Genomic DNA, 55630 nt, shown 5'->3' on the forward strand with positions numbered 1-55630 from the left:
AAGCAGACCGCGCTCAACGCCGTCCTCATCGCCTCCGCGGTGCACTTCGCGGTGATCCCGCTGTGGGGTGCGCTGTCCGACCGCATCGGGCGCCGGCCGGTGTATCTGATCGGCGCGATCGGCGTCGGAGCCTGGATGTTCCCGTTCTTCGCACTCATCGACACGGCGGGGTTCGGCGCCCTGCTGCTCGCCGTCACGGTGGGTCTGGTGCTGCACGGTGCGATGTACGCGCCCCAGGCGGCGTTCTTCTCCGAGATGTTCGCGACGCGGATGCGCTACTCGGGCGCCTCGATCGGCGCGCAGTTCTCGTCCGTCGCGGCCGGTGCGCCGGCACCGCTGATCGCCACTGCTCTGCTGGCCGACTACGACTCGTCGACGCCCATCGCCCTGTACGTGATCGCCGCGGCCCTGCTCACCGTGGTGGCCATCGCCTGCGCACGGGAGACGAGGGAGCGGGACCTGACCACGCTGGACAGCGTCGCTGACGAGGTCGAGGACGCTCCGGCCACGGCCACGGCGGACGCCCGTACCACCTGACCCGGTGGGGGCCGGCCGGTCGGCCGGCCCCTCCCCGTACGCGAACCGCGCGGACTCCGACGAGTCCGCGCGGTTCGCGTATGCGGAGGAGGCGGGGACCTCGTGGACGCCCGGTGAACGGGGACTCGCGGACCCGTGTACGCCGAAGAGCGGGGACTCGCGGACCCGTGTACGCCGAAGAGCGGGGACTCACGAGCCCGCGTACGCCGAAGAACGGGGACTCGCGGGCCCGCGTCTACGGACGGGCGGTCTCAGGAGCCGGCCGACGACGACATCGCGTGCAGCCTCAGCGCCAGCTGGATCTCGAGGGACCGCGCCGGCGACTGCCAGTCGGGGCCGAGCAACCGGCCTATGCGCTCGAGCCGTTGGGCCACGGTGTTCACATGGACGTGCAGGTCGTCCTTGGTGCGGGCCGGGCTCATGCCACTGGCGAAATAGGCGTCCAGGGTGCCGACCAGGTCGGTCCCGCGCCGCCGGTCGTAGTCGACGATCTCCCCGATGGTGCGGTGCACGTAGCCGTCGATGTCCCCGGGGTCGGCCAACAGCAGTCCGAGGAACCCCAGGTCCTGCGCCGCGGCACCCTCCCCGGAGCGGCCGAGGAGGCGCAGGGCGTCGAGGCAGCGGCGGGCCTGGGCATAGGCCTCGGCAACCGGTGCTGGGTCCCCGGCCGGTGAGTCGACCGGCGAGGAGGCGCCGACGGTCACCGGCTCACGGAGCGCGCCGCCCAGCTGCCGGGCGGTCTGGCGGGCGAGGTCCGCCGCCGTGTCGCCGGGGCCGAGGGGCAGCAGCAGGACCGTGCCGCCGTCGCGGGCGGCGGCGAGACCGGAACGGGTCGCGGCCAGGTGCGAGGCCGCGGACCACAGGCGCTGGCGGTCCGCCGTCTCGCGCGCGGAGGCGGCGGCGCCGTCGGGGGAGCCCGCACGGGCGTGGGCACCCGTGCGGGTCCACGAGCCGCTGCGCGCGCCCGGCTTGCGGCCGGCGGCGGGCTCGGCGCGGGTGGCCTCGGCCCGGGTGGCGGTCTCGTCCGCCGTGCCGTCGATCCGGGCGGCGAGCACCACATGCGGGACGTCCAGGTCCGCGCGCAGCCGGGCGGCCCGCTCGCGCAGCAGCCGCGGATCGCGGTCCGGGGCGTCGAGCAGGTCGTCGAGCAGCTCGCCACGGACGCGCTGTTCGGCGTCGTGCGCCGACCGTCTTGCGAGCAGGAGCAGCGAGGTGACCATCGCGGCGCGCTCGAGGGTGCGCCGGTCGACGGGGTCGAGTGCGGGGTGTCCGCGCAGGACCAGCGAGCCGAACACCTCGCCTCCGGCGGCGACGGCCGCGACCCAGTCGTCGCCGTGCCGTGTCGCGTGGCCGCCCGCGCCGGTGGTGTCCGGGCCGGCTTCGGTGAACTCGACGGTGCCGTCGAGGACTTCGGAGAGCGCGGCGGCCACGTCCTGAACTCCCCCGCCGCGCAGGACCAGTTCGGTGAGCCGGTCGTGGACGTCCGAGGCGCGCTCCAGGACGCCACTGTGGTCCTGGATGATCGCGTTGGCCCGCTCGAGGTCGGCGAGCGCGGAGCGGGTCTCGGCAAGGAGGTTGGCGGTGTCGATGGCGACGGCCGCGTGGGCGGCGAAGGAGGCGAGCAGCGCGACCTGCTCGCGCTCGAAGACCCTGGCGCGCCGGTCTGCCGCGAACAGGACGCCGATGACCTGGCTGCCGAGCATGAGCGGTACGCCGAGGATGGCGACGAGGCCCTCGTCCTTGACCGCGGCGTCGATGGTCCCGGTGTGCTCGAACCGGGCGTCGTCGAAGTAGCTGTCCGTCACATAGGGCCGGGCGGTCTGGGCGACGAGTCCGCCGAGCCCCTCCCCCATGCCGAGCCGCACCTGCTGGAAGCGGGCCGACACCGAGCCCTCGGTGACGCGCATGTAGGTGTCGCCGGCCGCGGGGTCGTTGAGGCTGAGGTAGGCGACCTCGGTGCCCAGCAGCGACCGGGCCCGCTGCACGATCGCCCGGAGCACCGCGTCGAGGTCGCGCAGACCTGCGAGATCGTGCGCGGTCTCGAAGAGGGCGGACAGCTCCGCCTCGCGGCGCCGCCGCCCCTCCAGCTCCGCCCGCACCCGCAGGGCCAGCTGCTTGGCGTGTTCGAGCGCGGCCAGCTGCTCGGGCCCGGCGCCGTCCGCGCGGGCGAGGAGCAACGGCCTGTCGTACGCCTCCGCGGCCGCGCCGCGTGCGAGGAGCTCCAGGTAGTGGGCTTGATCGTGGGACATGGACACAGGATTCCTGCCGTACGGGCGGTCGCACCAGCCCTGTGGACAACGATGCGGCCCCAGGCCCGACGACAGGACCTGGATCCGCTCGTGATCGATACACCTGTCGTGACATGTGTCGTGATCGATACGACTAGTGCGCCGTCCAGCCGCCGTCCAGGGTCAGGGACGTGCCGGTGATGAAGGAGGCCTGGGGCGAGCAGAGGTACAGGGCGGCCTCGGCCACCTCCTCCGGCTCGACGAGCCGTTTGATCGCGGAGTCCTTGAGGAGGACCTCGGTGAGCACACGGTCCTCCGGCAGGTCGTGCGCGGCGGCCTGGTCGGCGATCTGCTTCTCGACGAGAGGTGTGCGCACATAGCCGGGGTTCACGCAGACGGACGTCACGCCGTGCGGTGCGCCCTCGAGGGCGGCCGTCTTGGAGAGTCCTTCGAGGCCATGTTTGGCGGCCACATAGGCGGATTTGTAAGCGGAGGCACGCAGTCCGTGTACGGACGAGATGTTGACGACCCTGCCCCAGCCCTGTGCGTACATGTGCGGCAGCGCGCCCCTGATCAGCCGGAACGGGGCTTCGAGCATCACCGTGAGCACGGTGTGGAAGACGTCCGGCGGGAAGTCCTCGATGGGCCGTACCAGTTGCAGTCCCGCGTTGTTGACGAGGATGTCCGTGCCGGCGGCCGCCGCCTCCGCGGCGTCCAGGTCGGTGAGGTCGAGCAGGTACGGTTCCACGGCCCCGGCGAGGCCCTCGCTCTCCGCGGCGAGCGCCGCCAGTCCTTCGGCGTCCCGGTCGACGGCTCTGACCTTGGCCCCGGCGGCCGCGAGCCGGAGCGTGCAGGCGCGGCCGATGCCGCCCGCGGCACCGGTGACAAGGGCGGTACGGCCGCCGAGGTCGACGGACAGGGGGGACGCCGCGGCTGCGGGGACGGCGGTGCCGGGCGGTGTGGTGGGCGCGGTCATGTCCGGCACATTAGGCAGCGATCACCCGCCGACCGATGTGGTCGCAACCCATACTTCACTACGCCTTGGTGGGTTCGAACCATGCTGGTCCTTCGGACAGCGCATGTTTGATCCGGAAGATCGCGAAGTCCTGGAGCTCCGGCAGCGCGTCGACGGGGAACCAGCCCACCTCGAGGGACTCCTCGTCGTTGACCCGCGCCTCGGCGGCGTCGCTCACGGCACGGCAGCGCATGGTGATGTCCATGTACTGGCACACGTCACCGTTGGGATAGGTGACGGGCCTCGGCAGCGCCTGCACCAGCACGACCCGCTCGGCCACGCAGCGCACGGCGGTCTCCTCGTACACCTCGCGTGCCGCCGTCACGGCCGGCTGCTCGCCGGGCTCCGGGATGCCGCCGATGATCGACCAGTTGCCCGTGTCGGCGCGCCTGCCCAGCAGCACCCGCCCCGCGTCGTCGAAGACGACGGCGCTGACACCGGGCAGGAACAGCAGCTGGTGGCCGGCGGTCGCCCGGATGGCGCGGATGAAGTCGGGAGTTGCCATGCCCGGACCCTACCTCTGGCCCTGGCCGGACCGGCCGAACGCCTCCACGCCCCGGCACGGCACCCGGGCTCCCCCCGGCCGGGACCCACAGCGCGCACGCCGGCCGGACGTCCGGCGGGCTCAGGCCTTGTCCGCTGCTGTGGTCGCCTCGTCCGTCGCGCGCCGCCGCGTCCGCACGGCGCCGACGGCGACCGCGGCCAGACCGCCGGCCGCGAGCAGCACCAGGGCCAGCTCGGGCGCGCTGCCCAGCCGGGTCGCAGGCGTGAGCGACGAGCGCAACGGCACCTCGGCGACCAGCGCGTCCGGCGTGAACATCGCCGTCTCCTCGATGATCTCCCCGTCGGGCATGATGACGGCGCTGACACCGCTGGTGACCGGGACGACGACGGACCGGCTGTGTTCGACGGCACGCACGCGGGACATCGCCAGCTGCTGGTACGTCATCTCGCTCCGGCCGAAGGTGGCGTTGTTGCTCGGCACGGAGATGAGCTGCGCCCCGTGCGTGACGGTGTCGCGGGCGGCGTCGTCGAAGGCCGCCTCGAAGCAGGTGACAAGGCCGACCTGGGTGCCGGCGAGGTCGAAGACCCCGACCTCGTGCCCGGGCCCGAAGTCGCGCCGGACCCGGTCCACGTCGGAGTTGAAGACCCGTACGACGGACCGCATCGGGATGTACTCGCCGAACGGCTGCACATGGCGCTTGTCATAGGTGTCGACGGGCCCGCGGGAGGGGTCCCACTCGATGAGGGTGTTGCGGAGCTTGCCCGTCTCCGGAGTCAGCACGGCGCCCACGACGGTCGGCACGCCGATGGCCTTGACCGCCCGGTCGATCACCAGGCGGGCGTCCTCGTTGCGGTACGGATCGAGATCGGAGGAGTTCTCCGGCCACAGGACGAAGTCCGGCCGCGGTTCCTTGCCGGCCGCCACGTCCGCGGCAAGCTGCTCCGTCCGGCGGGCGTGGTTGTCGAGGACGGCCCGGCGCTGGGCGTTGAAGTCGAGACCGAGCCGGGGGACGTTGCCCTGGATCGCGGCGACGGTGGCGGTGCCGTCCTCGGCGGAGTCGTCGACCAGCGGCCGGGAGGCGAGGGCCGCGGCGACGGGCACGAGGAGGGCCAGCAGCGCCGTCACGGCGGCGATGCGCGGAACGGCCCCGCCGCGGCGGTGCGCGAACGCCTGCCGCGCACACTCGTAGAGGCCGAATCCGCAGAGCACGACGGCGAAGCTCAGCACGGGGGTGCCGCCGAGCGCTGCGAGCGGCAGGAAGAAACCGTCGGCCTGACCGAAGGCGATCTTGCCCCACGGAAAGCCGCCGAACGGTACGCGGGCGCGTGCGGCCTCGCCGGCGATCCAGACGGCGGCGGCCCACACGGGCCACGCCGGCAGCCGTGAGACGAGGGCGATGCCCATGCAGGCGAACGCCACGAACAGCGCCTCCGCCGCGACCAGCGCCAGCCAGGGCACCGGGCCGACCTCCTCGCCCGTCCAGAACAGCAGGGGGAGCAGGAAGCCCAGGCCCGCGAGATAGCCGAGTCCGAACGCGGACCGCGGACGGCGTCCGTGCAGCGTCAGGCCGAGCAGGGCGAACGCCGGGACGGCCAGCCACCACAGCGGACGCGGCGGGAAACTCGCGAACAGCAGCAGGCCGGAGAGCGCGGCGGCGCCCGGGCGCACGAACCGGCGCAGCAGCGGCCGGCTCTCGGTGGAGGCGGGGCCGGGGGCGTCGACGGAGGTCATGATGGCGCTCACCTGGCGGAGTCTACGGCGGAGGCCTGTGAGCGGTGCAGTCACGTCCGCCTCACCCAGCAGCAACGTTTCTCCGCAATCACTCCCCACATGTCCGAGGCTCCCGTTAGCGTGTTCGCCGGTCCCGCGCACACCACGAGCCGTTCAGGTCGGTTCCGGCTGTCGCGCATCGGGCGCCCTTCGGCGTCCGGCCCGCTCCGGCCGCGCGGGGCCCGTCACAGTCGGGGGGCGACGGGATGGGTTCAACGGGCGGTCCACCCACGGGCCGGGAACGCCGAAGCGATCCGGAGACGGGCCGGGAACGCGGGGACGGCGCGCACTCGCACCCGGAACGCGGCTCGCACCCCGGTCGCGGGCAGGGTGCGGACGCGGGTCGCGACCGCCGCGGCGGTACGGACGCGGCGGGGGTCGTCGTCCTCGTCGGCTGCGCCGTGTGGTCGCTGGTCAGCGCCGGCGGACGGGAGGGGCGGCCGGAAGGCGTGCTGCTCGCCGTGTTCGCCGTCACCGCGGGGTACGCATGCGGACGGATCTCGGGCTCGCTCCTTCCGGTCGCCGGCTTCGTCGTCACCGCGGCGGGGGCCGTCGCTGTCGCCGTCGTGTCCCACGACGGGGTGGTACCGGGAGCCGCCGCCGGCGCCGTCACGCCCCTGGGACAGGCGGGCGCCGTCGCCGCCCTCCTGGTGCTCGGCACGGGTGCGGCCTGTTGCGCGGCGTCCGCAGCCCGGACGGGGGGCGGCAGGACGGCGTCACGCCTGTTCGCGTCGGCAGTGGCCTGTTCCGCGCTCGTGCTGGCGTCCGTGCCCGCGTTCGCGGTCTGCCTGGCCGTACTGCTGTCTTCCCTCGCCGCGGCCCGGATCCGCCGGCGCACCGCCGTTCTCGCGGCACTCGCGCTGGCTACGGGGATCGTCGCGGGAACCACCTGGGCCGTCGCGGAGAACGCCCTCCCCTCCGGCCTCGCCACGTCGGTGGAGGCGTCCCTCACCGAGCACCGGGTCGCTCTGTGGCGGGACGCCGTCACCCTGGCGGAACAGGACCCCGTCCGGGGCGTCGGTCCCGCTCGATTCGGCCGGCTGAGTCCCACCTCCGTCCAGTCGCCGGCCTCGGGGAGCAAGCCCCACTCGGCACCGCTCCAGCAGGCGGCGGAGCAGGGAGTGGTCGGCGTCGCGCTGCTCGCGGCGGTCTTCGGCTGGGTCCTGTACGGGCTCGGGCGTTCGCCCCGCCCGGCGCCGGTGGCGCTCAGCGCCGCCGCCACGCTCACGGCAGTGGCGGTACTGGCCTGTGTCGGCAACGTACTGAGTTTCGCCCCCGTCACGACCGGTGCGGCGCTGCTGGCGGGACTGGCCACGGCACGTCCGCCCCGCGAAGGACACGACCTGTAGGCCATGGCAGGGCACGGACGCGTGCCAGGAGAACGCGGAGTCACCGGACTCGCCCGGTGAGGCACTGGGCCGGTCATGGAAGACCGGGGTGACGCGGGCGGGGTCACGCCCCTGGCGCCTGGCTCGCCCCCGGCGCCCCGGTCGCCTTGAGGTGGTTGATCCTGGCGCGGATGACCCGTACCGCCATGGCCGCGTCGTCGACCGTCACCGTGAACCTGCCGCCGTCGCTGAGTGTGACCGCCAGGCCCTCACCGCGCCGGACGACCACCGCGGTGCCCCGCTCGGGACGCCAGCGGCAGCCCCAGCCGCCCCACTGCCGGGGCGTCACCCGGTGGACGAACTCCGCGCTCTCCACGTGCGACAGGGGGATGTGCCGGCGTGGCACGCCGATGTGGCCGCAGCGCACGTCCAGCGCGTGGCTGTCGATCTTGACCGCCACGTGCACGAAGGCGAGCGTCCCGTAAAGGATCATGAGGCCTGCCGCGACGCAGCCGATGACCGCCATCAGCATCGCCGCGATGCCGGTGGTCCACGTGGCGTCGACGGCCAGCTTGATGCCGAGGGCCAGACAGGCAACGCCCGCCACAGCGAGCAGCCACTGCATGCGGTTGGTCGCCCGGCCGGTCCAGACCTCTGGAAGGGGCTCCGAGCCGCGCCCCTCGTGGCGGAAGTGGTGCCTCATGCCTAGGACCCTACCCAGCATCCGGACAACCAGCACTGATGCGACGAAACGACCACAAGGGCGGGAAACACACCCGCTCGGCGCCCCATGGCCTCAGCAGTACGGGCGCCGACGGGCCACCGGCCCGACCGTGTCGTCACAGCTCGCGGGCGGAGTTCGACGCCCGGTGCCGTCCTAGGTCGCAGGTGGCGTTCGACGCCCGCTAAAGGGCGTCGGCCCGGTTCAGCGCGCGGGGGTCACCGCAGGCAGCAGGCGGCCTTCCGCGTAGCCGAGCGCCTCCGCCGTGAGAGTGGCTTCCGTCCCGCCGAGCAGGACCGTGAGCCGGCCGCTCGGCGCCGCGTCGGGCGCGGGCTCCGTACCGATCCGGCGCAGGGCCTGCGCGGCGACGGCTCCCGCCGAGCCGTGCAGGACGATGGGCGGCAGGCCAGGCTGCTGGACCGCGGCCCGGATGCGCTCGGAGACCAGTTCGTAATGGGTGCAGCCGAGGACGACGGCCCGGACGTCGCGGGGGGTGAGCGCGGCAGCCGCGGCGACGGCCCGGTCGATCGCGTCCTCGTCCGCCCGCTCCACCGCGTCGGCGAGACCGGGACAGGGAACTTCGGTCACCTCGACCGAGCCGGCGAACTCCTTGATCAGTCCGCGCTGGTACGGGCTGCCCGTGGTCGCCGGGGTCGCCCAGATCGCGACCGGACCGCCCCCCGCCGCGGCGGGCTTGATCGCGGGGACCGTACCGATGACGGGGATCGACGGCTCGAGCTCCGCCCGTAGGGCGGGCAGGGCGTGCACGGAAGCGGTGTTGCAGGCGACGATGAGGGCGTCGGGCCGGTGCGCGGCGGCCGCCCGCGCCACGGTCAGCGCTCGCCCGGCGACATCGTCGGGCGTACGGGGGCCCCAGGGCATGCTGCCGGGGTCGGAGGACAGCACCAGATCGGCGTCGGGGCGCAGCGTACGCACCGCGGCCGCCGCCGCCAGCAGGCCGATACCGGAATCCATGAGCGCGATCTTCACCCGGTCACCATAGTCGACCGCCGTCACGGCGGGCCTCGCGTGGGGCAGACTGCGGCGGATGAGCGCTCTTGCCTGGACCGCCGTCGGATCGCTGGCCGCCTGGGGGTGGCTGCTGCTCGGCCAGGGCTTCTTCTGGCGGACCGACCAGCGGCTGCCGGACCGGGAGGACCCTGAGCACTGGCCGGATGTCGCTGTCGTGGTGCCGGCACGGGACGAGGCGGACGTGCTTCCCGTGAGCCTGCCGACGCTGCTCGCCCAGGACTACCCGGGCCGGGCCGAGATCGTGCTCGTCGACGACAACAGCGGTGACGGTACGGGGGACCTGGCACGGTCACTGGCGGCGCGGCACGGTGGCCTGCCGCTGCGGTCGGTGACGCCGGGCGAGCCCGGGCACGGCTGGACCGGGAAGCTGTGGGCCTTGCGGCACGGCATCGAGGCCGCGGGAGAACGCGACCCGGAGTTCCTGCTGCTCACCGACGCCGACATCGCCCACGCGCCGGACAGTCTGCGGGAGTTGGTCGCCGCGGCGCGGACCGGCGGGCTGGACCTCGTGTCCCAGATGGCGCGGCTACGGGTGGCGAGCGGCTGGGAGCGGCTGGTGGTACCGGCGTTCGTGTACTTCTTCTCGCAGCTCTATCCGTTCCGCTGGATCAACAAGGAAGGGGCGCGGACCACGGCCGCGGCGGGCGGCTGTGTGCTGCTGCGTACGGAGGCCGCGACGCGGGCCGGTGTCCCCGACTCGATCCGCCAGGCGGTGATCGACGACGTCTCCCTGGCGCGGGTCGTGCGGCGCTCGGGCGGCAGGATCTGGCTCGGTCTGGCCGACCGGGTCGACAGCGTGCGTCCGTACCCGCGGCTCGCGGACCTGTGGCGGATGGTGTCGCGCAGCGCCTATGCCCAACTGCGTCACAGCCCGCCGGTGCTGGCGGGGACCGTCGCCGGGCTGACGCTGGTGTATCTCACCCCGCCGGCGGCGCTGTCGGCCGGGCTGCTCGGCGGTGACGCGGTGGCCGCGTGGGCGGGGGCGGCGGCGTGGGCGGTGATGGCGGGCACGTACCTGCCGATGCTGCGCTACTACCGCCAGCCGCCGCTTCTCGCGCTGACCCTGCCGTTCACCGCCGCGCTCTACCTCCTGATGACGGTCGACTCCGCGGTGCAGCACTACCGGGGTCGGGGCGCCGCGTGGAAGGGACGCACCTACGCGCGGCCCACGGCCGCCGGCGACGCCTGAGCGCGGCGCGGTGCCGGCTCCTGCGTGAAACGGCGCCCGCCCCGCCGGAGGTGCCGGCGGGGCGGGCGCACACAGGGGCCGCTACTTGCGGCCGGGGGTCCAGTTCATGCCCCAGCCGTAGGCGTGGTCGATCGTGCGCTGCGGGCTGACACCGCGTTCCGGGACGAGGAAGCGGGCCTCCCGCTGGACGACGAGGTCGGAGCCGGTGTTGGTGATCAGGGCGAGGGCGCAGACCGTCGAGGGGACGGTGCACTCGCCGAGGGAGAAGTCGATCGCCGCTCCGTGCTGCGGCTGCAGCGTCACCGTCGCGTCGAGGTCGGCGAAGCTCCGGGCCCCTTGGTAGACGGTCACGAAGATGACGATGCGGCGGATGTCCTGCCGGCGGTCGAGGTTGATGGTGAGGTTCTCTCCCGGGGTCCCGCCTGTGCGGTCGTCCCCGTCGAGATGGATGAACGGGGGCTGGTTCAGCGCCCCGAAGGCGTTGCCGAGGGCCTGGACGACGCCCTTGCGGCCGTCGGAGAGCTCGTAGAGGGCGCACAGGTCCAGGTCGAGGTCGCCGTGCATGGCGATGGCGCGGCCGAGCTTGGCGCCCCAGCCCTGGAACTGCTTGCGGACCTGCCAGCTGAGGTTGACACGCATCGCGCCGGAGGTGCCGCCCTGCTTGGTGAGGGAGACGCTCGGCGATTCCTTGGTCAGCGTCACCTTCGTAAGGCGTACCGGGGCCGGCGGCGCGGGCGGCGCGGCGTGGGGGGCCGGAGCGGGCGGTGCCACCGGCGGGGGCGGCGGGGTGGCGACGGGCGGTGTTACCGCCGGCAGGGTGGCCTGGGTGACGGCGGCCTCGGTGACAGCGGCCTGCTGCGGTTCGTCGACGGTGATGCCGAAGTCCGTGGCGAGTCCTTCGAGGCCGGTGCCGTAGCCCTGACCGACGGCGCGGAACTTCCATGCACCCTGGCGCCGGTAGAGCTCTCCGAGCACGAAGGCCGTCTCGACCGTGGCGTCCTGGCTGTCGTAGCGGGCGATCTCGGCGCCGGAGCCGGCGTCGAGCACCCTGATGTGGAGGCCGGGCACCTGCCCGAAGGTGCCACCGTCGGCGGAGGCTGCCAGCACGACGCGCTCGATCGAGCTCTCGACGCGGTCGAGGTCGACGGCGACGGAATCGGTCGTGGCGCCGGCCGCCGACTGCTTGCCCTCGTGCCGTACGGCTCCCGAGGCGTGTGCCGGCTGGTTGTAGAAGACGAAGTCGCTGTCCGAACGGACCTTCCCCGACGACAGCAGGAGCAGTGCCGACGCGTCGACGTCGGGCACCCCCGGTCCGGAGCGCCAGCCCAGCTCGACGCGGACACTGCGCACCGACACCGGAGTGTTCGCTCCCTTAAGCATGGACATGCTCTCCCCCATCTCGATTCGTTGCGCCCGGAAGATCGTTCATCGTCAACCTATTCCGCATACATCCCCCACAGGGGGGCCGACCCGTCGGTAACCCTCTCTCAGCTTGCGCTTTACACGATCACGGGCCGCCAGGAAGCCCGTTTCCCCCAACTTCGCCCACATTAGTGAACCGTGGTCACTCACAGCTGATGAAACAACCCTCTTATCGGGCTCCCCAACCAGCACATCGTGGGCTTAACTTATGTGCCATGACCTCCCCCCGCGCCACCTATGGCGGCGGTTACTACTCCGCGCCGGCGTTTCCCGACACCCCGATCTACGACTCCCTGGTCGCGGAGCGGGGCACCCCTCAGATCGCCCCGATCCGAGTGCCTGCCGCATACGACACCGGCAACAGCTACCTGCCGGCGCTCCCCGCGGCCCTGCCCGCCCTCCCGGCGGCACCTTCCCATCCCGCCCCCTCCTACGGTTACCCGCAGCAGATGCACCAGCCGGTCCCGCTGCAGCAGGCGCCCGCCCCGTACATCCCGCAGCAGGCGGGCCCTCCCCGCGGCTATCCGGGACCGCAGTACCAGTCCCAGCCGCAGCGGCCGGTGTCCACCGGCTACGAGGCCATGCGGCCGGCGGCGGCGCGTCCTGCTCCGGCGCCCGCGCCCTACGAGGATCCGTACAACCGCCCGTACCAGGGCCGGGGGTACTGAGCGACGGCGAGGGCGGCCCGTCCGGACAGTGCTCCGGCGCGGAGGCAGGGCGGGCCGCCGCTCGACGAGCAGGGCACACCGGAGATCTGCCCCGCGCACTGACGAATCACCTCGCCGTGCGCTCATGTACCCACGTGCGCCACGTACATGAGACCGTCACCGGCTCACTCCTTCCTGATCACGCAGAGCGACCGGCCCCGTTCCCTCCGCCCGCGCGAGACCGACCATGCCCTGGACCCGCTATCGATGTCGCCCGCCCGACGGGAACCGATCGCGGTGGCAGGCTCGTTGGACAGTGCGCGGCACGGCTCGCGGGGTGACGTTCCTCATCGCACCACCCGCGCTTGTGCCGTGCCCTGCCGGGCCATCACGGACAAGGGAAGGGGGTGCGGAAAGTGCGGGCAGCCGTCGGCATCTGGCGCTGGCGCCGCAATCCCTTGAGGCGTGCCACCGATCTGTACGAGGCATGGCTCGCGCTGGTCGCCGCCCTGCTCGTCGTCACGGCCGCCCCGGCGGTGGGCTGGGTCACCGGCGCGCTGACAGAGGAGTCGCTGCGCCAGTCGATCCGCGTCCAGCGCGCCCAGCGGCACGCCACGACGGCCACCGTGCTCGGGCCGGCCGAATTCCCGCGGCCCGCCGCCTTCGATCCCGAGACCGCCGCGGCCGACGAACGCCGCAGGGCGGTCGCCGCGAAATGGACCGCCCCGGACGGCAGTCGGCACACCGGCACGGTCCCCACCACGCTGCCGGCGCCCCGCCCGGGTGACACGTTCCGGGTGTGGACGGACGGTTCCGGCCGAATGGTGCCCCGCCCGATGGACATGGCCACCGCCGAGGTGCACGCCGCGCTCGCCGGCGTCGGCGCCGCTCTGGCCTGGGGTGTGCTCGTCGAATGCGCCAGGAGGCTGGTCCTTTGGCGGCTGGTGCGCCGCAGACACGCCGCGCTCGACCGGGCCTGGGCGGCGGTCGGGCCCGACTGGGGGCGGACCGGCGCAGGAAGCTGACCTGCCACATCCCGTCAACTCCCGCGGGCCGCGCGCGCTACGGTGGTGCGACGCCCTTCGGGGTTCGGGAGGCGTTCCCCTCAGAGACGCGGCGTTGTACGGAACACGAGGTGGGGGCAGAGCAGCACGATGGCACAGGGCACGGTCCAGGTGACGCACACCGGCACCTCGCGGTGGCGGCGCCGCACAGGCGAGTACCCCTCTCTCGCCGCTGCCCTGGAGGCCGCCGGCGACGGGGACATCCTCACCGTCGCCCCCGGCACCTACCGCGAGAATCTGGTCGTCCGCCGCGCGGTCACGCTGCGCGGCCCCGAGGGCTCTGCCGGGTCGGTGCGCATCGCCCCGGCCGACGGTGTGCCGCTGACCGTCCGGGCCTCCGCCACCGTGCGGGACCTGCATGTGGAGGGCCAGGACTCCGCCGCCCCCGCCCTGCTGGTGGAGGACGGCACGCCCGAGCTGACGGACCTGCGGATCGTCACCAGATCCGCCGTCGGTCTCGAGGTGCGCGGTGCCGCACGGCCCACGGTGCGCCGCTGCACCGTCGACAACCCGGCGGGCGTCGGGATCGGCGTACTGGACGGCGCGGGCGGTGTGTTCGAGGAGTGCGAGGTGGTGGCGGCCGGCCAGTCGGGCGTGTCGGTGCACGGCGGGGCGCATCCACGGCTCGAGCGCTGCCGGGTGCACCACACCTCCGGCGCGGGCCTGAGCGTCTCCGGCGAGGGCAGCGGCCTGGAGGCGATCGGCTGCGAGGTGTACGAGATCAAGGGCACCGGCGTACAGATCGCCTCCCGCGCCGGCGCCCACCTGACCGACTCCTCCGTGCACCGCACGTCGGCCGACGGCGTCACCCTCGACACGGACGCGGTCCTCACCCTCTCCGACTGCGACATCCACGACATCCCGGAGAACGCGATCGATCTGCGCTCCCGGTCCGTGCTGACGCTCACCCGCTCCACGGTGCGCCGCTTCGGCCGCAACGGCCTGTCCGTGTGGGACCCGGGCACACGCGTGGACGCCAACCAGTGCGAGATCCACGAGAGTACGGGCGACTACCCGGCGGTCTGGGTCAGTGACGGCGCGACGGCGGTACTCGACTCGTGCCGCGTCCACGACGTGCCCGACGCGCTGTTCGTCCTCGACCGCGGCTCCCGCGTCGACGTCGTCGACAGCGACCTCTCACAGGTGCGCAACACGGCGGTCTCGGTGAGCGACGGCGCGACGGCGCAGCTCGACGACTGCCGTATCCGTGAGGTCTCGACCGGCGCCTGGTTCCGCGACCACGGCAGCGGCGGCACCCTGAACGGCTGCACCATCGACGCCGCCCAGACAGGCGTGATCGTCACCAAGGGCGCGGACCCGGTGATCGAGCGCTGCACCGTCACCTCCCCGGCCGAGGCCGGTTTCTACGTGTCCGCGGAGGGCCGCGGCACCTTCCGCGGCTGCCGGGTCACGGGCAGCGGGGGCTACGGCTTCCATGTGATGGACGGCTGCCGTACGACGCTGGACCGCTGCCGCACGGAGCGCTGTGCGCGCGGCGGTTACGAGTTCGGCGAGGATTCGGGCCCGGTCGTCGAGGACTGCACCAGCGACGAGAGCGGGATCGCCCGCCCCGGCGCGGAGCCTGCCACGGCCACCCTGACGGCGACCAGGACGCCCGGTCTGCTGTCCGCCGTCCCCGCCCGGAGCACGCAGTCCGCCCCCGCGCCCGCCCCGTCAAAGGAGCCTGCGCGCAGTTCCGTCGCGGTGCTCGGCGAACTGGACGCCCTGGTGGGGCTGCACAGCGTCAAGCGCGAGGTCCGTACCCTCACCAACATGATCGAAGTGGGCCGCCGCCGTCAGGAAGCCGGTCTCAAGGCGGCCTCCGTGCGGCGCCACTTGGTCTTCACCGGCTCCCCGGGCACGGGCAAGACGACCGTCGCCCGGCTGTACGGCGAGATCCTCGCCTCCCTCGGGGTTCTGGAGCGCGGCCATCTCGTCGAGGTGTCCCGGGTGGACCTGGTCGGCGAGCACATCGGCTCCACCGCGATCCGCACCCAGGAGGCGTTCGACCGGGCGCGCGGCGGTGTGCTGTTCATCGACGAGGCATACGCGCTGTCTCCCGAGGACTCCGGCCGGGACTTCGGCAAGGAGGCCATCGACACCCTCGTGAAGCTGATGGAGGACCACCGGGACGCCGTCGTGGTCATCGTCGCCGGCTACACGGCGGAGATGGAGCGCTTCCTCGCGGTCAACCCCGGTGTGGCGTCCCGTTTCTCCCGGACCATCACCTTCAGTGACTACGACCCGGAGGAACTGCTGCGGATCGTCGAGCAGCAGGCGGAGGAGCACGAGTACCGGCTGGCCGAGGGCACGTCGGAGGCGCTGCTGAAGTACTTCACGGCGCTGCCCAAGGGGCCGGCCTTCGGCAACGGCCGTACCGCGCGCCAGACGTTCGAGTCGATGGTGGAGCGGCACGCGGGGCGGGTCGCCGAGCTGGCGGAGACGAACACCGACGACCTCACCCTGCTCTACCCGGAGGATCTGCCCGAACTGCCCTGAGCCTGCCGGGGCACGGCCGGCGTGAGCCGGTCGAGCAGGGCAGCCCGCTCCTTGGCGAAGTCCGGGTGGGCCTGGTAGTCGGAGTGCCCGAGGATCGGCTCGGGCAGCGGATGGCGTTCCGAACGGCCGTAGACGACCGGGTCCTTGAGCGCCTGGCGGTCGACGTCGGTCGGGTCGTCGCAGCCGTCACCGGGGGGATCGGTCTCCGCGGCGATCAGCATCGGCCCGCCGATCGGGTCGGTGCGCCGCCACAGGTTGCGCCAGCAGTCGACCTCGCTGCTGAGTTCCAGCAGCGCCTTGGGGCCGAAGTAGGCGGGGAACCAGCGTCCGTACAGGCGCTCCAGCGGCGATCCGTACGTCAGGAGCGCCACCCGTTTGCGGGTGTCGGCGGGCAGCTGCCACACGGCGGCCGCGGCGAGCACGCTGCCCTGGGAGTGCCCCGAGATCACCAGCCGGCCGCCGGTCCGCCCGGTCCAGGTGCACATGCGCCAGGTCAGATCGGGGACGGCCCGCTCGGCGTAGCACGGCGGCGCGAAGGGGTGCGCGGCGCGCGGCCAGAAGGTGCCCACGTCCCACAGGATGCCGATGGTGCGCCGGGCGGAGGCGTCACGGTAGGCGCGGCGGCCCATGGTGACGAACAATATGAAGCCGAAGCCGATGAGCCAGGACCCCAGTGCCTGCGCGGTCTCGGCCGCCGACTCCGCGGGCCCTTCGCCGAAGGAGCGGCCCGGCACCTCGCCGCTGAGCCACGCGCCGCCGACGGCCGCGGCGCCGAGCAGCAGGGTCGCGCCGGAGACGACGCCGACGATCAGCGGGGCGACGTCGGTGAGTGCCGCGCGGGCGCGGGTGCCCGCTATCCGGCGGGTGCGGACACGGTCGGGGCGGCCTTCGCCCTGGTCGCCGTCGAAGTACTCGGCCTCGATCTGCGGCACGAGGCGGCGTGCGGCGAACCACGTCCGTACGGCGAGCAGCACGGTCGGTACGAGAAGCACCGCCAGCAGGACGGGGATGACGGACGCCTGCCAGCTCAGCAGCACCGGTGGCCCCGGGATGATGCCCTCCCCGTCCATGCCGGGGGTGCCGGGCCCGTCGAGCCAGTCCGCGACCCGCTGGGCGACGCCGCCGGTCATCACGCCGCCGAGCGCGCAGGCCAGCATGGCGACGGCGGGCCCGCCGAGTCCGTGCAGCACGGTGCGGGGGTGCCGGGCGCGGCGGTGCAGCCGTCGGGCGGCCACGGCCAGGGCGACGACGAGGGCGCCCTGGGCAAGGACGATCACCCGGAACGTGACGTCACCGGGCAGGGTGCCGTCGGAGGCCCATCCGGGGCGTGACCAGGAGGCGTAGAGCAGCGACAGGGCGAGCAGGACGAGGGCGGCGCCCGGCAGGCGGCGCACGGCGGCCCGGTCGATGCCGGCGTCGACGCGCCGCTCGCTGCGGCCCCGGCGGGCCACCACCCACAGCACGGCGGCCGCGCCGGCGACGAGCGCGCCTTCCAGGAGGATGCCGCAGATCTTCAACACGGTGTCCTCGCCGCCCCGGTCGTGCCGGGCGGCGGCTCCGGCGACCGCGGCGGCGACGGTGAGTAATCCGGCGGCGGTGTGGGCGGCGCGCAGCCGGGCGACGAGCCGCCGGCCGTACCAGAAGCCCGGCCTTCCCAGCGCGGGCCGGACGAGCGGCTTCCGCCGCCCGGCGGCCTCGTCCTCACCGCGGCCGTCATGATCGCCGTCCTCACCGCGGCCGTCGTGATCGCCGTCGTCGGTCTCTGGAGCGTCCTCGTCGTCCTCGTCGTCCCCGGCGGCCGCGTCTCCGGCGCCGGTCGGCGGGCGCTGGGACTCGTACGCGCTCCAGGTCCGGTTGGACAGGTACCAGAGCAGCGCGACCAACGCGGCGGGCACCACCGCGGCGAGCGCCAGGCGCCGCCCCGGCTGGGACCACCAGCCTTCCCTGGCAGCGGACATGAAGCCGAGCCAGGACCTGTCGTCGCTGCACTCGTCAGACCCGGCGCACTGCCAGGCCAGCAGGTCGAGCGCGACCTCACAGGCCGCCGCGGTCAGCAGTACGGTCAGGCTGAGGGCGACCAGGCGCACCAGCGCGCCGTAGAGACGGGTGGTCCTGCGACTCCCCTTGGCCCTGGGCCGCATCCAATGCGCGAGGTTGACGACCATGAACGGGAGCAGCAGCAGCCACAGGGCCCGAGCGCCGTTGCCGGACGTCAGGTTGGACCAGCAGTACGCCTCCGGGATGGGCCGGTCCTGGTACTCGCCGGGGTGGTTCTCCGCCTCCGCGTCGTCGGTGCGGCGGTACACGGCGGCCTTCTCGTCGCCGGTTATCCGTACGGTGCGGGGGTCGCCGAGCATGTCCTGCGGGGTCGCTCCGCCGACGCCGTGGACGAGCAGCTCGAGCGCGGGACCGCCGCTTCGCGGTGCCTGGGTGGCAGGGGACACTGCGGTGACTCCCTCATCTCGGGACGAGCCGGAACGGAAACAACGGGACGTAAACGGAAACAACAGGACGTAACGGGGCGGAACGCGAGGGGTCGGTACGGCGCGGCCCGGTCCGGTGTGCCCCCGCAGCAACGATGGCGACAGAATCGCGGAACACGACAGCCCGCCGCACCGCTCTCACGGAATCTCCCCGAGCCCGACGGCCAATACGCGTGCGAGGATGAGAAGCCTTGGCCACAGCCCCGTGGGAGGGCGTGGACGGCGTATGGCGACAAGGAAGGACCGGCCCCGGCGGTGAGCGACAACCAGAACCTCCTCGCGGAGCAGCGGCGTGCTCTGATCCTCGACGAGGTGCGCAGGCGCGGCGGGGTCCGGGTCAACGAACTCACCCGCAGGCTCAATGTCTCCGACATGACGGTGCGGCGCGATCTGGACGCTCTGGCGCGGCAGGGCGTCGTGGAGAAGGTGCACGGCGGCGCCGTCCCGGTGGTCGAGGCGAGCACCCACGAGCCCGGGTTCGAGGCGAAGTCGGCGCTGGAGCTGAGCGCGAAGGAGGACATCGCGCGGGCCGCGGCGGCCCTGGTGGCGGCCGGCAGCGCGATCGCCCTGTCCGGCGGGACCACGACGTACGCGCTGGCGCACCATCTGCTGGACGTGCCGGACCTGACGGTCGTCACCAACTCGGTGCGGGTGGCCGACGTCTTCCATACGGCACAGCGGTCGGGCGGCGCGGGCGGCCGGCGGCCGGGCGCCGCGACCGTGGTGCTCACCGGAGGGGTGCGCACGCCGTCGGACTCGCTGGTCGGGCCGGTGGCCGACCAGGCGATCCGCTCGCTGCACTTCGATGTGCTGTTCCTCGGCGTCCACGGCATCTCGGTGGAGGCCGGTCTGTCGACGCCGAACCTCGCGGAGGCGGAGACGAACCGCCACCTCGTGCAGGCGGCGCGCCGGGTCGTGGTGGTCGCGGACCACACCAAGTGGGGGACGGTGGGCCTCAGTTCGTTCGCCGGGCTCGACGAGGTGGACACCCTGGTCACCGACGCGGGACTGCCGGCGGCGGTCCGCGAGGAGATCGCCGAGCATCTGCCCTCGCTCGTCGTGGCGGGCGAACAGGCCGACGCGCAGGACGGCTGAGCGGTGTGAGCACCTTCCGTATCGGACGGGTCACCGCTCTGCCGGCCGCCGAGTGCTGGCTGAAGGTCACGGACTGGCCGGCGCACGGTGCCGCGGTGCCGCTGACGGCCGTCACGGTGTCGGGCCCCGGGCCCGCCGGCGTGGGCACCACGGTCGTCGCACGCAGTGGTGCGGGCCGGTTCGGCTTCGACGATCCGATGGAGATCGTCGAGTGGGAGCCGCCGTCGGCGGGCCGACGGGGCCGATGCAGGCTGGAGAAACGCGGCCGGGTCGTCACCGGCTGGGCCGAGATCGAGGTCCATGGCACGGACTCGGGTTCGGTGGTCCTGTGGGTGGAGGAGCTGCGCCTTCCGCTGCTGCCGCGGCTGCTGGACCGACTGGTGGCCAGGGCGGGGAGACTGGTGTTCGCCCGTGCGCTCGACGAACTCCTGAACGGGCGAGCGGGGCGCTGAGGGCGGACATCGGACCGAGCTGCGGCTATGGTGTGCGGTCCCGTGTCCGCCGCTGGAGTGAGGACCCCCCATGGCACGTCAACTCCGTCCTGTAGAGCTGGAGTTCGCGAAGAGCGCACCACTGCGTCTGGTCTTCTCGGCGCATCTCACGGCGTCGCCGCAGGCGTTGTACGCGGCACTCGCCGACGATGTCGCCGGCTGGCCCGAATGGTTCACCGCGGTGACCGCGGCCCGGCCCGTGGACGACGGAGCGGGCCGCGAGATCAGGCTCAAGGGCGGCACGGTGTTCACGGAGACGGTCCTCGCGCGGGAGCCGGACACCCGCTACGCCTATCGCGTCGACCAGACCAACGCCCCTGGGCTGCGGGCCCTGTTGGAGGAGTGGCGGATCACCCCGACGCCGGCCGGCTCCCGGGTGCAGTGGACGTTCGCGGCCGACGGACCCGCGCCGCTGCGGGTCGTGCTGCGCCTCGGCCGTCCCGGGCTGGGGCGCGCCTTCAAGGACGCGGTGCGCAATCTGGACCGCCGACTGGGCCGTTCCACCGGCCGACCGTGAGCCCGGCCGGTCAGCAGGGCCAGACGCCGCCGGCCAGGAACTCCTCGATGGCGACCGTGTACGGGTGGATGTCCAGTCCCTGCTCGGCGAGCCAGCCGTCCGAGTAGTACTTGTCGAGATAGCGGTCGCCCGGATCGCAGATGAGCGTGACGACGCTTCCCTTCTCGCCTGCGGTCACCATCTCCGAGACGATCTTGAAGGCGCTCCACAGTCCGGTACCGGTGGAGCCGCCCGCCTTGCGCCCGATGGCCTGTTCCAGAGCCCGTACGGCGGCGACGCTGGCCGCGTCCGGCACCTTCATCATCCGGTCGATGGCTCCCGGCACGAAGCTGGGCTCCATACGGGGCCGGCCGATGCCTTCGATCCGCGAGCCGCAGTCACTGCTGGCCCGGGGGTCACCATGGGTCCAGCCGTCGAAGAAACAGGAGTTCTCCGGGTCGGGGACGCAGATGCGGGTGTCGTGCTGCATGTAGTGCACGTAGCGGGCGATGGTCGCCGACGTGCCCCCGGTGCCGGCGGTCGCGACGATCCAGGCCGGCTCCGGGTACCGCTCGAGGCGCAACTGCTGGTAGATCGACTCGGCGATGTTGTTGTTGCCGCGCCAGTCGGTGGCCCGTTCGGCATAGGTGAACTGGTCCATGTAGTGGCCGCCGGTGCGCTCGGCGAGCGCGGCGGACTCCTCGTACATCCTGCGCGGATCGTCGACGAAGTGGCACTGCCCGCCGTGGAACTGGATGAGGCGGATCTTCTCGGCGCTCGTGGTGCGCGGCATGACGGCGACGAAGGGCACCCCGATCAGTTTGGCGAAGTACGCCTCCGAGACGGCGGTCGAGCCGCTGGACGCCTCGATGACGGGCTTGCCGGGTCTGATCCAGCCGTTGCAGAGCCCGTACAGGAACAGGGAGCGGGCCAGCCGGTGCTTGAGGCTGCCGGTGGGGTGGGTGGACTCGTCCTTGAGGTAGAGGTCGATCCCCCACTGCTCGGGCAGCGGGAAGCGCAGCAGGTGGGTGTCTGCCGACCGGTTGGCGTCGGCCTGGACCTTGCGTACGGCCTCTTTGAGCCATCCGCGGTAGTGGGGATCGCTGCGGTCGACGTCGACGGTCACGGCCGGGGCGCCCGGTGCCTGCTGCTGCCCGGTGCTGTTCATAACGTCGCCCTCCGTCTGCGGTCGTCGGAGCCGTCATCCGGCCACACGGGCAACAGTAAGCCCGCCACCTGCGTAAACGTTCGCTTTGGGTATCCATAGGCGCAGCTTGTGGCGTGACTGCGCCGGGTGCACTGGTGTGCATGGCGCGAGTTGTGCACACTTCCAGGAGAGTCGCTGCAAAGGGGGCGGACGTAATGGCCATGGCAGAACCGGAATTCAGCGCCACGGGAGTGCGTATCGAGCGCTGGCCACGCTCGCTCACCCGGGCCGGGCAGGTGCTGATCAAGGACGGCAGGCTGGCGCTGATGACCAGTTACGGCCGGGTGATCGAGAGCGCGCCCGTACGTGCGGTCACCGCGGGACGGCCGTGGTTCGCGGGTGACGACAGCACGGTGGCGACGCTCAACGGCAAGCGGTACCGGCTGACCATGGGGCAGCGCAGCCGGCGGCCCGACGCCCGCGCCCTTGCCGGGCGTTTCCTCGAAGCGGTGCGCGGGGCAGGCGGTTCCGAGCGCTGAGAGGCGCGGAAGTCCTGTGAGTTGCGGGCCTGTCGGCGATGGTCCACGCTGGTTCCACATCACTCAGGGTGCACCGGCGGTTACGCTGCGATCCAGCCCCGCCGGTCTGATCAGCAGGTCGGCCCACTGCTGGATCGCTTTCCTCGTCTTCTTCCGGACTATTTCGGGGAGTCGCAGCCGTGATCAGCCAGCCAAGCAGGCACTGCACGGTGGAGCTCCAGGCCCTGCCGTCGCGGATCGGTCAGGTCCGCAGAATCATCTCGGCGCACCTGCGCTACTGGCATCTCGATCCGTTGATCGACCATGCAGCGCTGGGCGTCACCGAGCTGCTGACCAATGTCCACCGGCATGCTCAGCCGGACAAGATGTGCACCGTGGACGTCGAGCTGCTGCTCGACCGGCTCACGGTGTCCGTCCACGACCACGATCCGCGGCTGCCGACCGTGCGCCAGCCCGGGTCGTCCGCCACCTCGGGACGGGGCCTCGCGCTGGTGGCCGCCATGAGCGAGAGCTGGGGTGTGAGACCGCAGGGCGACAACGGCAAGGTCGTCTGGTTCACTCTTCCGGCCTCCTCCCCCGCCGTGACCATGCCACCCTGTGCGGTGGTGTACGGGGCGACGACCATCGGCCCGTTCACCGGGGCACCGGAGGCCGAGATCCTTCCGGTCGTACCGGAGACGGAGACGGCTGCCGCCCGGTCGGCCGTTGCCGGCTGACCGGGCGCGCAGAAGGCCGTGCGTCCGTCGCCGGCGACGGCGTGCGGCGCGGCGCGGCGTGCGGGCCGCCCGCACGCGAACGCCCCCGCCACCGGACCGCCCGCCGCCACGGCGGCGAGCTGCGGCGGCCCGACGCCTCGAAGAGCATGGGACCTTCACGGCGTCGACGACCGGGCGGCGGTCCGGGTGTCCGACCCGGTGGTGACGGTGCCGGTCATGCCGCACCGTCCTTGGGGACGCGGCCGAACTGCTCCTCCAGGACCGACAGGCGCAGCCAGTACTCCTCCTCGTCGATCTCGCCCGCGGCGAAGCGGCGGCCGAGGACGGCGATGGGCGAACTCTCGGCGAGCGGCGGGCGGGTGCCCTGCCACCGGGCGGGACGGCCGCGCCAGATGCCCGTGCGGCGCAGGACGGTGACGGCTCCGACGACGACGGCCGCCCAGATCAACGGGAAGAACAGGATCCACGGGCCGGGCCCGTCGTAGGCGAGCGTGTTCATCTCGGTCAGCTCCTCGGTGGGCGATGGATGCGTTTCCTTGTCCGCTTCGAGGCTCCCGCCGCCAGGGGGTGCCGGTCGTCGTACGGCCGGCGGCAGTGTGTGTACCACCCGCGGAGTACGCGGCCCCCGCGCGGCTGCTTCCCGCCCAAACCCGACTTCTGTACCTACTGGTATGTACAGTGGCTCCATGAACACTTCCGAGCGGCTGATCGAGGCCACTCGCGAACTGCTGTGGGAACGCGGCTACGTGGGCACCAGCCCCAAGGCGATCCAGCAGCTCGCGGGTGCCGGCCAGGGCAGCATGTACCACCACTTCGCGGGCAAGCCGGATCTCGCGCTGGCCGCCGTCCGGCGCACCGCCGATGAGATGCGCACGGCCGCGGCGGCCTCGCTCGACGGACCGGGCACCGCGTACGAGCGCATCGCCGGCTACCTGCTGCGCGAGCGGGACGTCCTGCGGGGGTGTCCCGTCGGCCGGCTGACCATGGACCCGGACGTCCTCGCGGACGACCGGCTGCGGGAGCCGGTCGACGCGACGCTCGACTGGCTGCGCGGCCTGCTGGCGTCGATCGTCGAGGAGGGCAGGGCACGTGGCGAGCTGAGCCCGGCACTCGTCCCGGCCGACATCGCCGCGACGGTCGTTGCCACCGTCCAGGGCGGCTACGTACTGGCACGCGCGTCCGGCTCCCCTGCCGCCTTCGACGCCGGAGTGAGGGGACTGCTCGCCCTGCTGGAGCCCTCCGCCGCGGACAAGGGGTGAGTGCGGCGTGCACGTGATGCAGTACGAGATCACACTTCCCGCCGACTACGACATGGGGATCATCCGCGAGCGGGTGGCGACACGAGGACATCTGCTCGACGACTTCCCCGGCCTCGGGCTCAAGGCCTACCTCGTGCGGGAACGCGGCGCGGACTCGCCGGTGAACCAGTACGCGCCCCTGTACCTCTGGGCGGCGCCCGAGGGGATGAACCGTTTCCTGTGGGGCCCCGGGTTCCAGGGCATCGTCGACGACTTCGGGCGGCCCGAGGTGCGGCACTTCACCGGACTCGCCTACCACGAGGGCCCCGCCACCGGGCGCCCCCCGCGCGCCGCCGTGCGGCGGCGCCTCGCACTGGCCCCGGGCGCCGCGCCCGCCCCGCTGGTGGAGGAGGCCGTACGGGAGACGGAACGGCTCGCCGCGCTGGACGGGGTCGTCTGCGCCGCGCTCGCCGTCGACCCGCGCCACTGGGAACTGCTCCACGTCACACTCTGGGCCGACGACCGGCCCGGGGCCGACGGCGATCGCTACCAGGTGCTGCACCTCTCGCAGCCGCAGCGCGCGGCGCTGCGGCGCGGCAGACACTGGTGATCACCGATGCGGCGGGCCCTGCCACCCCGGCGGGCCCCCGCGCTTGCGCGCCACATGCCGCCTCGCCCACATCTCATGGCCGACGCGCCCCGCGATCGCGCCGCCGTAGACGACCACTCCGACGCCCACGAGCCAGGACTGGACCACGAGAACTGTGCCGAACGGGCCGTAGGTCACCGCGTTCGACGCGATCAGCGGGGAGAAGACCAGCTGGGAGAAGACGCGCAGGCCGAGCAGGGCGATGGCGGTCGCGACGGCCCCCGGCAGGAGGGCCCGCCAGCGGACCCGTCCGCAGAGCAGGACCCGCTGGGACGCCCAGAAGAACAGCACCGTGCCCGCCAGGTCGCCGATCGCCCCGACCGCCGCCGACAGCACGGACTCACCCGGCAGTGGTGTGCTCACGAAGATCATCAGGTAGACGATCAGCATTCCCAGCCACACGACATGCCGCCACATCGTGTGCCAGCGGGCCGCGGGCAGGTCCCAGACCTTCTCGTACGTGGTCTGCACGGCGGAGCCGAAGGTGAGCCCGAAGACGGCGAGCGCGGCGAGACCGAACGCGGTGGTCCGCTGCAGCGCCTGGCGCGGCAGACCGAACAGCCGCTCCACCTCGTCCTGCGAGGACTCCGCGAGCCCCAGTGCCTGGCTCATCCACCGGGCGAAGCCCTGCCCGCTCGCCGGGTCGGTGGCCGCGACGACGATGAGCAGCGGCACGAGCGTCAGGAAGCCGAGTGCGGCAAAGCCCATGGCCCGGTGCATCAGTTCGAGCCGACGGCCACGGCTCCAGCCGACCCCGAGAGGCGACTCGGCCAGCTTGCGCCACAGGCGCAGCAGACGGTGCGGGCGGGTGGGGTCGTAGCTCACATGTCGTGGCCTACCCGAAACCGCCCGCGAACCGGCCGGGGTGCCTCCGGACGGGTGGCCCGGCCCGCGGCCGCCCGGTGCTCCGGGCGCACCGGGCCCGCACAGCGGCCTCCGCCGGCCGGGGGACGCCGCCGGAACGGAGCATCGGACCGGACCGGCGGACGTACGCCATGTCGGACAGAACGGCTGACGCCTTTCGACCCTGCCGTCAGGCGAGCGCGCCCAAGGGGTCGTCGAGGACCGGCTGCCAGGCCAGTTCGGCCGCGCCGACGAGGCTGTTGTGGTCGAGGGTGCACGCCAAAATCGGGACGCCCCCGCTTCTGCCCCACAGGCTGCGGTCGGCGACCACGGCCCGCAGCCGGTCGGGGTCGGCGTCGAGCAGTTCCCGGTGCAGACCGCCGAGGATGATGCGGTCCGGGTTGAGGATGTTGACGAGGCCCGCCAGGCCCAGCCCCAGCCGGTCGATGAGCTCCTCCGCCGCGGCGCGCACGGACGGGTCGTCGTACTCCTCTCGGAGCAGGTCCCTGGCCCGTTGCAGCAGGGAGACCTCCGGGCCGGGGTTGCGGCCCGCCGCGGTCAGGAAGGCGAGGGGGTCCGTCTCGACGTCGAGGCAGCCCCTGCTGCCGCAGTGGCAGGGGCGGCCCTCCGGGTTCACCGTGAGGTGCCCGACCTCGAGCGCCAGTCCGGAACTGCCGCTGTGCAGGCGTCCGTCGAGGACGAGCGCACCGCCGACGCCCCGGTGGCCCGTGGCGACGCACAGCAGGTGCTTCGCCCCCCGGCCGGCGCCGTGCCGGTGCTCGGCGAGGGCCGCGAGGTTGACGTCGTTGCCGGTGAATGCGGGTCCCGTGATGCCCGCCGCACTCACCCGCTCGGCGAAGATCTCCCGTACCGGAGCCCCGGCCGGCCAGGCCAGGTGCAGCGGGTTCAGTGCGGTGCCCTCGGGTTCCGCGACCGCGGACGGCACGGCGAGTCCGGCGCCGACGCACCGTCGGCCGCTGCGGCGCAGCAGTTCGGCGCCGGCGTCGACGACCTCGCCGAGTACCTGGGCGGGGTCGGCCTGGACGGCGACGCAGCCGGGTGCGGTGGCGACGATCCGGCCGCCGAGGCCGACGAGTGCGGCACGGAATCCGTCGGCGTGCACCTGTGCGGCGAGGACGACCGGGCCGGTGTCGTCGACGGACAGCCGGTGGGAGGGGCGGCCCTGAGAGCCGGCGGCCGCGCCCGGCCGGGAGTCGACGCGGATCAGGCCCAGTGCTTCCAGTTCCGCCGCCACGGCCCCGGCGGTGGCGCGGGTGACGCCGAGCTCGGCCGTGAGCACGGCACGCGTGGGCGCACGCCCGGTGTGAACCAGCTCCAGGGCGGGGCCGAGTGCACTGCGGCCCCTCTCGAGTCTCGTCCGGGTGGTCGTCGCCTTGCCGTTCATGGAGGCGAGTCTCCCATGATCCCGGAGGTGCGAGCGCTGCCGTGCGGGGAATCCGGCCGCCTTGAAAGGAACCGGCCGTACCCCCTATCCTGACTTTGTGCCGCTACTAAACAAACTCCGGACAGTCGTACCGGGCGGACCCGGCGGAGACCCCGCCCCCGTCTCCCTGTCCCGCCTCCGCGTCGCCCTCACCGTCTTCTTCGCCCTCGACGGCTTCCTCTTCGCCGGCTGGGTCGTCCGCATCCCGGCGATCAAGCAGCAGACCGGCTCGTCCGCGAGCGACCTCGGCCTCGCCCTGCTCGGGGTCTCGGCCGGCGCCGTCGTCACGATGACCCTCACCGGACGGCTCTGCCGCCGCTTCGGCAGCCACTCCGTCACCGTCGCCAGCGCCGTACTGCTGTCCCTGAGCATGGCGCTGCCGCCGCTCACCCACTCCGCGCTCGCGCTCGGCCTGGTGCTCCTCGTCTTCGGCGCCGCCTACGGCGGGATCAACGTCGCCATGAACAGCGCCGCGGTCGACCTCGTCAGGACGATGCGACGGCCCGTCATGCCCGGCTTCCACGCGGCGTTCAGCCTCGGCGGCATGCTCGGCGCGGGCCTCGGCGGCCTCGTCGCGGGAGGTCTGTCCCCCACCGTCCACCTGCTCGCCCTCACCGGCATCGGGCTCCTGGTCACCGCCGTTGCCGGGCCCGTACTGCTCCGCCACCGCGCTCCCGCGGCCCGGACGCCGACGGCGTCCCCCGCGCCGCGTCGCCTCGAGGGCCGCACCCGCCGGCTCGTGGTGCTCTTCGGCGTGATCGCGCTGTGCACCGCGTACGGAGAGGGTGCGATGGCCGACTGGAGCGCGCTGCACCTCGAGCAGGACCTGAACGCCCACCCGGGTCTCGCCGCAGCGGGCTACTCCCTGTTCGCGCTGACCATGACCGTCGGGCGGCTCAGCGGCACGGCGATGCTCGAACGGTTCGGCCAGACCCGCACGCTCGTCCTCGGCGGGGCGACCGCCGCCGCCGGCATGCTGATCGGCGCCCTCGGCAGCTCGGTATGGGTGGCCCTGGCCGGTTTCGCCGTCGCGGGGCTGGGCCTGGCGAACATCTTCCCCGTGGCCGTAGGACGAGCCGGCGAGCTCGCCGGTCCCGGCGGTGTCGCCGCCGCGTCGACCCTCGGATACGGCGGCATGCTGCTCGGCCCGCCCGCGATCGGTTTCCTCGCCGACTGGTTCTCGCTGCCCGTGGCACTGACGACGGTGGCCGTACTGGCCGCCTGCGCGGCGGCCATCGCGTACGCCGCTCGTGGCGCCGCCGTACACAGGGCGGTTGAGCGGACGGCGCCTTCACCCGGCTGCTGAGGAACGCAACGGGCGTCAGCCGCCCGTACGGTGTCCGACGGCGCCCCCTCGAGAGCCGGGCGGTCCGCTGGCACAATCGGCGTCATGGAGACCTCTGCCCTGATCAAGTCGCTCGTCCAGGAGGGCCAGTTGCTGGCCCTCGCCGCCGAGGAGGCGGGACCGGACGCCGCTGTGCCCACCTGCCCGGCGTGGCAGGTGCGCCACCTGCTGCGGCACACGGGGATGGTGCACCGCTGGGCAACGGTCTTCGTCGCGGAGGGCTGCACCGAGTACCGCCCGGACGCCGGCGAACCGGATCTCGACGGCGACGAGCTGCTCGAATGGTTCCGCGAGGGCCACGGGCTGCTGGTGGGCGCGCTCAGCGAGGCCCCGCCGGACGTGAGCTGCTGGTCGTTCCTGCCCGCTCCGTCGCCGCTCCACTTCTGGGCACGGCGACAGGCCCATGAGACGGCCGTCCATCGCGCGGACGCCCAGTCCGCGGCCGGCGGCCACCCGGGGAATGTCGCGCCGGAGTTCGCGGTGGACGGCGTCGACGAACTGCTGTCGGCGTTCCATGCCCGGGGCAAGAGCCGGGTGCGCACCGAGACGCCCAAGGTGCTGCGGGTCAGGGCCACGGACACGGGCGACGTGTGGACCGTACGGCTGTCCCCGGAGCCGCCGCGTACCGGACGCACGGACGAAGGGCCCGCCGACTGCGAGGTCAGCGGCACCGCGGAGCGCCTGTATCTGACGCTCTGGAACCGGCTTCCCCTCGACGCCGTGTCCGTCACCGGTGACACCGGGCTGGCGCGGCTGTGGCGGGAGCAGTCGGGCATCACCTGGTCGTAGTCCCGGCGCTGCCTCCTGGGCGGTCGCGCTCAGCGATGGCTGCCGCCCAAGCGGTCCTTGCCGGGGACCGGGGCCGGGACGAAGCGCGGGACCAGGGATGCCGGCGGCCGGGATGCCGCGGCGGCACATTGCATGGCGGTGAGTCTGTGGGCGAAGCGGATCGCGAGCGCGGCTGCGATGATGTCGAAGACCTCGGCGGCGACGAGCAGTTCGGTCGCGGAGACGATGTCGGGCGGCGCCTCGGCCGCCGCGTAGCTGCGTTCGGCCGCATGCGTCACGAGCCGGCTCCCGACGTAGGCGGCCCACCACAGGTTCACCGGGGTACGAGGCTGGTGCTCGTCGCCTGCGTCAGTTGGAACACAGCATGGCGGAGCAGCCCCCCCGAAAGTGAACGGACCGGGAGCCCTCCCCAGAGGCCCCTCGCGTGGACGCGAGCGGACGCACACAGGCGGCCGCCTGCGGACGGTACGCCGCTACGGCTCCTGCCGTCCAGTGCGAATCCCCAGCTCACGCGGGCGGTGCGGCCCGCTGAGGGTACGGATCCGACCGTATCGCCGTCGCGCTCTCCGGTGGGTCACCATCCGAAACGAACGCCATCACGGCGTGACCGAAGAGGCCCCCTCCTCGGGCGCGGCCATGTCCAGTCCGGAGCTCACGGCGTGCTTGTCGCCGGTGCCGAGGTGCCGGACGTACGCCCAGAGGTCGAGGTGTTTGCACGCCCACACGGGGTCGTAGGCCGCCGTGGGCAGTTGAGGGATACGTTTGCGGCCCGTCTCGTCGAGTCGGTACGGCACCTCGAAGGCCGTGTTCCAGCGGTCGAGGTCCGCGGCGAAGCGTTCCTCCGCTTCCCCGGCCCCGATTCCCAGATACTGGCCGATCTCGGCCCATGAGCTGCCCCGCTCGCGCTCGTAGACCACGGCCGAGGCGAGCACGCGTTCCGCGAGTTCGACGAGCTGTGCCGCCTGGCTCACCCGGCCGCCGGGACCGGTGTCCGGGTCGTGGCGGGTGGGGACCAAGCCGTCCGCGCTCTTGGAAACGTCCATGGCCCGGTGGCTGAGGACCAGGCGTGCCAGGGCGGGGCGGGAGAACGTGGCGCGGTCGGCGTCGTAGGGAGTCGTCTCGGTCACGGACACAGCGTCGCAGGCCACCGCCGCTTCGGGTACCGGGTTTCTTCCGGAGCGCGTCCTGTGAGGGCGACGGCCGCGGGGACCCGCGGCGCGCGGTTCATCAGCCGAGCCAGCCGGGGCGCACCAGGCCCGACTCGTAGGCGAGGACGACCAGTTGGGCCCGGTCGCGGGCCCCGAGCTTCACCATGGTGCGGCTGACGTGCGTCTTGGCGGTCAGTGGGCTGACGACCAGGCGACGGGCGATCTCCTCGTTGGACAGGCCGATGCCGACCAGGGCCATGACCTCCCGTTCCCGTTCAGTGAGTTCACCGAGTCCCCGGGCCTCGGCGGGGCCCTTGGAGCGGGCGGCGAACTCGGCGATCAGACGACGCGTCACACCGGGCGACAGCAGCGCGTCCCCTTCCACCACCGCCCGTACCGCGCGCAGCAGTTCCTCCGGCTCGGTGTCCTTCACCAGGAAGCCGGAGGCACCCGAGCGGATGGCCTCGAAGACGTACTCGTCGAGCTCGAAGGTGGTGAGCATGACCACCTTCACGTCCGCCAGGCGCTCGTCGCCCGTGATCCGGCGGGTGGCGGCCAGGCCGTCCATCAGCGGCATCCTGATGTCCATCAGCACCACGTCCGGACGCAGTTCGCCCACCAGGCGCACCGCTTCCTCGCCGTCGGACGCCTCGCCCGCGACCCCGATGTCGGGCTGGGCGTCCAGCAGCGCCCGGAAACCGGCCCTGACCAGCATCTGATCGTCGGCGAGCACTACACGGATCACGGTGACTCCTTGGCCTGCAGGGGAAGGTCGGCGAGGACCCGGAAACCGCCGTCCCGCCGCGGACCCGCCTCGATGGTGCCACCGAGCGCGCCGGCCCGCTCGCGCATACCGACAAGGCCGTTGCCGCTGCCGCCGGCGGAGCCGGTCGCGGGCCCCTCGTCGTCGACCTGGAGGGCGAGTCTGCCCGGCGAGTACGCGATCCGTACGCGGGCGGTACGTGAACCGGAGTGCCGCACGACGTTGGTCAGGGCCTCTTGGACGATCCGGAAGGCCGCCAGGTCGGTGCCCGGCGCGAGCGCCGCCGGTTCCCCGACCCGCTCGACCTCGACGGTGAGTCCGGCGCCGGCGGCCTGTTCGACCAGTTCCGGCAGACGGTCGAGGCCGGGGGCGGGGGCGCGAGGCGCGTCGCCGGGGGTGCGGAGCGTGTCGAGCACCTGGCGTACCTCGCCCAGGGCCTCCTTGCTCGCCGCCTTGATGGTCGTCAGGGCACTGCGGGCCTGCTCCGGGTCGGAGTCGAGCAGCGCGAGACCGACCCCCGCCTGGACGTTGATGACGGAGATCGAGTGCGCGAGCACGTCGTGGAGTTCGCGGGCGATGCGCAGCCGTTCCTCGTCCGCCCGGCGTCGTTCCGCGGCGGCGCGCTCGGCACGTTCCCGTGCCCAGACCTCGCGCCGTACGCGTACCAGATCGGACGCGGCGACGATCGCGATCACCCAGGCGGTGATGAACACCTCCTGGCCCCAGGGCGCGGCGTCGTCACCGCCCGGTGGCAGGTACCGGTACAGCCAGTGCGCGATCAGCAGGTGCCCGGCCCAGAGCAGGCCGACCGCCCACCAGGCGGCGCGTCGGTGCCCCGCGACGATAGCGGCGAAGCAGGCGACGGCGATGGTGAGGAAGACCGGCCCGTACGGATAACCGGCGGCGAAGTACACGAACGCGACGGCGCAGACTCCGAAGACGGTGACGACGGGATACCGCTTGCGCAGCAGGAGCAGCGCCGGGCCGGCGAGGAGGAGGACCCGCGCGAACACGTCGAGCGGCTCGCGGGTGTCCTGCTGCCCCTCGGCGGCGAAGCCCGTGCCGACCATGACGAATACGGCGAGGGCGAGGGTCGACAGCCACGGGAGCCGTGCGCTGTCGTGCCGGTCCTCGAAGGCCCGCCTCCACGGCGGTCCGCCTCGCGACCAGGGCGGCCCTCCGCGGTTTGCGGTGCGCTGCTGTTCCATGCGGCCACGCTAGACCGGCGCGGTCCCCACCGGCGTCAGCCGGGCGTGGCGGTCCCACGTACTCCCAGGGGAGTAGGGGCCGCGGGCCGGCGGCCTCCGGGAGCCCGGCCTCGGCGTGCGGTCGGCGCAGCGGGCGCGGCGCCCACCGGTTCGCGCGGTCGGCGCCGGATCGGGTCCATGGGCGCGGATGCCGGTCCGGCGCCGCGTGCCCTGCACGGGCGGGTACTGCGTCAGGACCCGGCGCCGCTGCCCGGCGATGTGCCGGCGGCCTCGGCGCGCAGTCCCACCTCGTGGGCGATCCGGGTGACAGTGTGCTCGAAGAAGGCCTCCCGGTCCGCGACCACGTTGTTGAAGTGCCCGAAGAGCTCGAAGGAGATCGTCCCGAAGACGTGCGACCAGGCGGCGACCATCGCGGCGACGACGGCCGGCGGCAAATCGGGGGCGATGTCCGCGGCCATGCGCTCCGCTTCCGCGCGCAGCCCGCCCGACAGCGGCGGCAGCGCGAGACCGTGCGTGCGGTGGGCGTCGCGGACGACGGAGACGAGCGCGAGGGGGACGCGGGAGGCCGCGGCGACGGTGTCCTGGGGTGCGCTGTAGCCGGGCACGGGTGAGCCGTAGACGAGGGCGTACTCGTGCGGGTGGTCGAGAGCCCAGGCGCGTACGGCGGAACAGGCCGCGGTCCAGCGGGCGAAGTGGCCGGCCGAGAGCGGGGCCGCGGCGAGGGCGGACTCCGCGGCGGCGCCGGCTGAGTCGTAGGCGTCGACGATCAGGGCGGTGAGCAGGTCGTCGCGGCTGGGGAAGTAGCGGTAGAGGGCGGAGGAGGCCATGCCGAGTTCGCGGGCGACGGCGCGGAGGGAGAGCTTGGCCGCGCCTTCTGCGGCGAGTTGCGCGCGGGCCTCGTCCTTGATGGCCGCGGTGATCTCGGTGCGGGCCCGTTCCCTGGCCCCTCGGATGGTGCTCATGGTGGGACACTCTGTCACGTTCCAGAGCAGTAGCCAACAACGAGAGCAGTGCTCTTGCTTTACTGCCCCTAGACGTGCACACTGATCCCAATCGAGAGCAGTGATCTCGAAATGAAGCGCCGGTCACGAATCAGGACACCGGCCGAACCGGTCCAGCCCAGGGGAGAACGCCATGCCGCAGGCGCACTACATCAAGCCCAACCGGTTCGACACGATCCTGAACAACGCCGTCGGCTGGCTCGCCCGCCGGGGCATCAGCCTCATGGGCACGGCGGAGCTCTCCGTACGCGGCCGGACCAGTGGGGAGTGGCGCGCGATCCCCGTCAACCCGCTGCCCTACGACGGCGGCCCGTACCTGATATCCGCCCGTGGCCACTCCCAGTGGGTCCGAAACCTCCGCGCCGCCGGCGGCGGGCAGCTCAAGGTCGGCCGCAGAACGCAGCAATTCACCGCAGTGGAGCTGCCCGACGACCAGAAACCGGAGCTGCTGCGCACCTACCTCGAGCGCTGGGGCTGGGAGGTCGGCCGCTTCTTCGGCGACGTCGACGCCCGGTCCACGGACGAGGAGCTCCTCGCGGCGGCCCACCGGCACCCCGTCTTCCGGATCACCGTCACAGGGTGACCCCGTGCGGTGCCGGGCGGCGCACCGGGCGTGGCCGGACCGCCCCGCCACGACCGGACCGGCCCGCCACGACCGGCCCGCGCGCCGCAGGCCGGGCGCGGCCGCCGAACGGCGGCCCCGCCGGGCGTGTTCACGGCGCGGGCTGCGACGCCGCCCGCTTGTCCAGGACGTCCAGCGCACGCCGCGCCAGCGGGTGCGTGCGCACCAGGCCGGCCAGCGTCGTCGACCCGCGGGTGATGTCCGCGAACGCCTTCCACGCGGGCCGGAACCCGGTCAGGACCGCGTGCAGCAGTCCCGGCCGGCGTTCGAAGACGGCCAGCATCCGTCGTCCGACCGCCATTTCGACGCCGAGCCCGGACTTGACGGCGAACGCGTAGTTCAGCGCCTGCCGGCGCGCGTCGACGGCGTCGTGGGCCTCCGCGATCCGTACGGCCCACTCCCCCGCGAGCCGTCCGGAGCGCAGCGCGAACGAGATGCCTTCCCTGGTCCACGGCTCGAGCAGCCCGGCCGCGTCGCCGCAGACCAGGACCCGGCCGCGGGAGAGCGGCGAGTCGTCGCTGCGGCAGCGGGTCAGGTGGCCGGAGGAGATGGCGGGCTCGAAGCCGGCGAGCCCCAGCCGGGCGATGAAGTCCTCCAGGTACCGCTTGGTGGCGGCCCCTTCACCGCGCGCCGAGATCACACCGACCGTCAGCGTCCGCCCCTTGGGGAACACCCAGCCGTAACTGCCGGGCATCGGGCCCCAGTCGATGAGGACCCGGCCCTCCCAGTCCTCCGCCACCGTCGCCGGGACCGGGATCTCCGCCTCGAGCCCGAGATCGACCTGGTCGAGCTTCACACCGACATGTGCGCCTATCCGGCCGGCACTGCCGTCGGCGCCGACGACCGCGCGCGTCAGGACCGTCTCCCCGTCCGACAGCACCACGGCGACCGTGCGCCGGTCCGGTACGGCGGGTCCGTGCTGTTCGACGCGGGACACCGTCGCGCCGGTGCGCAGCACCGCTCCGGCCTTCTGCGCCTGCTCGACCAGACCGGCGTCGAACTCCGGACGGTTGATGAGCCCGAAGAGCATCCGCTTGGAGCGGCGGGTGCGGGCCAGCCTGCCGTTGAGCGAGAAGGTCACCGCGTGCACCCGGTCACGCAGCGGCAGTTCGAAGCCGGGCGGCAGACTGTCGCGGGACGGTCCGATGATCCCCCCGCCGCAGGTCTTGTAGCGGGGCAGTTCGGCCTTCTCCAGCAGAAGCACCCTGCGGCCGGTCACCGCCGCCGCATAGGCCGCCGACGCGCCCGCGGGCCCTCCGCCGACCACGACGACGTCCCACACGGGGTCGCCAAGCTCATTTGCCGCCTCTGCTCCGGTGGCATCGTTCTCGCTGCTCACGATGTACTTCTGCTCCCGATCCGACCTGTGGCCCAAGCTCTCGACGGCATCCTACGGCGCGGTCGCCTCCCACTCCTTGTGGGAGGATCGACCACACATTCGCCGTACACACATCGCACAACGTCGTGCCCTCGAGGAGCGTGCCCATGACCGCCGTACCGATCGCAGAAACCGTCGCTTCGCTGCTTCCCCGCGCCAAGGCGGAGCTCGCGGAACTGGTGGCGTTCCGGTCGGTCGCGGACCCGGCGCAGTTCCCGAAGAGCGAGTGCGAGGCAGCGGCCGCATGGGTGGCGGGCGCCCTGACCGCGGAGGGCTTCACGGACGTGGCCGTCCTGGACACCCCCGACGGCACCCAGTCCGTCTACGGCTTCCTGCCCGGCCCGGCCGGCGCCCCGACCGTCCTGCTGTACGCGCACTACGACGTGCAGCCGCCGCTGGACGAGGCGGCGTGGATCTCGCCGCCGTTCGAGCTGACCGAGCGGGACGGCCGCTGGTACGGGCGGGGTACGGCGGACTGCAAGGGCGGCTTCATCATGCACCTGCTCGCGCTGCGCGCCCTCAAGGCGAACGGCGGCGTGCCGGTGAACGTCAAGGTCATCGTGGAAGGCTCGGAGGAGCAGGGCACCGGTGGTCTGGAGCAGTACGCCGAGGCCCACCCCGAGTTGCTGGCCGCGGACGCGGTCGTCATCGGTGACACGGGCAACTTCCGTGTCGGGCTGCCCACGGTCACGGCGAGCCTGCGCGGCATGACGCTGCTGCGGGTGCAGATCGACACCCTCGGGGGGAATCTGCACTCCGGGCAGTTCGGCGGCGCAGCCCCGGACGCGCTGGCCGCACTCATCCGGGTGCTGGACTCGCTGCGGGACGAGGACGGCTCCACGACCGTGGACGGGCTCGCGGCGGACGCGACGTGGGACGGGCTCGCCTACCCGGAGGAGGACTTCCGCAGGGACGCCAAGGTGCTCGACGGGGTGGGTCTGATCGGCGACGGCACGGTCGCGGACCGGATCTGGGCCCGGCCCGCCGTGACGGTGCTGGGCATCGACTGCCCGCCCGTGGTCGGCGCGACGCCGTCGGTGCAGGCGTCCGCGCGGGCACTGATCAGCCTGCGGGTGCCGCCGGGCCAGGACGCGGCGGAGGCGAACAAGCTGCTGGCCGCGCACCTGGAGGCGCACACGCCGTGGGGCGCGCGGGTGGCGGTCGAGCAGATCGGCCAGGGTCAGGCGTTCCGTGCGGATGTGACGAGCCCCGCGTACGCGTCGATGGCCGAGGCGATGAAGGTGGCGTACCCGGGCGAGGAGATGCAGGCCTCGGGCATGGGCGGCTCGATCCCGCTGTGCAACACGCTCGCCGCTCTGTACCCGGACGCGGAGATCCTGCTGATCGGCCTGAGCGAGCCGGAGGCGCAGATCCACGCCGTCAACGAGAGCGTGTCGCCCTCGGAGCTCGAGCGGATGTCGGTCACGGAAGCGCTGTTCCTGGGCAACTACGCCCGGTCGAAGCGGAGCTGACCTCCCGGATCTGCCGAGAGCAGAGATCCGTGCGGCGGGCCGTGCGCCTGCGTAGGTTCGCCGCATGGACTTCATCCAGGTGTCGCCCAGGCTGTACATGCTCCGCTTCCCGATCGGTCAGGCGTACGTGTGGCGCGACGGCGACGAGCTCACGCTGGTCGACGCGGGGCAGGCGGGTGGCGCACCGCTGATCGAGAAGGCGCTGCGCGGCGCCGGACTGGACCCCGCGCGCATCCGGCGGATCGTCCTGACGCACTGCCACCGCGACCATGTGGGCGCGGCAGGCGAGTTGGCGGAGCGGTACGGCGCCGAGGTGCTCGCGCACCGGCTGGACGCCCCGGTGGTTCGGGGCGAGCGGCCGGTGCCGGAACCGGTCCTGCTGGACTGGGAGGTTCCGTTGTACGAGCACGGGCTGACCGTGCCGCCGGCGCCGCCCACCCGGGTGGACCGCGAGTTGGAGGACGGCGACGTGCTGGACTTCGGTGACGGAGCGCGGGTGGTGCACTCCCCCGGGCACACCGACGGCTCGATCGGCCTCCATCTTCCGGCCCACGGGGTGCTGTTCACGGGTGACTGCGTCGCCGGTGTCGGCGAGGTGATGCTGGGGGTGTTCAACGTGGACCGGGCGGCGGCGCTGGCGTCGATGCGCCGCCTCGCGTCGCTCGCGCCGTCCACGGTCTGCTTCGGGCACGGGGAGCCGCTCACCGAGGACTCCGCCGCGGTGCTGCTGGCCGCGTCCGGGGCGGCCAGCGGCTGAGGGCCGCCGGCCGGCCGCGGTGATGGTGCGACAGGGCCTGCGAAGGGAATCACCGGCCCGGCCATGGGGTCCTCTCCGGCCGGCACCGTCAGGGGCCGTGAGGTGTCAGGAACCGCCGACCGGAACGCCCGCCTCCAGGTTGAGGACCGTTCCCCGCTCGCGGGCCCGCAGGGCCCAGCGCAGCCGCTCGTAGCGGTTGGGCGGCAGCATGGCCGCCGCTTCGTGTTCGGTGGCGAACTGCCAGCCGCGGAGTTCGGAGCCGGGAAGCAGTACGCGTCCGGCGTCGCCCTCGGGGAGCCGGCCGCCGTCGAACAGCAGTCGCAGTCCGCCGAAGCGGGGCGGCTCGGGCGGCTCCCAGTCGACGAGCAGCAGCCGGGGCACCTCGGCCAGTTCGATGCCGAGTTCCTCCGCGACCTCCCGCATGCCCGCCCGGGCGGGCGCCTCGCCGCGCTCCACGACGCCGCCGGGGAATTCCCAGCCGGGCTTGTAGGTCGGGTCGACGAGGAGCACCCGGTCGTGTGCGTCGAAGAGCAGCACGCCGGCGGCGAGGGTCTCGGCCACCGGTTCGGGCGTCTGGACGATGTCGCTGACCGGTGCCGCGCCCGTGCGTACGGCTTCGGCGACGGCCGCGGCTACCGCCCGAGGGCCGAGGCGGCTGTTGTCTATCACGTGCGCGTCGCCCGCCAGCCAACCGAGCGCGGCCTGATAGCGCTCGATGTTCCCGACGGCCCACCGGCGGACGCGTTCGCTCTCCTCGGCGTCGCCCGGGAACGCTTCGCGGGCGGCTATCCGCTCGCGCAAAATCGTTTCAGCAGGTGCCAGTAGCACATGCCTCACCGCTATCCGGCGAGAGGCGAGGCCGCCGAAGATCTCGTCACGGTAGTCCTGGCGCAGCAGGGTCATGGGCGCCACCAGCACACCACCCAGCTCCGCCAGCAGGGCGGCCGCCGTGTCCACCACGAGCCGCCGCCAGATGGGCAGGTCCTGGTAGTCGCCGACCTCGGCCAGCCGCTTGGCCGGCAACAGGTGGCGCATGCCCGCGCCGATCAGTTCGGGGTCGAACAGTGTGCTGTTCGGGATCAGGTCGATCAGTTCGCGTGCGGTACTGCTCTTGCCCGCTCCGAACGCACCGTTGATCCAGACGATCACGGGTCCCCCTCTTCCGTAGCCCACAGTGGATTGCCCGCAACACCCTGCCACGCAAACCCGGTACCGGAACCGGTCGGCCGGTCAGGCACTCCAACTGTGGCCGGGCCGTGACACCTGCCGGGGACCGTCGTTGGAGCGGGAGAGACGAGGGAGTGCGTCATGCGCCGCACAGTGTTGGAGAAGTTCCCGGCGGGTGATCCGCGGGGTAGTCGGCAGGCGGAGGAGTACGCCCGCCACCGCAGGGACGAAGGTCTGGCCGCGGAGGTCGTGATGGACCTGGACTCGGACGCGTTCCTGGTCGTGGTGCCGCAGCAGCAGAGCTCGGAGCGGGACTGGTGACGCCCCTTGGGCTCAGCCCTTGGTGGAACCCAGCGTGAGCCCGGCCATGAAGTGGGGCTGGAGCAGCAGGAAGACGACGAGCGTGGGGAGCGCCACGATCACGCATCCCGCCGCCAGCAGGTTGTAGTCCGTGAAGAACTGGCCGCGCAGGTTGTTCAACGCCGAGGTGATGGGCAGCTTGTCGCCGTCGGAGATGAAGACCAGCGCCCACAGGAAGTCGTTGTACATCCAGGTGAACTGAAGCGTGCCCAACGCCGCGAGCGCGGGCCGACACAGCGGCAGCGTGACCCGCCAGTACTGGGTCCACACGCCCGCGCCGTCCACGATCGCCCCCTCGAGGATCTCCTGCGGCAAGGTGCGCATGAAATTGGCGAGAACGAAGACGCAGAAGCCGGTCCGCACCAGCACCACGGGGTTTGAACAGGAAATTCCCCAACAGACTCCAACAAGCCCTACCGCAACGCCCGCCCCGGTTGCTGTCACATCGGCCCGCTCCACGGGGTCTACTTCCATGACACCGCGAGGAAGGAACGAGACCCGGTGGACGAGCACGCATGGTCGAAGGAGCACTTCGAGGAGCACCGGTCCCGTCTGCACGCAGTGGCCTACCGGATGCTCGGCTCCGCGAGCGAGGCCGAGGACGCCGTGCAGGAGGCCTGGCTGCGCGTCGACCGCGCGGAGACCGGCGACATCGAGAACCCCGGCGGATGGCTGACCACGATCGTGGCACGGGTGTGTCTGAACATGCTCCGCAGCCGCGAAAGACGCCGTGAGGAACCGCTCGAGCCCTCGACCGTCGACAAGGCCGACGGACCCGACCCCGAACAGGAGGCGCTGCTGGCCGACTCGGTCGGGCCGGCGCTGCTGGTGGTGCTCGACATGCTGTCGCCGGCCGAACGGCTGGCGTTCGTGCTCCACGACATGTTCGCCGTGCCCTTCGACGAGATCGCCCCCATGATCGAGCGCTCCCCCACCGCGACCAGGCAACTGGCGAGCCGCGCCCGCCGCCGGGTCAGGGGTACGGCCCCGGCGCAGGAGGCCGACCTGAACCAGCAGCGTCGGGTCGTCGAAGCCTTCCTCGCCGCCGCCCGCGGCGGGGACTTCGCCGCGCTCGTGTCGGTGCTCCATCCGGACGTCGTCTTCCGCGCGGACCGGGCCGTCGGCCCGACCCCGGAGCCGCTCGTGTTCCACGGCGCGGAGGCCGTGGCCAGGGGCGCGTCGGCCGCGTCGGAGCGGGTCCGCTTCAGCGAACCGGCCCTGGTGAACGGCTCGGTCGGCCTCGTGATGGCACCGCGCGGTCGGCTCTTCCTGGTCCTCGAGTTCACGATCGAGGACGACAAAATCACCGAGATCGACGTGATCGCGGAACCGGACCGCCTCCGCGAGGTACACCTGGCCCTGCTCGACAGCCCTGCGTGACACCGCGGTTCGACGCGTGAGGCCGGACCGCCCGCGCGTAGGGCGACCACCGGCCGGAGAGGAAAACAGGACGTGAGGGGGGCGGGGTCGGAGGAGGTGGGGTGTCCGGAAGTAAAGCGTCGCAACTCGCGCGAAGCGCGGTGAGGACAGCCACTCCGGCCCCCCGGAGGCCCCGACACCCGCACCACCGCCGACGCGGCCCGCAGCCACGCCCCGCAGGGGCGCACGCACCCCCACCGGGCCCCGCCCGAAACGCGCGTCAGCCCCGCCCCACCGGCACCGCCGCCTCCCCCCGCCCCAGCATCGCCGCGGCCGCCGCGCCCACCAGCCCGGCGTCCGTGCCGGTCACCGCGGGCGCGACGGTCAGCCGCTGGACGAAGGAGAGCGTGGCGTAGTCGCGCAGCGCACGCCGCAGCGGGCCGAACAGTACGTCGCCCGCCCCGGCCACTCCCCCTCCGACCACGGCGATCTCGATCTCGACGAGCGTGGCGGTGGCGGCGATCCCCGCGGCGAGCGCCTGGGCGGCGCGCTCGTACGAGGCGGTGGCGACGGGGTCGCCGGCGCGCGCCGCCTCCGCGACGGCCGCGGCGGACGTGTCCCCGCCCGGCCCGGGCCGCCAGCCGTTCTCGAGCGCCCGGCGGGCGATGTTGGGTCCGCTGGCGATGCGTTCGACGCAGCCGCGCCCGCCGCAGGGGCACAGGTCGCCGTCGAGGTCGACGCTGATGTGGCCGATGTGCCCGGCGTTGCCCGTCGGTCCGGCGTGCGGCTTGCCGCCGAGCACCAGGCCGCCGCCGACGCCGGTGGAGACGACCATGCACAGCGCGTTGTCGTAACCGCGCGCGGCGCCCTGCCAGTGTTCGGCGGCGGTCATGGCGACGCCGTCGCCGACGAGCGTGATCGGCAGGTGGCGGCCGATGGCGTGCGACACCCGGTCGACGAGCGGGAATCCGCGCCATCCGGGCACGTTGACCGGGCTGACCGTACCGGCGGAGGCGTCGACCGGACCGGCGCTGCCGATGCCGAGCGCGGTGGCCCCGACCCACAGCGGTGAGGCCGTCAGCTCGGCGAGGACGTTCTCGACCACGTGCATCACCGTCTCGCCGTCGTCGTGGGCGGGTGTGGGGCGCTGGGCGCGGTGGAGAATCGCGCCGTTGCCGTCCACCAGCGCGCCGGCGATCTTGGTGCCGCCGATGTCGAGAGCGGCGACGAGGCTGTTATGCATCGGTACGGGATCCCCCGGGAGCTGTCGGACCTGCGGTTTCCATAACAGTCTCCATTCCCCTGACAACGTTGTCCAGGGCCTATGCTCGACGCCACACGCTACAAATACGAAGAACGTGACCGCCCAGACCCAGAAGGACAGCGCACTGTGGCCGATTCGACCCGTCCCCCGACGCCTCCGGGCGGCCCTCGCGGCCCCGAGCCCCGCTACGGGAACCGGCCCACGATGAAGGACGTGGCGGCACGGGCCGGCGTGGGGCTGAAGACGGTGTCCCGCGTGGTCAACGGCGAGCCGGGTGTCACTCCGGACACCGAGCGCCGGGTGCAGGAAGCGATCGAGTCCCTCGGGTTCCGCCGCAACGACAGCGCGCGTGTGCTGCGCAAGGGCCGCACCGCCTCCATCGGCCTCGTTCTCGAGGATCTCGCCGACCCGTTCTACGGTCCGCTGAGCCGCGCGGTCGAGGAGGTCGCACGGGCCCACGGCGCACTGCTCATCAACGGCTCCAGCGCAGAGGACCCGGAGCGGGAGCAGGAGTTGGCGCTGGCGCTGTGCGCCCGCCGGGTGGACGGCCTGATCGTGATTCCGGCGGGCGACGACCACCGCTATCTGGAGCCGGAGATGAAGGCGGGCGTGGCCACCGTGTTCGTCGACCGTCCGCCGGGCCGGATCGACGCGGACGTGGTGCTCTCCGACAGCTTCGGCGGCGCGCGGGCCGGTGTGGCGCATCTGATCGCGCACGGCCACCGCCGTATCGCCTTCATCGGCGACCAGCCGCGCATCCACACCGCTGTGGAGCGGTTGCGCGGCTACCGGGCCGCCATGGAGGACGCGGGTCTGATGATCGACGACTCGTGGGTCGCCCTCGGCTCGACGGCCCCCGAGCGGGTGCAGGAGGCCGTGAAGTCGGTGCTGGCGGGCCCCGAACCGGTCACCGCGATCTTCGCCGGCAACAACCGGGTGACGGTGACCGCCGTACGGGTCCTCGCGGGGCACGACCAGCGTGTCGCCCTCGTCGGGTTCGACGACATCGAGCTCGCGGACCTGCTCGGCATCACCGTCATAGCCCAGGACGCCGCGGCGCTGGGGCGCACCGCGGCGGAGCGGCTGTTCCGCCGGCTCGACGGGGTGAACGACGAGCCGGCCCAGGTGGCGCTGGAGACGGTGCTCGTGCCGCGCGGCTCCGGGGAGATCCCGCCGCCGTCCTGACCGGGGCCGGCCCTCCCGGGACGGCGGGGGCTCAGCACACGGGGAGGCCCGGTACCGGCTCGTCGTTGGCGCCGCCCTGGACGTAGACGTCGCTGACCCAGACGTTGCGGTTGCCGCTGTCGTCGTCCGTCTTGGCCCACCAGACGTTGGTCCACTCGCCGGAGGTCTCGCGGCGGCCGAGGTTCGACTGGCAGTAGAAGTAGTTGGTGCCCGCGTTGAGGACACCGACCTGGGCACCGCCGTCGTTGTAGGAGTGCGCGGTCTTCCACACCTGGCAGTTGTACTTGCCGGCGCCGATCGCGTGGCACGCCGGCGCGGGCTCGGCAGTGCCGCCGCCGGTCGTGCCGCCTGCGCCGGCCGCTCCGCCGCTGGTCGAACTCCCCCCTGTGGAACCGCCCGTGGAACCGCCGGAGGCGCCGCCGTCGGAGCCGCCGTCCGGGCCGCTCCCGCTTCCGCCGGTCGATCCTCCGGAGTCCGATCCGGCCGCTGTGCCGCCCTGCGCGGGCGCCTTCGAGGACGGCGACGGTGACTTCTTCCCGTCCGTGCCCTTGTCGTCGGGCCCGGTGCCGGTGGTCGGGGACTGCTCGCCCGCCGGGCTGGTGCCCGGCGTGTCACCGGAAGGGCTCGCATCGGCGGAGGGGCCGCCGGCCTCGCCGCCCGCGAGTGCGCCGCCGGTGCTGCTGCCGTCGTTGCCTACGAGCGCGTACGTCACGCCGCCGCCGGCGAGCAGGACCGCGGCGACCGCCGCGGCGATCATCACCTTGCTGCGACCGTGCCGGCCCGGCCGGCCGTCGGAGCGACCGAAAGGTTCCGACGGCCCGGCGGTGCCCGCCCCGGGGGAGCCGGCTGTCTGCGGCGGGTACGACGCCGCGGCGCCCGGCATCGCACCGCCTGCGGAACCGGCTGCCTGCGGCGCGTACGACGCCCCACCGGGCACGGCACCGCCCGCGGCAGGTCCCAAGTCCGCGGGACCGAAGCCCTGCGGCTGGTACGGCGCCGCGTTGAGCACGGTCGGCACCCTGGGCGGCGCCTGTTCCCGCGGTCCGTCCGCCCAGGGACCGAGCGGCGCCGTGTGTCCGGCGGGATCCTGACCGGCGGCTACGGCCGACAGCATCCGCGCCGCCGCGTCGGCGTCGGGCCGCTGCGCCGGGTCCTTGTGCATCAGCTGCCGCAGTACCGGCGCGAGCGGACCGGCGCGGCGGGGCTCCGGCAGCGGCTCGGCGACGATCGCGGTGAGCGTCGACCAGGTGGAGGTGCGGCGGAACGGCGACGAACCTTCGACCGCCGCGTACAGGGTGGCGCCGAGCGCCCACACGTCGGAGGCCGGACCCGGGTCGTTGCCCTGGGCGCGCTCGGGTGCCAGGTAGTCGAGGGAGCCGACGATCTCACCGCTGCGGGTGAGATGGGACGTGGAGCCGTCGCCGGGATCGTCCATGGCCGCGATGCCGAAGTCGGTGAGCACGACACGGCCGGAGCGGTCCAGCAGGACGTTGCCCGGTTTGACGTCCCGGTGCAGCACGCCGGCGCGGTGCGCGGCGCCGAGGGCCTCGAGCACGCTCGCGCCGATGCCGGCGGCCTCCCGCGGGTCCATCACGCCGCGGGTGTTCAGCACGTCGTCGAGCGAGGGGCCGTCGACGAGTTCCATCACGATGACCGGTCGGCCCTCGTGCTCCGCGACGTCGTGGACGGCGACGACCCCGGGATGCCGGACGCGGGCGGCGGCCCGGGCCTCGCGCTGCATCCGCACGGTCAGGTCGGCGAGTTCGGGCGCCGACGAGTCGGTGTAGGTGCGCAGTTCCTTGACGGCGACCTCGCGCCCGAGCACCTCGTCGACCGCCCGCCAGACGACGCCCATGCCGCCGCGGCCCAGTTGTTCGACCAGCCGGTAACGCCCGGCCAGCCGCTCGTTCTCCCCCGTTGACACCGCTGCCCCGCTCCTCGTATCCGAAAGTGACGGATCACAGACTAGAGGGGGCAGCGCACTGCCGACGCCGGGTGTTACCCGGCTGTGGCGGTCAGGTCGCCGCGCCGCGGCCGGGCGAAGCTGTCGAGTCCGGCGCGGTCGAGGCCGGTCAGGCCGCTGACCTCCGCCTCGTCGAGGGCGCCGCAGTCGATGCCGCGCAGCAGGTAGGAGCTGAGCGCCTTGGCGGTGGCGGGCTCGTCCATCACGTCGCCGCCCATACGGCCGGCGTAGGCGGCGAGGCGTGCCGCTGCCTGCTCGAAGCCCTCGCGGTAGAACGCGAACACGGCGGCGTACCGGGTGGGAAGGTGGCCGGGGTGCATGTCCCAGCCCTGGTAGTAGGCGCGGGCGAGGGCGCGGCGGGTGAGGCCGTAGTGGAGCCGCCAGGCGTCGTGGACCTTGTCGGCGGGTCCGACGGGCAGCACGTTGGTGGACCCGTCGCACACGCGTACTCCGGTGCCGGCGGCGGCCACCTGCATGACGGCCTTGGCGTGGTCGGCGGCGGGGTGGTCGCTGGACTGGTAGGCCGCGCTGACGCCGAGGCAGGCGCTGTAGTCGAAGGTGCCGTAGTGCAGTCCGGTGGCCCGGCCCTCGGCCGCGTCGATCATCCGGGCGACGGTGGCGGTGCCGTCGGCTGCGAGGATCGACTGGCTGGTCTCGATCTGGATCTCGAAGCCGATGCGGCCGGGCTCCAGACCGCGGGCCTTCTCGAACTCCTCGACGAGTCGCACCATGGCGGTGACCTGCTCGGTGTAGGTGACCTTGGGGAGGGTCAGGACGAGCCCGTCGGGCAGCCCTCCGCGCTCCATCAGGCCGGTGAGGAAGATGTCGAGGGTGCGGATGCCGCGGTCGCGTACGGCAGCCTCCATGCACTTCATCCGGATGCCCATGTACGGGGCGGCGGTGCCCTGTTCGTAGGCCTCGGAGATCAGCCGCGCGGCGCGTGCGGCGTCCGCGTCCTCATCGGCCCCGCCGGTCCCCGCGTAGCCGTCCTCGAAGTCGACGCGCAGGTCCTCGATCGGCTCGCGCTCCAGCTTGGCGCGAACGCGGGTGTACACGGGTTCCGCGAGCTCGTCCGCGAGGCCGAGGACGCGCGCGAAGGTGCGGGCGTCGGGCGCGTGCTCGTCGAGTGCGGCGAGTGCCTGGTCGCCCCACGAGCGGATCGTGCCGGCGTCGAAGTCGTTGCCGGGGACGTAGACGGTGTGGACGGGCTGGCGGGTGCCCGGATCCCCGGGGTAGCGGCGGGCGAGTTCCGCGTCCACCGTGGCCAGGGAGGCGCTGATGCCCTCGCTGACCGCGCCCGCGAGGCTCGTCGCCACCTTCTCCTGCTGACCCATTCCCACACCCTCCGCACACTTCGGGATCCGTGGTTTCCGCATCACGGATTCAACATTCTGTTGAATGAAGTTAATGGGCGGCCGTGATCTGCGTCAATGGTCCCCCGGAACGGACCGGGGCCGCGCGGTGGAGAACACCGCGCGGCCCCGGGCCGAAAGAGAACCTGCAGATCAGCCCTTGCGGGTCTTGACCTCTTCGGTCAGCTGCGGGACGACCTCGAAGAGGTCGCCGACCACGCCGTAGTCGACCAGGTCGAAGATCGGGGCCTCGGCGTCCTTGTTGATGGCCACGATGGTCTTCGAGGTCTGCATGCCGGCGCGGTGCTGGATCGCGCCGGAGATGCCGGAGGCGATGTACAGCTGCGGCGACACGGACTTGCCGGTCTGGCCGACCTGGTTGGTGTGCGGGTACCAGCCGGCGTCGACGGCGGCGCGCGAGGCGCCCACGGCGGCACCGAGGGAGTCGGCGAGCGCCTCGATGATCGCGAAGTTCTCGGCGCCGTTGACGCCACGGCCGCCGGAGACGACGATCGCGGCCTCGGTCAACTCCGGGCGGCCGGTCGACTCACGCGGGGTGCGCGAGACGACCTTGGTGCCCGTTGCCTGGTCGGAGAAGGAGACGGACAGCGCCTCGACGGCGCCGGCGGCCGGGGCGGCCTCCACGGCGGCCGAGTTCGGCTTGACCGTGATGACCGGGGTGCCCTTGGTGATGCGGGACTTGGTGGTGAAGGACGCGGCGAACGCGGACTGCGTCGCGACCGGGCCCTCGTCGCCGGCCTCGAGGTCGACGGCGTCGGTGATGATGCCGGAGCCGATACGGACCGCGAGGCGGGCCGCGATCTCCTTGCCCTCGGCGGAGGACGGGACGAGCACGGCGGCCGGGGAGACGGCCTCGTACGCGGCCTGCAGCGCGTCCACCTTCGGGACGACCAGGTACTCGGCGAACTCGGGGGCGTCGGCCGTGAGGACCTTCACCGCGCCGTGCTCGGCGAGCGCGGCGGCGGTGTTCTCGGCACCGGAGCCGAGAGCGACGGCGACGGGCTCGCCGATACGGCGGGCCAGCGTCAGCAGCTCCAGGGTGGGCTTGCGGACGGCGCCGTCCACGTGGTCGACGTAGACGAGAACTTCAGCCATGGGACTTCTTCTCTCCTGCTTGCGAAGTATGAAGGGGGCGGTAGAGGGCCGAAGCCTCTAGATGAACTTCTGGCTCGCGAGGAACTCCGCGAGCTGCTTGCCGCCCTCGCCCTCGTCCTTGACGATCGTGCCGGCGGTGCGGGCCGGGCGCTCCGCGGCCGAGTCGACCTTGGTCCAGGCGCCCTCGAGGCCGACCTCTTCCGCGTCGATCTCGAGGTCCTCGAGGTCCAGGGACTCCACGGGCTTCTTCTTGGCGGCCATGATGCCCTTGAAGGACGGGTAGCGGGCCTCGCCCGACTGGTCCGTCACGGACACGACGGCCGGCAGGGACGCCTCGAGCTGCTCGCTGGCGGTGTCGCCGTCGCGGCGGCCCTTCACGGTGCCGTCCTCGACGGAGACCTCGGAGAGCAGGGTGACCTGCGGGACACCCAGACGCTCGGCGAGGATCGCCGGCAGCACGCCCATGGTGCCGTCGGTGGAGGCCATGCCGGCGATGACCAGGTCGTAACCGGTCTTCTCGATCGCCTTCGCGAGCACCAGCGAGGTGCCCATGACGTCGGAGCCGTGCAGGTCGTCGTCCTCGACGTGGACGGCCTTGTCGGCGCCCATGGACAGCGCCTTGCGCAGCGCGTCCTTCGCGTCCTCGGGGCCGACGGTCAGCACGGTGACCTCGGCATCGTCCGCCTCGTCCGCGATCTGCAGCGCCTGCTCGACCGCGTACTCATCCAGCTCCGACAGCAGGCCGTCGACGTCGTCGCGGTCGACGGTCAGGTCATCGGCGAAGTGCCGGTCGCCGGTGGCGTCGGGCACGTACTTCACACAGACAACGATCCTCAGGCTCACGCCGGCTCTCCTACTGCATCGTCTCTACTGGACTGCCTTGTGAACGCAGCATAGGCGTCCGATGGGGCGGATCCCGGTCGGGGCGGGCCGCGCTCCGAACGAAATATTACTCGTCAGTACACCCAGTGTGTTCCCGCTAAGCAAGCGCTTTGCACTGTGACCTTGACAACGGAGTGTCCGCCGCCTCCGCACAGTTCACTCCCGCAGAGCGGTGAAGCGTCCCTGGTGGTAAAGCAGTGGCCGGCCGCCGCCCGCCGGATCCCCGACGACCGCCTCGGCGATCACGATGCGATGGTCGCCCGCGGGCACCCTGGCCACGACCCGGCACACCATCCAGGCAAGCACACCGTCCAGCACGGGGACCCCTTCCGGCCCGGCGCGCCAGCTCGTCGGCGGCGCGAAGCGGTCGGCGCCGCTGCGGGCGAAGGTGGCGGCCAGCTCGCGCTGGTGCTCGCCGAGTATGTGCACGCCGACATGTCCGGCCTCCGCGACGACCGGCCAACTGGAGGAGCCGGTGCCCACACCGAACGAGATCAGCGGCGGCTCGGCTGCGACGGAGGTGAGCGAGGTCGCGGTGAATCCGACCGGACGCGGACCCGCCGCGGTGATCACCGCGACACCGGCGGCGTGCTGCCGGAAGACCGAGCGCAGGAGTTCGGGAGAGGCGAGCTGAGCGGCGCCGAGATCAGGCGAGGCCGTCATCGAGAGTTCCTTCTTGGGGAGCGGACTATGCGACTGCGGCTGCACGGGCAGCCTGACAGCGAGCGCTCGCGTCACGGGAGAGATCGGCATGAACCCGCCCGTCGAGAAGGAGTTCTGGAAGCACGGAAGCCAGCCTGTCGATACATGGCGTACACAGTCAAGTGCGCCCCGGAAGGTGCGACCAGGGTCACGGGCGTCATATCGCCCGCCCCAGCGCGGCGATGACATCGGCCTTGCGGGGCGTGCCGGACGCCCTGGTGACGATCCGTCCGGCGGCGTCGAGGACCAGCACGGTCGGCGTGCTCTTGATGCCGAGTTCGCGTACAAGGGCCAGGTGGTCCTCGGCGTCGATCTCGATGTGGACGACTCCGTCGACCATCGCGGCGATGTCGGCGAGGATGCGCCGGGTGGCCCGGCAGGGCTGGCAGAAGGCGGTGGAGAACTGGACGAGGGTGGCACGCTCGCCCGGGGGCCGGCCCAGCTCCGGCGCGCCGAGGCGTCGTTCCGCGTCCTGTCCGCGCACCTTCTCCGCCTTCCGCCCTGCTCCGTGCGTTCACTTCCCCGAAGTGCAGCGTTCCCCGCCCGGCAGGGATTCCCGCAGGCCGCGTCGCCGGCCGGGTTCCCGTCCGTGAAGTGACGAGAATCTCGCGCCCGCGGGCGTCCAGGACTGGTCAGCACGGCGCACATGGGGCACGATCGGCCCAAAGCCAAAAACCTACGGCTGCGTAACTTCCAACCGGGCGAACCCTCCCCGGGCTTGACGAAAGGGTCCTCCCCCCATGGCAGAGCTCGTCTATCGGCCGGTCATCGGCGCCGCTCTCACGATGTTCAAGGCGCTCGACCTGAAGATCGACACTCAGGGGTCGGAGAACATTCCGCGCACCGGCGGAGCGGTGCTGGTCAGCAATCACATCAGCTATCTGGACTTCATCTTCACCGGCCTCGGCGCCCTGCCGCAGAAGCGCCTGGTGCGCTTCATGGCGAAGGAGTCGGTCTTCCGCCACAAGATCTCCGGCCCGCTGATGCGGGGGATGAAGCACATCCCCGTGGACCGCAAGCAGGGCGAGGCGGCGTACGCGCACGCGCTGGACTCGCTGCGCTCCGGCGAGATCGTGGGCGTCTTCCCCGAGGCGACGATCTCCCAGTCGTTCACGCTCAAGTCGTTCAAGTCGGGTGCGGCGCGCCTCGCGCAGGAGGCGGGCGTCCCGCTGATCCCGATGGCGTTGTGGGGCACGCAGCGGCTGTGGACCAAGGGCCGGCCGCGCAACTTCAAGCGCTCCCACATCCCCGTGACCATCCGCGTCGGCGAGCCCCTCGAGGCGCCCACCGACCAGTACGCCGGCGCGATCACCCGGCGGCTGCGCGAGCGCGTCCAGGAACTGCTCGAGGCGGCGCAGCGCGCCTACCCCGTGCGCCCCAGGGACGCGGCCGACACCTGGTGGGTCCCCGCCCACCTCGGCGGCACGGCCCCCACGCCCGCCGAGGTCCGCGAGGCGCACTGAGCCCGCATGCCCGGACAGGAGGCACTAGCGCGGGTCATGAACGGTGACCCGCGCCCCCGGGCTCAGCTTCTCCAGTGATTCGGCGAGTTCGGCTGCCGCGGCCGCCGCCTCGCCGCCCGCCGCGGGGCCCATCCCCTCGAGCAGGAACAGGGCGTTCGCCGAGTCCTCCGTCAGCCGGGTGCGCGCCCCTTGCCGCCAGTTCCAGCGCCGGCAGGTGACGCCTTCGTCGTCGCACCAGACGACCTCGCCGGGCTCCGGGTGTTCGACGGTCTCAGCGCCGCCCGCCACGGTGACGAACGGTTCCTGTCCCGTGGCCCTGACGAGCCTCATGCCGCCCTTGATCCGGTCGGTGTCCTCGCCGCCGACGGGGATCAGGTGCGCCACGCTGATGGCGTTGTAGACGTCGACCAGGACGTTGATCCGGGGCAGCCCGCCGTCCGCGAACGCCCTCCTGGCCAGCGCCTCCGCCGAGTTGCGGGTACGGGACGGCTTGGCGCCGAACGCCGTGTAGGCCTCGCGCCAGGCGACCATTGCGGGATCCTCGTGGGGCGCGCGCCCGTCGAGGCGGCTCGCGAGCCGGCGGGCGGCCTCGTCGAGGAGAGCCGAACTCCCCTCGTTACTGGGGCCGTTGGTGAGCCCGTGCGCCTCGACGGCGACATGGGTGAAGCCGGGCGCGAGAGCGCGCACGTCGTCGGACACGGTGAGCCGGAGAGTCATCGCCTGCTTGCCTCGAACTTCTCAGAGGGAGGTCGGGAGCGTCTGCCACAGACGCGCCCGGTCGGGAGCCTTCTGGAGGGCTTCCAGGACCACGGGGTGCGGTGCAGCGTAGAGTACCGGATAGTTCACGTCACTGGACTCCGGCCTGGGCGTGAACGGCAGCCGCTCCCCCGCCAGCGAGAACGGCACGGATCCACCGTGCCGGCCACCTCTGGGGTCCTGACGGTGCCAGGCGCCATGGAAGCGAACCGCCACCAGGCCGTGCACCACCCCCTCCAGCCGCTGGTAGCACAGGGCCGCCGGGATGTCCTCGGCGCGCAGCAGCGCGGCCAGGGCGTGGGACTTGGCGTAGCAGATGCCGGTGCGCTGCCGCAGCACGTCGGAGGCGCGCCAGGTGACCCGCGGGTCGCCCGTGTCATGCGAGTGCGGTACCGCGTCACGGACGTACTCGTAAGCAGCCTGGGCGTATACGTATGAATCAGCCGCTTGGCGCGCCAGGTCGGCGGCGACCTCTCGAACGATCGGATGGTCGTGGTCGATGACGCCGTCGGCAGCCAAATAGGCCGAAAGTTCCGGGTCTTGTTGGATGAACTCCATGACCGGGGAGCATAGAAAGACGGCCGACCGACAGTCAATGACTTATCGGTCGGCCGTATATTTATGCGGCGAGCCTTGTTCAAGAGCGGCGCGCCATCTCTTCCTTCAGCGCCTGGAGGAAGGAGTCCACGTCGTCCTCCGTGGTGTCGAACGAGCACATCCAGCGCACGTCGCCGGCCGCCTCGTCCCAGAAGTAGAACCTGAAGCGCTTCTGCAGCCGCTCGCTGACGTCGTGCGGCAGCCGTGCGAAGACGGCGTTCGCCTGCACGGGGTAGAGGATCTCCACCCCGTCCACCGCCCGCACACCGTCCGCGAGCCGCTGGGCCATGGCGTTGGAGTGCCGGGCGTTGCGCAGCCACAGGTCCTTGGCGAGCAGCGCCTCCAGTTGCACGGACACGAAGCGCATCTTCGAGGCGAGCTGCATGGAGAGCTTGCGCAGGTGCTTCATGTGGCTGACCGCGTCCGGATTCAGGACGACGACCGCCTCACCGAAGAGCATGCCGTTCTTGGTGCCGCCGAAGGTCAGGACATCGACCCCGACGGCGTTGGTGAAGGCCCGCATGGGCACGTTCAGCGACGCCGCGGCGTTGGCTATCCGGGCCCCGTCGAGATGGACCTTCATGCCGTGGCCGTGGGCGTGGGCGACGATCGCGCGGATCTCGTCCACGGTGTAGACGGTGCCCAGCTCGGTGTTCTGAGTGATCGACACCACCTGCGGCATGGCCCGGTGCTCGTCGTCCCACCCCCACGCCTGCCGGTCGATGAGTTCGGGCGTGAGCTTGCCGTCCGGCGTGGGCACGGTCAGCAGCTTCAGCCCGCCCATGCGCTCCGGCGCGCCGCCCTCGTCGACGTTGATGTGTGCCGACTCGGCGCAGATCACGGCGCCCCAGCGGTCGGTGAGCGCCTGGAGCGCGGTCACGTTGGCGCCGGTGCCGTTGAAGACCGGGAAGGCCTCGGCCGTCGGGCCGAAGTGGCTGTGGACGACGCGCTGGAGATGGTCGGTGTACTCGTCCTCGCCGTAGGCGACCTGGTGGCCGCCGTTGGCGAGGGCGAGAGCGGCGAGGATCTCCGGGTGGGCACCCGCGTAGTTGTCGCTGGCGAACCCGCGCACGGACGGGTCGTGGTGGCGCCGTGCGTCGGTCTTTACGGTTCGGGGGTCAGCCACAGACGCTGTCCATTCACTTCCTGAGCGGGGCGGCCCCAGAGTCCGGCGATGGCGTCGGCCAGCTCCGTCACGTCGGTGAAGCCCGCGAACTTCGCATTGGGACGCTCGGCGCGCATGGCGTCGTGCACCAGTGCCTTGACGACCAGGATGGCAGCAGCGGCATTCGGGCCCTGCTCGCCCCCCGCCTTGCGGAACGAGTCGGCGAGGGCCAGGGTCCACGCCTCCGCGGCGGCCTTGGACGCCGCGTACGCCGCGTTGCCCGCCGTGGGCCTGCTCGCTCCCGCAGCGCTGATCAGCAGGTAGCGGCCCTTGTCGCTGCGCAGCAGACCGTCGTGGAAGGCGAGCGACGTGTTCTGGACGGTACGGATCAGCAGCTTCTCCAGCAGCTCCCAGTCGGCGGGGTTGGTCTCGGTGAACGAGGCACTGCCGCGCCAGCCGCCCACGAGGTGGACCAGTCCGTCGATCCGGCCGAACTCCTTCTCGGTCTTGTCGGCCCACTCGCGGGCGGCGCCCAGGTCGAGCAGGTCGACGGTGTCGCCGGTGACGGTGGCTCCGCCGTGGGCGTACCTGGCCGCGTCCACGGCCTCGGCGAGCCGCTGGGCGTCGGCGTCGGAGGCGACGACGACGGCGCCCGCCTCGGCGAGCCGGAGCAGGGTGGCCCGGCCGGCGGGACCGGCCGCGCCGGCCACCGCGATCACCGCACCTTCCAGGGCGCCACTGCCGTTGGTGTCCATGCTGGTCGCCTCCTCGGTTCGAGAGCTCACGCGGCAGCCCCCGGAGCGGAAGCGGCGGTGATCCCCTTGGTGGAGGCGATCACGTTCTTCAGCTTCTTGGAGAGCGCCTCATAGAACATGCTCAGCGGAAACTCGTCCGGAAGCACGTCATCCACGAGCTTACGAGGCGGCAGCGTCAGGTCGAGAGCGTCGGGGCCCTTGGCCCAGCGCGACCCGGGGTGCGGGGCGAGGTAGGTGGAGACCAAGTCGTACGCGGCGAACCAGTGGACCAGCTTCGGCCGGTCGATTCCCTCGCGGTAGAGCTTCTCGATCTCGCCGCAGAGCTGGTTGGTGACCTGCGGGGCACGCTCCCAGTCGATCTTCAGGGTGTTGTCGGTCCAGCGGACGACGTCGTGCTTGTGCAGGTAGGCGAAGAGCAGCTGGCCGCCGAGGCCGTCGTAGTTGCGCACCCGGTCGCCGGTCACGGGGAAGCGGAACATGCGGTCGAAGAGCACCGCGTACTGCACGTCACGGCCGTGCGGGTTGCCCTCGGCCTCCAGCTTCACGGCCTCCTTGAAGGCGGTGAGGTCGCAGCGCAGCTCCTCCAGGCCGTACATCCAGAACGGCTGGCGCTGCTTGATCATGAACGGGTCGAAGGGCAGGTCGCCGTGGCTGTGGGTGCGGTCGTGGACCATGTCCCAGAGCACGAAGGCCTGCTCGCACCGCTTCTGGTCGGCGACCATCTCCCGGATGTCGTCGGGCAGCTCGAGACCGAGCACCCGCACGGCCTCCTCCGTGACGGCGCGGAAGCGGGCGGCCTCGCGGTCGCAGAAGATGCCGCCCCAGGTGAAGCGCTCGGGCGCCTCGCGCACGGCGATGGTCTCGGGGAAGAGCACCGCGGAGTTCGTGTCGTAACCGGCGGTGAAGTCCTCGAACGTGATGCCGCAGAAGAGCGGATTGTCGTAGCGGGTGCGCTCGAGCTCGGCGAGCCACTCGGGCCACACCATCTTCAGCACGACCGCCTCGAGGTTGCGATCGGGGTTGCCGTTCTGCGTGTACATCGGGAAGACGACCAGGTGCCGCAGTCCGTCCTCGCGGGAGGCGGCCGGCTGGAAGGCGAGCAGCGAGTCCAGGAAGTCCGGCACCGCGAAGCCCGCGTCGGCCCACTTGCGCAGATCGGCGACGAGGGCACGGTGGTATGCCGCGTCGTGCGGCAGCAGCGGGGAAAGGTCCTCCACCGCGCCGATCACACGCTCCACGGCGGCCTCCGCGTCCGTGCGGGAGGGCGCTTCGTCAGCGTCGAAGTCGATCGAGCCGTCCTTGGACTGCCAGGGGCGGATCTCTTCGACGGCATTCTTGAGCAACGTCCAGCTCGGATGGCCGACCACCGGGTCGGCGTGGGATATGCCCCCTGCAGCCACGTCCTGCACAAGAATTTCCGTCATGTCACTTCCTCCACAGGAGAACCTCGCGTCAAGACACCGTATCCATGTGCGGTTCTCCCCCACAAGTGCGGGTGAGGGAAATTATCCTGTGCGACCCCCATGATCGCCGCAGTTTTTGCGGTGGCGGGCGCTCGTGGCGACCGCATCGGTGCCCGACCGGGGCCGGGAGGGCCCGTCCGCGTCAAGCTCCTGGAGGACTCGCCCACGCCCGGGTGAAGGGGACCTGGGCCCTGCGGTCCGCACGCCGCTGACGCCGTCGGTGTGCGGCTTCCGGACACCCCGCGCGCGAGCGGTTCCGTCTCCGGGAGGGGCCGTTAGGCTGCCTCGATACCGCCGGGCGCCGGGCTGCGTCCCGCGGGAGCCGCCGTCGACGGAAGCGAGAGAATCTTGACTTTCCTCACCATCGGTCATCGCGGGGTCATGGGCGTCGAGCCGGAGAACACCCTGCGTTCCTTCGTCCGCGCCGAGCAGGCCGGCATGGACGCCATCGAACTCGATCTGCATCTGAGCAAGGACGGCGCGCTCGCCGTCATGCACGACGCCGACGTGGACCGCACGACCGACGGGAGCGGCTCCATCGCCGCGATGACGCTCGCCGA

Annotated in this window: 54 protein-coding genes and 1 pseudogene (2 of these 55 only partly in view); 23 read left to right on the plus strand and 32 right to left on the minus strand. The window is 72.4% G+C overall.

Features of this window, described 5'->3' with window-relative positions:
* Window positions 1-537: the 3' portion of an MFS transporter gene (locus tag ACIPJI_RS26740; RefSeq protein ID WP_307705044.1), read on the plus strand. The gene continues 852 nt to the left of window position 1, outside the view; 537 of the gene's 1389 nt are visible here — the last part of the coding sequence; its start codon lies off the left edge, out of view; the stop codon is at window positions 535-537.
* A gap of 251 nt (window positions 538-788) precedes the next feature.
* On the opposite strand, the gene ACIPJI_RS26745 is transcribed toward ACIPJI_RS26740, so the two are convergent.
* From ACIPJI_RS26745 to lnt, 4 genes are all read right to left on the minus strand, one after another.
* Window positions 789-2786, minus strand: a complete 1998-nt coding sequence (locus tag ACIPJI_RS26745) for a helix-turn-helix domain-containing protein (RefSeq protein ID WP_402249327.1) — start codon at window positions 2784-2786, stop codon at window positions 789-791.
* A gap of 133 nt (window positions 2787-2919) precedes the next feature.
* On the minus strand, window positions 2920-3741 hold the full coding sequence (locus tag ACIPJI_RS26750) for a 3-hydroxybutyrate dehydrogenase (protein WP_402249329.1): 822 nt from the start codon (window positions 3739-3741) through the stop codon (window positions 2920-2922).
* A 58-nt stretch (window positions 3742-3799) separates the two neighbouring features.
* Window positions 3800-4285 (minus strand): NUDIX hydrolase, encoded by a 486-nt coding sequence (locus tag ACIPJI_RS26755; protein WP_402249331.1) that lies wholly within the window; start codon window positions 4283-4285, stop codon window positions 3800-3802.
* A gap of 120 nt (window positions 4286-4405) precedes the next feature.
* Entirely contained in the window at window positions 4406-6028 is a 1623-nt protein-coding gene (lnt, locus tag ACIPJI_RS26760) for an apolipoprotein N-acyltransferase (RefSeq protein ID WP_356620435.1), read from the minus strand.
* A 233-nt stretch (window positions 6029-6261) separates the two neighbouring features.
* Here lnt and ACIPJI_RS26765 point away from each other — a divergent pair, with 233 nt between their 5' ends.
* Window positions 6262-7404: an O-antigen ligase family protein gene (locus ACIPJI_RS26765; RefSeq protein ID WP_402249333.1), complete on the plus strand. Its 1143-nt coding sequence runs from the start codon at window positions 6262-6264 to the stop codon at window positions 7402-7404.
* 103 nt (window positions 7405-7507) lie between these two features.
* Here ACIPJI_RS26765 and ACIPJI_RS26770 read toward each other — a convergent pair whose 3' ends face one another.
* Together ACIPJI_RS26770 and ACIPJI_RS26775 are read right to left on the minus strand one after the other, a co-directional pair.
* Window positions 7508-8086 (minus strand): hypothetical protein, encoded by a 579-nt coding sequence (locus ACIPJI_RS26770; protein WP_307705050.1) that lies wholly within the window; start codon window positions 8084-8086, stop codon window positions 7508-7510.
* 222 nt (window positions 8087-8308) lie between these two features.
* Window positions 8309-9094 (minus strand): aspartate/glutamate racemase family protein, encoded by a 786-nt coding sequence (locus ACIPJI_RS26775; RefSeq protein ID WP_356620433.1) that lies wholly within the window; start codon window positions 9092-9094, stop codon window positions 8309-8311.
* Between the two features lie 58 nt (window positions 9095-9152).
* Here ACIPJI_RS26775 and ACIPJI_RS26780 point away from each other — a divergent pair, with 58 nt between their 5' ends.
* The gene (locus ACIPJI_RS26780; RefSeq protein ID WP_402249335.1) at window positions 9153-10325 is read left to right on the plus strand and encodes a glycosyltransferase; all 1173 of its coding nucleotides are present in this window, start codon (window positions 9153-9155) and stop codon (window positions 10323-10325) included.
* 81 nt (window positions 10326-10406) lie between these two features.
* On the opposite strand, the gene ACIPJI_RS26785 is transcribed toward ACIPJI_RS26780, so the two are convergent.
* Window positions 10407-11711 (minus strand): TerD family protein, encoded by a 1305-nt coding sequence (locus tag ACIPJI_RS26785; protein WP_356620431.1) that lies wholly within the window; start codon window positions 11709-11711, stop codon window positions 10407-10409.
* Window positions 11712-11962: 251 nt separating this feature from the next.
* On the opposite strand from ACIPJI_RS26785, the gene ACIPJI_RS26790 reads away from it, so the two are divergent.
* The 3 genes from ACIPJI_RS26790 to ACIPJI_RS26800 all read left to right on the plus strand — a co-directional run bounded on the left by ACIPJI_RS26790 (window position 11963) and on the right by ACIPJI_RS26800 (window position 15957).
* Window positions 11963-12415, plus strand: coding sequence for a DUF6643 family protein (locus tag ACIPJI_RS26790; protein WP_159694321.1), 453 nt, complete (start codon window positions 11963-11965; stop codon window positions 12413-12415).
* 395 nt (window positions 12416-12810) lie between these two features.
* The gene (locus ACIPJI_RS26795; RefSeq protein WP_307710264.1) at window positions 12811-13419 is read left to right on the plus strand and encodes a hypothetical protein; all 609 of its coding nucleotides are present in this window, start codon (window positions 12811-12813) and stop codon (window positions 13417-13419) included.
* 129 nt (window positions 13420-13548) lie between these two features.
* Window positions 13549-15957 carry a right-handed parallel beta-helix repeat-containing protein gene (locus ACIPJI_RS26800; protein WP_402249338.1) on the plus strand — a complete coding sequence of 803 codons (2409 nt, stop codon included), beginning with the start codon at window positions 13549-13551 and terminating at the stop codon, window positions 15955-15957.
* Here ACIPJI_RS26800 and ACIPJI_RS26805 read toward each other — a convergent pair.
* Window positions 15927-18401: a hypothetical protein gene (locus ACIPJI_RS26805; RefSeq protein WP_402249339.1), complete on the minus strand. Its 2475-nt coding sequence runs from the start codon at window positions 18399-18401 to the stop codon at window positions 15927-15929. The genes ACIPJI_RS26800 and ACIPJI_RS26805 overlap by 31 nt on opposite strands.
* Window positions 18402-18695: 294 nt before the next feature.
* Here ACIPJI_RS26805 and ACIPJI_RS26810 point away from each other — a divergent pair, with 294 nt between their 5' ends.
* The 3 genes from ACIPJI_RS26810 (at window position 18696) to ACIPJI_RS26820 (ending at window position 20543) form a co-directional block, all read left to right on the plus strand.
* Window positions 18696-19535 (plus strand): DeoR/GlpR family DNA-binding transcription regulator, encoded by an 840-nt coding sequence (locus ACIPJI_RS26810; protein ID WP_307705056.1) that lies wholly within the window; start codon window positions 18696-18698, stop codon window positions 19533-19535.
* Between the two features lie 5 nt (window positions 19536-19540).
* The gene (locus ACIPJI_RS26815; protein WP_356620428.1) at window positions 19541-19987 is read left to right on the plus strand and encodes an SRPBCC family protein; all 447 of its coding nucleotides are present in this window, start codon (window positions 19541-19543) and stop codon (window positions 19985-19987) included.
* A gap of 70 nt (window positions 19988-20057) precedes the next feature.
* Window positions 20058-20543 (plus strand): SRPBCC family protein, encoded by a 486-nt coding sequence (locus tag ACIPJI_RS26820; protein ID WP_402249341.1) that lies wholly within the window; start codon window positions 20058-20060, stop codon window positions 20541-20543.
* A gap of 10 nt (window positions 20544-20553) precedes the next feature.
* On the opposite strand, the gene ACIPJI_RS26825 is transcribed toward ACIPJI_RS26820, so the two are convergent.
* Window positions 20554-21690 carry a PLP-dependent cysteine synthase family protein gene (locus ACIPJI_RS26825; protein WP_402249343.1) on the minus strand — a complete coding sequence of 379 codons (1137 nt, stop codon included), beginning with the start codon at window positions 21688-21690 and terminating at the stop codon, window positions 20554-20556.
* 194 nt (window positions 21691-21884) lie between these two features.
* On the opposite strand from ACIPJI_RS26825, the gene ACIPJI_RS26830 reads away from it, so the two are divergent.
* Window positions 21885-22208 carry a hypothetical protein gene (locus tag ACIPJI_RS26830; RefSeq protein WP_005320591.1) on the plus strand — a complete coding sequence of 108 codons (324 nt, stop codon included), beginning with the start codon at window positions 21885-21887 and terminating at the stop codon, window positions 22206-22208.
* 179 nt (window positions 22209-22387) lie between these two features.
* On the plus strand, window positions 22388-22924 hold the full coding sequence (locus ACIPJI_RS26835) for an ATP-binding protein (protein ID WP_402249345.1): 537 nt from the start codon (window positions 22388-22390) through the stop codon (window positions 22922-22924).
* 214 nt (window positions 22925-23138) lie between these two features.
* Here ACIPJI_RS26835 and ACIPJI_RS26840 read toward each other — a convergent pair whose 3' ends face one another.
* Window positions 23139-23423, minus strand: coding sequence for an SHOCT domain-containing protein (locus ACIPJI_RS26840; RefSeq protein WP_402249348.1), 285 nt, complete (start codon window positions 23421-23423; stop codon window positions 23139-23141).
* Between the two features lie 187 nt (window positions 23424-23610).
* Here ACIPJI_RS26840 and ACIPJI_RS26845 point away from each other — a divergent pair, with 187 nt between their 5' ends.
* Together ACIPJI_RS26845 and ACIPJI_RS26850 are read left to right on the plus strand one after the other, a co-directional pair.
* Window positions 23611-24183 carry a TetR/AcrR family transcriptional regulator gene (locus tag ACIPJI_RS26845; RefSeq protein ID WP_402249350.1) on the plus strand — a complete coding sequence of 191 codons (573 nt, stop codon included), beginning with the start codon at window positions 23611-23613 and terminating at the stop codon, window positions 24181-24183.
* 7 nt (window positions 24184-24190) lie between these two features.
* Window positions 24191-24772: a DUF4865 family protein gene (locus ACIPJI_RS26850; RefSeq protein WP_356620422.1), complete on the plus strand. Its 582-nt coding sequence runs from the start codon at window positions 24191-24193 to the stop codon at window positions 24770-24772.
* On the opposite strand, the gene ACIPJI_RS26855 is transcribed toward ACIPJI_RS26850, so the two are convergent.
* Together ACIPJI_RS26855 and ACIPJI_RS26860 are read right to left on the minus strand one after the other, a co-directional pair.
* Window positions 24773-25636 (minus strand): YhjD/YihY/BrkB family envelope integrity protein, encoded by an 864-nt coding sequence (locus tag ACIPJI_RS26855; protein ID WP_373465249.1) that lies wholly within the window; start codon window positions 25634-25636, stop codon window positions 24773-24775.
* A 208-nt stretch (window positions 25637-25844) separates the two neighbouring features.
* Window positions 25845-27059: an ROK family protein gene (locus ACIPJI_RS26860; RefSeq protein WP_356620421.1), complete on the minus strand. Its 1215-nt coding sequence runs from the start codon at window positions 27057-27059 to the stop codon at window positions 25845-25847.
* 97 nt (window positions 27060-27156) lie between these two features.
* Here ACIPJI_RS26860 and ACIPJI_RS26865 point away from each other — a divergent pair, with 97 nt between their 5' ends.
* Window positions 27157-28404, plus strand: coding sequence for an MFS transporter (locus tag ACIPJI_RS26865; RefSeq protein WP_402249352.1), 1248 nt, complete (start codon window positions 27157-27159; stop codon window positions 28402-28404).
* A gap of 84 nt (window positions 28405-28488) precedes the next feature.
* Window positions 28489-29232 (plus strand): maleylpyruvate isomerase family mycothiol-dependent enzyme, encoded by a 744-nt coding sequence (locus ACIPJI_RS26870; protein WP_402249354.1) that lies wholly within the window; start codon window positions 28489-28491, stop codon window positions 29230-29232.
* 29 nt (window positions 29233-29261) lie between these two features.
* Here ACIPJI_RS26870 and ACIPJI_RS26875 read toward each other — a convergent pair whose 3' ends face one another.
* The 5 genes from ACIPJI_RS26875 to ACIPJI_RS26895 form a co-directional block, all read right to left on the minus strand.
* The gene (locus ACIPJI_RS26875) at window positions 29262-29678 is read right to left on the minus strand and encodes a DUF4328 domain-containing protein (protein WP_402249356.1); all 417 of its coding nucleotides are present in this window, start codon (window positions 29676-29678) and stop codon (window positions 29262-29264) included.
* Window positions 29679-29828: 150 nt separating this feature from the next.
* Window positions 29829-30359: a hypothetical protein gene (locus ACIPJI_RS26880; RefSeq protein ID WP_402249358.1), complete on the minus strand. Its 531-nt coding sequence runs from the start codon at window positions 30357-30359 to the stop codon at window positions 29829-29831.
* 100 nt (window positions 30360-30459) lie between these two features.
* Window positions 30460-31125 (minus strand): response regulator transcription factor, encoded by a 666-nt coding sequence (locus ACIPJI_RS26885; protein ID WP_356620416.1) that lies wholly within the window; start codon window positions 31123-31125, stop codon window positions 30460-30462.
* Window positions 31122-32351: a sensor histidine kinase gene (locus ACIPJI_RS26890; protein WP_402249360.1), complete on the minus strand. Its 1230-nt coding sequence runs from the start codon at window positions 32349-32351 to the stop codon at window positions 31122-31124. Before ACIPJI_RS26890 ends, ACIPJI_RS26885 begins: the two co-directional genes overlap by 4 nt.
* A gap of 230 nt (window positions 32352-32581) precedes the next feature.
* A complete protein-coding gene (locus ACIPJI_RS26895) occupies window positions 32582-33313 on the minus strand; it encodes a TetR/AcrR family transcriptional regulator (RefSeq protein ID WP_356620414.1) in 732 nt (243 codons plus the stop codon).
* Window positions 33314-33485: 172 nt separating this feature from the next.
* On the opposite strand from ACIPJI_RS26895, the gene ACIPJI_RS26900 reads away from it, so the two are divergent.
* Complete coding sequence (locus ACIPJI_RS26900; RefSeq protein WP_356620413.1) at window positions 33486-33935, plus strand: nitroreductase family deazaflavin-dependent oxidoreductase; 450 nt, start codon at window positions 33486-33488, stop codon at window positions 33933-33935.
* A gap of 130 nt (window positions 33936-34065) precedes the next feature.
* On the opposite strand, the gene ACIPJI_RS26905 is transcribed toward ACIPJI_RS26900, so the two are convergent.
* A complete protein-coding gene (locus ACIPJI_RS26905) occupies window positions 34066-35313 on the minus strand; it encodes a geranylgeranyl reductase family protein (protein ID WP_356620412.1) in 1248 nt (415 codons plus the stop codon).
* A gap of 146 nt (window positions 35314-35459) precedes the next feature.
* Here ACIPJI_RS26905 and ACIPJI_RS26910 point away from each other — a divergent pair, with 146 nt between their 5' ends.
* Window positions 35460-36824, plus strand: a complete 1365-nt coding sequence (locus ACIPJI_RS26910; RefSeq protein WP_307705075.1) for a dipeptidase — start codon at window positions 35460-35462, stop codon at window positions 36822-36824.
* Between the two features lie 64 nt (window positions 36825-36888).
* A complete protein-coding gene (locus tag ACIPJI_RS26915; protein WP_356620411.1) occupies window positions 36889-37581 on the plus strand; it encodes an MBL fold metallo-hydrolase in 693 nt (230 codons plus the stop codon).
* Between the two features lie 105 nt (window positions 37582-37686).
* Here the strand turns inward: ACIPJI_RS26915 and ACIPJI_RS26920 are convergent, their stop codons facing one another.
* On the minus strand, window positions 37687-38730 hold the full coding sequence (locus ACIPJI_RS26920) for an NUDIX domain-containing protein (protein ID WP_402249363.1): 1044 nt from the start codon (window positions 38728-38730) through the stop codon (window positions 37687-37689).
* A 159-nt stretch (window positions 38731-38889) separates the two neighbouring features.
* Between ACIPJI_RS26920 and ACIPJI_RS26925 the strand changes: the two genes are divergently transcribed.
* A complete protein-coding gene (locus ACIPJI_RS26925; RefSeq protein ID WP_159694298.1) occupies window positions 38890-39069 on the plus strand; it encodes a hypothetical protein in 180 nt (59 codons plus the stop codon).
* Window positions 39070-39081: 12 nt separating this feature from the next.
* On the opposite strand, the pseudogene ACIPJI_RS26930 reads toward ACIPJI_RS26925, so the two are convergent.
* Window positions 39082-39468 (minus strand): annotated as a pseudogene (locus ACIPJI_RS26930) (carbohydrate ABC transporter permease); the annotation flags it as partial.
* 141 nt (window positions 39469-39609) lie between these two features.
* Here ACIPJI_RS26930 and ACIPJI_RS26935 point away from each other — a divergent pair.
* Window positions 39610-40488, plus strand: a complete 879-nt coding sequence (locus ACIPJI_RS26935) for a sigma-70 family RNA polymerase sigma factor (RefSeq protein WP_402249365.1) — start codon at window positions 39610-39612, stop codon at window positions 40486-40488.
* Window positions 40489-40747: 259 nt separating this feature from the next.
* On the opposite strand, the gene ACIPJI_RS26940 is transcribed toward ACIPJI_RS26935, so the two are convergent.
* Entirely contained in the window at window positions 40748-41710 is a 963-nt protein-coding gene (locus ACIPJI_RS26940) for an ROK family protein (protein WP_402249367.1), read from the minus strand.
* Between the two features lie 225 nt (window positions 41711-41935).
* On the opposite strand from ACIPJI_RS26940, the gene ACIPJI_RS26945 reads away from it, so the two are divergent.
* Window positions 41936-42916, plus strand: a complete 981-nt coding sequence (locus tag ACIPJI_RS26945; protein WP_402249555.1) for a LacI family DNA-binding transcriptional regulator — start codon at window positions 41936-41938, stop codon at window positions 42914-42916.
* Window positions 42917-42947: 31 nt separating this feature from the next.
* On the opposite strand, the gene ACIPJI_RS26950 is transcribed toward ACIPJI_RS26945, so the two are convergent.
* From ACIPJI_RS26950 to ACIPJI_RS26975, 6 genes are all read right to left on the minus strand, one after another.
* A complete protein-coding gene (locus ACIPJI_RS26950) occupies window positions 42948-44840 on the minus strand; it encodes a serine/threonine-protein kinase (protein ID WP_402249369.1) in 1893 nt (630 codons plus the stop codon).
* 74 nt (window positions 44841-44914) lie between these two features.
* Entirely contained in the window at window positions 44915-46213 is a 1299-nt protein-coding gene (locus ACIPJI_RS26955; RefSeq protein ID WP_402249371.1) for a DUF6986 family protein, read from the minus strand.
* 171 nt (window positions 46214-46384) lie between these two features.
* Window positions 46385-47347 (minus strand): electron transfer flavoprotein subunit alpha/FixB family protein, encoded by a 963-nt coding sequence (locus ACIPJI_RS26960; protein ID WP_356620404.1) that lies wholly within the window; start codon window positions 47345-47347, stop codon window positions 46385-46387.
* 57 nt (window positions 47348-47404) lie between these two features.
* On the minus strand, window positions 47405-48190 hold the full coding sequence (locus ACIPJI_RS26965; RefSeq protein ID WP_159694290.1) for an electron transfer flavoprotein subunit beta/FixA family protein: 786 nt from the start codon (window positions 48188-48190) through the stop codon (window positions 47405-47407).
* A 195-nt stretch (window positions 48191-48385) separates the two neighbouring features.
* Window positions 48386-48892 (minus strand): flavin reductase family protein, encoded by a 507-nt coding sequence (locus ACIPJI_RS26970; RefSeq protein WP_307705083.1) that lies wholly within the window; start codon window positions 48890-48892, stop codon window positions 48386-48388.
* A gap of 196 nt (window positions 48893-49088) precedes the next feature.
* The gene (locus ACIPJI_RS26975) at window positions 49089-49415 is read right to left on the minus strand and encodes a TlpA family protein disulfide reductase (protein WP_402249374.1); all 327 of its coding nucleotides are present in this window, start codon (window positions 49413-49415) and stop codon (window positions 49089-49091) included.
* A gap of 256 nt (window positions 49416-49671) precedes the next feature.
* Here ACIPJI_RS26975 and ACIPJI_RS26980 point away from each other — a divergent pair, with 256 nt between their 5' ends.
* Window positions 49672-50394, plus strand: a complete 723-nt coding sequence (locus tag ACIPJI_RS26980; protein WP_356620402.1) for a lysophospholipid acyltransferase family protein — start codon at window positions 49672-49674, stop codon at window positions 50392-50394.
* A gap of 24 nt (window positions 50395-50418) precedes the next feature.
* Here ACIPJI_RS26980 and ACIPJI_RS26985 read toward each other — a convergent pair whose 3' ends face one another.
* The 5 genes from ACIPJI_RS26985 to ACIPJI_RS27005 all read right to left on the minus strand — a co-directional run bounded on the left by ACIPJI_RS26985 (window position 50419) and on the right by ACIPJI_RS27005 (window position 55031).
* Window positions 50419-51111, minus strand: coding sequence for a B3/4 domain-containing protein (locus ACIPJI_RS26985; RefSeq protein ID WP_402249376.1), 693 nt, complete (start codon window positions 51109-51111; stop codon window positions 50419-50421).
* Between the two features lie 21 nt (window positions 51112-51132).
* Window positions 51133-51708, minus strand: coding sequence for a transglutaminase family protein (locus ACIPJI_RS26990; RefSeq protein ID WP_402249377.1), 576 nt, complete (start codon window positions 51706-51708; stop codon window positions 51133-51135).
* A gap of 79 nt (window positions 51709-51787) precedes the next feature.
* Complete coding sequence (locus ACIPJI_RS26995; protein ID WP_356620399.1) at window positions 51788-52873, minus strand: low specificity L-threonine aldolase; 1086 nt, start codon at window positions 52871-52873, stop codon at window positions 51788-51790.
* Complete coding sequence (locus tag ACIPJI_RS27000; protein WP_356620506.1) at window positions 52852-53607, minus strand: SDR family NAD(P)-dependent oxidoreductase; 756 nt, start codon at window positions 53605-53607, stop codon at window positions 52852-52854. Before ACIPJI_RS27000 ends, ACIPJI_RS26995 begins: the two co-directional genes overlap by 22 nt.
* 26 nt (window positions 53608-53633) lie before the next feature.
* Window positions 53634-55031: a DUF6421 family protein gene (locus ACIPJI_RS27005; RefSeq protein ID WP_356620398.1), complete on the minus strand. Its 1398-nt coding sequence runs from the start codon at window positions 55029-55031 to the stop codon at window positions 53634-53636.
* Between the two features lie 420 nt (window positions 55032-55451).
* On the opposite strand from ACIPJI_RS27005, the gene ACIPJI_RS27010 reads away from it, so the two are divergent.
* A protein-coding gene (locus ACIPJI_RS27010; RefSeq protein WP_307710268.1) for a glycerophosphodiester phosphodiesterase family protein crosses the window boundary here: on the plus strand, window positions 55452-55630 show its start. 472 nt of this gene lie beyond the right edge of the window; only the first 179 of its 651 coding nucleotides appear in the window; its start codon is at window positions 55452-55454; its stop codon lies beyond the right edge, outside the window.

Source organism: Streptomyces sp. NPDC086835 (genome assembly GCF_044745705.1).
Taxonomy (GTDB): Bacteria; Actinomycetota; Actinomycetes; order Streptomycetales; family Streptomycetaceae; genus Streptomyces.

Bases quoted from the DNA above. Each gene is read 5' to 3' on its own strand.
- ACIPJI_RS26900 (WP_356620413.1), top strand. From the start codon at position 33,486: ATGCCGCAGGCGCACTACATCAAGCCCAACCGGTTCGACACGATCCTG.
- ACIPJI_RS26745 (WP_402249327.1), bottom strand. From the start codon at position 2,786: ATGTCCCACGATCAAGCCCACTACCTGGAGCTCCTCGCACGCGGCGCG.
- ACIPJI_RS26790 (WP_159694321.1), top strand. From the start codon at position 11,963: ATGACCTCCCCCCGCGCCACCTATGGCGGCGGTTACTACTCCGCGCCG.
- ACIPJI_RS26955 (WP_402249371.1), bottom strand. From the start codon at position 46,213: ATGGGTCAGCAGGAGAAGGTGGCGACGAGCCTCGCGGGCGCGGTCAGC.
- ACIPJI_RS26840 (WP_402249348.1), bottom strand. From the start codon at position 23,423: ATGAACACGCTCGCCTACGACGGGCCCGGCCCGTGGATCCTGTTCTTC.
- ACIPJI_RS26895 (WP_356620414.1), bottom strand. From the start codon at position 33,313: ATGAGCACCATCCGAGGGGCCAGGGAACGGGCCCGCACCGAGATCACC.
- ACIPJI_RS27000 (WP_356620506.1), bottom strand. From the start codon at position 53,607: ATGGACACCAACGGCAGTGGCGCCCTGGAAGGTGCGGTGATCGCGGTG.
- ACIPJI_RS26985 (WP_402249376.1), bottom strand. From the start codon at position 51,111: ATGACTCTCCGGCTCACCGTGTCCGACGACGTGCGCGCTCTCGCGCCC.
- ACIPJI_RS26860 (WP_356620421.1), bottom strand. From the start codon at position 27,059: ATGAACGGCAAGGCGACGACCACCCGGACGAGACTCGAGAGGGGCCGC.
- ACIPJI_RS26765 (WP_402249333.1), top strand. From the start codon at position 6,262: ATGGGTTCAACGGGCGGTCCACCCACGGGCCGGGAACGCCGAAGCGAT.
- ACIPJI_RS26820 (WP_402249341.1), top strand. From the start codon at position 20,058: ATGGCACGTCAACTCCGTCCTGTAGAGCTGGAGTTCGCGAAGAGCGCA.
- ACIPJI_RS26970 (WP_307705083.1), bottom strand. From the start codon at position 48,892: ATGACGGCCTCGCCTGATCTCGGCGCCGCTCAGCTCGCCTCTCCCGAA.
- ACIPJI_RS26960 (WP_356620404.1), bottom strand. From the start codon at position 47,347: ATGGCTGAAGTTCTCGTCTACGTCGACCACGTGGACGGCGCCGTCCGC.
- ACIPJI_RS26825 (WP_402249343.1), bottom strand. From the start codon at position 21,690: ATGAACAGCACCGGGCAGCAGCAGGCACCGGGCGCCCCGGCCGTGACC.
- ACIPJI_RS26915 (WP_356620411.1), top strand. From the start codon at position 36,889: ATGGACTTCATCCAGGTGTCGCCCAGGCTGTACATGCTCCGCTTCCCG.
- ACIPJI_RS26755 (WP_402249331.1), bottom strand. From the start codon at position 4,285: ATGGCAACTCCCGACTTCATCCGCGCCATCCGGGCGACCGCCGGCCAC.
- ACIPJI_RS26785 (WP_356620431.1), bottom strand. From the start codon at position 11,711: ATGTCCATGCTTAAGGGAGCGAACACTCCGGTGTCGGTGCGCAGTGTC.
- ACIPJI_RS27005 (WP_356620398.1), bottom strand. From the start codon at position 55,031: ATGACGGAAATTCTTGTGCAGGACGTGGCTGCAGGGGGCATATCCCAC.
- ACIPJI_RS26890 (WP_402249360.1), bottom strand. From the start codon at position 32,351: ATGGAACAGCAGCGCACCGCAAACCGCGGAGGGCCGCCCTGGTCGCGA.
- ACIPJI_RS26780 (WP_402249335.1), top strand. From the start codon at position 9,153: ATGAGCGCTCTTGCCTGGACCGCCGTCGGATCGCTGGCCGCCTGGGGG.
- ACIPJI_RS26800 (WP_402249338.1), top strand. From the start codon at position 13,549: ATGGCACAGGGCACGGTCCAGGTGACGCACACCGGCACCTCGCGGTGG.
- ACIPJI_RS26750 (WP_402249329.1), bottom strand. From the start codon at position 3,741: ATGACCGCGCCCACCACACCGCCCGGCACCGCCGTCCCCGCAGCCGCG.
- ACIPJI_RS26830 (WP_005320591.1), top strand. From the start codon at position 21,885: ATGGCCATGGCAGAACCGGAATTCAGCGCCACGGGAGTGCGTATCGAG.
- ACIPJI_RS26925 (WP_159694298.1), top strand. From the start codon at position 38,890: ATGCGCCGCACAGTGTTGGAGAAGTTCCCGGCGGGTGATCCGCGGGGT.
- ACIPJI_RS26910 (WP_307705075.1), top strand. From the start codon at position 35,460: ATGACCGCCGTACCGATCGCAGAAACCGTCGCTTCGCTGCTTCCCCGC.
- ACIPJI_RS26845 (WP_402249350.1), top strand. From the start codon at position 23,611: ATGAACACTTCCGAGCGGCTGATCGAGGCCACTCGCGAACTGCTGTGG.
- ACIPJI_RS26945 (WP_402249555.1), top strand. From the start codon at position 41,936: ATGAAGGACGTGGCGGCACGGGCCGGCGTGGGGCTGAAGACGGTGTCC.
- ACIPJI_RS26770 (WP_307705050.1), bottom strand. From the start codon at position 8,086: ATGAGGCACCACTTCCGCCACGAGGGGCGCGGCTCGGAGCCCCTTCCA.
- ACIPJI_RS26870 (WP_402249354.1), top strand. From the start codon at position 28,489: ATGGAGACCTCTGCCCTGATCAAGTCGCTCGTCCAGGAGGGCCAGTTG.
- ACIPJI_RS26990 (WP_402249377.1), bottom strand. From the start codon at position 51,708: ATGGAGTTCATCCAACAAGACCCGGAACTTTCGGCCTATTTGGCTGCC.
- ACIPJI_RS26940 (WP_402249367.1), bottom strand. From the start codon at position 41,710: ATGCATAACAGCCTCGTCGCCGCTCTCGACATCGGCGGCACCAAGATC.
- ACIPJI_RS26980 (WP_356620402.1), top strand. From the start codon at position 49,672: ATGGCAGAGCTCGTCTATCGGCCGGTCATCGGCGCCGCTCTCACGATG.